Source organism: Enterococcus avium, assembly GCF_002891025.1.
Classification (GTDB): Bacteria; Bacillota; Bacilli; order Lactobacillales; family Enterococcaceae; genus Enterococcus_A; species Enterococcus_A avium.
The window spans coordinates 346,029-403,699 of sequence record NZ_NBSL01000002.1 but is presented as its reverse complement, the minus strand read 5'-3'; the positions used below and the strand labels follow the sequence as shown (position 1 = coordinate 403,699).

General features: G+C 38.6%; 55 protein-coding genes, 1 tRNA gene, 1 pseudogene and 1 other annotated feature (2 of these 58 cut by a window edge). Of the genes and pseudogenes, 14 read left to right on the top strand and 43 right to left on the bottom strand.

Annotation, left to right across the window (positions count from 1 at the left end; genetic code table 11):
- The 16 genes from AUF14_RS02060 to AUF14_RS01985 form a co-directional block, all read right to left on the bottom strand.
- Positions 1–961: the 5' portion of a DUF6119 family protein gene (locus tag AUF14_RS02060; protein WP_016180492.1), read on the bottom strand. It extends 749 nt beyond the left edge of the window; 961 of the gene's 1,710 nt are visible here — the first part of the coding sequence; its start codon is at positions 959–961; the stop codon falls past the left edge of the window.
- A 141-nt stretch (positions 962–1,102) separates the two neighbouring features.
- Positions 1,103–3,604 (bottom strand): AAA domain-containing protein, encoded by a 2,502-nt coding sequence (locus AUF14_RS02055; protein WP_016180491.1) that lies wholly within the window; start codon positions 3,602–3,604, stop codon positions 1,103–1,105.
- Positions 3,605–3,803: 199 nt separating this feature from the next.
- Positions 3,804–5,198, bottom strand: a complete 1,395-nt coding sequence (sufB, locus tag AUF14_RS02050) for a Fe-S cluster assembly protein SufB (protein WP_016180487.1) — start codon at positions 5,196–5,198, stop codon at positions 3,804–3,806.
- Positions 5,199–5,343: 145 nt separating this feature from the next.
- Positions 5,344–5,817, bottom strand: a complete 474-nt coding sequence (gene sufU / locus AUF14_RS02045; RefSeq protein ID WP_016180486.1) for a Fe-S cluster assembly sulfur transfer protein SufU — start codon at positions 5,815–5,817, stop codon at positions 5,344–5,346.
- A complete protein-coding gene (locus AUF14_RS02040; RefSeq protein WP_016180485.1) occupies positions 5,804–7,039 on the bottom strand; it encodes a cysteine desulfurase in 1,236 nt (411 codons plus the stop codon). Before AUF14_RS02040 ends, sufU begins: the two co-directional genes overlap by 14 nt.
- Positions 7,039–8,316 carry a Fe-S cluster assembly protein SufD gene (sufD, locus tag AUF14_RS02035; protein WP_016180484.1) on the bottom strand — a complete coding sequence of 426 codons (1,278 nt, stop codon included), beginning with the start codon at positions 8,314–8,316 and terminating at the stop codon, positions 7,039–7,041. Before sufD ends, AUF14_RS02040 begins: the two co-directional genes overlap by 1 nt.
- 13 nt (positions 8,317–8,329) lie before the next feature.
- Positions 8,330–9,100, bottom strand: coding sequence for a Fe-S cluster assembly ATPase SufC (gene sufC / locus AUF14_RS02030; protein WP_016180483.1), 771 nt, complete (start codon positions 9,098–9,100; stop codon positions 8,330–8,332).
- Between the two features lie 140 nt (positions 9,101–9,240).
- The gene (locus tag AUF14_RS02025) at positions 9,241–9,663 is read right to left on the bottom strand and encodes a GFA family protein (protein WP_016180482.1); all 423 of its coding nucleotides are present in this window, start codon (positions 9,661–9,663) and stop codon (positions 9,241–9,243) included.
- Between the two features lie 150 nt (positions 9,664–9,813).
- A complete protein-coding gene (locus AUF14_RS02020) occupies positions 9,814–10,656 on the bottom strand; it encodes a MetQ/NlpA family ABC transporter substrate-binding protein (protein ID WP_016180481.1) in 843 nt (280 codons plus the stop codon).
- Between the two features lie 55 nt (positions 10,657–10,711).
- Positions 10,712–11,398, bottom strand: a complete 687-nt coding sequence (locus tag AUF14_RS02015) for a methionine ABC transporter permease (RefSeq protein ID WP_016180480.1) — start codon at positions 11,396–11,398, stop codon at positions 10,712–10,714.
- Entirely contained in the window at positions 11,391–12,425 is a 1,035-nt protein-coding gene (locus tag AUF14_RS02010) for a methionine ABC transporter ATP-binding protein (protein ID WP_016180479.1), read from the bottom strand. The genes AUF14_RS02015 and AUF14_RS02010 overlap by 8 nt, the downstream gene beginning before the upstream one ends.
- Before the next feature lie 308 nt (positions 12,426–12,733).
- Positions 12,734–12,986 (bottom strand) — a binding site (T-box leader).
- 62 nt (positions 12,987–13,048) lie between these two features.
- A complete protein-coding gene (locus AUF14_RS02005) occupies positions 13,049–13,381 on the bottom strand; it encodes a glycine cleavage system protein H (RefSeq protein WP_016180478.1) in 333 nt (110 codons plus the stop codon).
- 4 nt (positions 13,382–13,385) lie between these two features.
- Positions 13,386–13,739, bottom strand: a complete 354-nt coding sequence (locus AUF14_RS02000; protein ID WP_016180477.1) for an arsenate reductase family protein — start codon at positions 13,737–13,739, stop codon at positions 13,386–13,388.
- Positions 13,732–14,928 (bottom strand): FtsW/RodA/SpoVE family cell cycle protein, encoded by a 1,197-nt coding sequence (locus tag AUF14_RS01995; protein WP_016180476.1) that lies wholly within the window; start codon positions 14,926–14,928, stop codon positions 13,732–13,734. Before AUF14_RS01995 ends, AUF14_RS02000 begins: the two co-directional genes overlap by 8 nt.
- An 89-nt stretch (positions 14,929–15,017) precedes the next feature.
- Positions 15,018–15,638 carry a DUF1361 domain-containing protein gene (locus AUF14_RS01990; protein ID WP_016180475.1) on the bottom strand — a complete coding sequence of 207 codons (621 nt, stop codon included), beginning with the start codon at positions 15,636–15,638 and terminating at the stop codon, positions 15,018–15,020.
- A 162-nt stretch (positions 15,639–15,800) separates the two neighbouring features.
- A tRNA-Thr gene (locus AUF14_RS01985) sits at positions 15,801–15,873 on the bottom strand.
- Between the two features lie 134 nt (positions 15,874–16,007).
- Here AUF14_RS01985 and AUF14_RS01980 point away from each other — a divergent pair.
- A complete protein-coding gene (locus AUF14_RS01980) occupies positions 16,008–16,244 on the top strand; it encodes a hypothetical protein (protein WP_016180474.1) in 237 nt (78 codons plus the stop codon).
- A 111-nt stretch (positions 16,245–16,355) separates the two neighbouring features.
- Here the strand turns inward: AUF14_RS01980 and upp are convergent, their stop codons facing one another.
- The 6 genes from upp to AUF14_RS01950 form a co-directional block, all read right to left on the bottom strand.
- Positions 16,356–16,985, bottom strand: coding sequence for a uracil phosphoribosyltransferase (upp, locus tag AUF14_RS01975; protein WP_016180473.1), 630 nt, complete (start codon positions 16,983–16,985; stop codon positions 16,356–16,358).
- A 159-nt stretch (positions 16,986–17,144) separates the two neighbouring features.
- Positions 17,145–18,386: a serine hydroxymethyltransferase gene (glyA, locus tag AUF14_RS01970; protein WP_016180472.1), complete on the bottom strand. Its 1,242-nt coding sequence runs from the start codon at positions 18,384–18,386 to the stop codon at positions 17,145–17,147.
- A gap of 68 nt (positions 18,387–18,454) precedes the next feature.
- Positions 18,455–19,468, bottom strand: coding sequence for an L-threonylcarbamoyladenylate synthase (locus AUF14_RS01965; RefSeq protein WP_016180471.1), 1,014 nt, complete (start codon positions 19,466–19,468; stop codon positions 18,455–18,457).
- A gap of 179 nt (positions 19,469–19,647) precedes the next feature.
- On the bottom strand, positions 19,648–20,478 hold the full coding sequence (gene prmC / locus AUF14_RS01960) for a peptide chain release factor N(5)-glutamine methyltransferase (protein WP_016180470.1): 831 nt from the start codon (positions 20,476–20,478) through the stop codon (positions 19,648–19,650).
- Positions 20,471–21,544 carry a peptide chain release factor 1 gene (prfA, locus tag AUF14_RS01955; protein WP_016180469.1) on the bottom strand — a complete coding sequence of 358 codons (1,074 nt, stop codon included), beginning with the start codon at positions 21,542–21,544 and terminating at the stop codon, positions 20,471–20,473. The genes prmC and prfA overlap by 8 nt, the downstream gene beginning before the upstream one ends.
- Before the next feature lie 63 nt (positions 21,545–21,607).
- Positions 21,608–22,192 carry a thymidine kinase gene (locus AUF14_RS01950; RefSeq protein WP_016180468.1) on the bottom strand — a complete coding sequence of 195 codons (585 nt, stop codon included), beginning with the start codon at positions 22,190–22,192 and terminating at the stop codon, positions 21,608–21,610.
- 209 nt (positions 22,193–22,401) lie between these two features.
- Between AUF14_RS01950 and AUF14_RS01945 the strand changes: the two genes are divergently transcribed.
- Positions 22,402–23,937 carry a YfcC family protein gene (locus tag AUF14_RS01945; protein ID WP_016180467.1) on the top strand — a complete coding sequence of 512 codons (1,536 nt, stop codon included), beginning with the start codon at positions 22,402–22,404 and terminating at the stop codon, positions 23,935–23,937.
- Positions 23,938–23,953: 16 nt separating this feature from the next.
- On the opposite strand, the gene AUF14_RS01940 is transcribed toward AUF14_RS01945, so the two are convergent.
- Positions 23,954–24,412, bottom strand: coding sequence for a MerR family transcriptional regulator (locus AUF14_RS01940; protein ID WP_016180466.1), 459 nt, complete (start codon positions 24,410–24,412; stop codon positions 23,954–23,956).
- Positions 24,413–24,494: 82 nt separating this feature from the next.
- Between AUF14_RS01940 and AUF14_RS01935 the strand changes: the two genes are divergently transcribed.
- The 4 genes from AUF14_RS01935 (at position 24,495) to AUF14_RS01920 (ending at position 28,892) form a co-directional block, all read left to right on the top strand.
- Positions 24,495–25,226, top strand: coding sequence for an SDR family oxidoreductase (locus AUF14_RS01935; protein ID WP_016180465.1), 732 nt, complete (start codon positions 24,495–24,497; stop codon positions 25,224–25,226).
- Positions 25,227–25,343: 117 nt separating this feature from the next.
- The gene (locus AUF14_RS01930) at positions 25,344–26,741 is read left to right on the top strand and encodes a TrkH family potassium uptake protein (RefSeq protein WP_016180464.1); all 1,398 of its coding nucleotides are present in this window, start codon (positions 25,344–25,346) and stop codon (positions 26,739–26,741) included.
- Positions 26,742–26,860: 119 nt separating this feature from the next.
- Entirely contained in the window at positions 26,861–28,213 is a 1,353-nt protein-coding gene (locus tag AUF14_RS01925) for a Mur ligase family protein (RefSeq protein WP_016180463.1), read from the top strand.
- Positions 28,206–28,892, top strand: a complete 687-nt coding sequence (locus tag AUF14_RS01920) for a type 1 glutamine amidotransferase (protein WP_016180462.1) — start codon at positions 28,206–28,208, stop codon at positions 28,890–28,892. Before AUF14_RS01925 ends, AUF14_RS01920 begins: the two co-directional genes overlap by 8 nt.
- Before the next feature lie 65 nt (positions 28,893–28,957).
- On the opposite strand, the gene manA is transcribed toward AUF14_RS01920, so the two are convergent.
- The 3 genes from manA to AUF14_RS01905 form a co-directional block, all read right to left on the bottom strand.
- Complete coding sequence (manA, locus tag AUF14_RS01915) at positions 28,958–29,908, bottom strand: mannose-6-phosphate isomerase, class I (RefSeq protein ID WP_016180461.1); 951 nt, start codon at positions 29,906–29,908, stop codon at positions 28,958–28,960.
- 91 nt (positions 29,909–29,999) lie between these two features.
- On the bottom strand, positions 30,000–31,031 hold the full coding sequence (locus tag AUF14_RS01910) for a serine hydrolase domain-containing protein (RefSeq protein ID WP_016180460.1): 1,032 nt from the start codon (positions 31,029–31,031) through the stop codon (positions 30,000–30,002).
- A gap of 148 nt (positions 31,032–31,179) precedes the next feature.
- The gene (locus AUF14_RS01905) at positions 31,180–32,001 is read right to left on the bottom strand and encodes a VOC family protein (protein WP_016180459.1); all 822 of its coding nucleotides are present in this window, start codon (positions 31,999–32,001) and stop codon (positions 31,180–31,182) included.
- 303 nt (positions 32,002–32,304) lie between these two features.
- On the opposite strand from AUF14_RS01905, the gene AUF14_RS01900 reads away from it, so the two are divergent.
- Positions 32,305–32,613, top strand: a complete 309-nt coding sequence (locus AUF14_RS01900) for a rhodanese-like domain-containing protein (protein WP_016180458.1) — start codon at positions 32,305–32,307, stop codon at positions 32,611–32,613.
- 99 nt (positions 32,614–32,712) lie between these two features.
- Positions 32,713–33,333, top strand: a complete 621-nt coding sequence (locus AUF14_RS01895) for an FMN-dependent NADH-azoreductase (RefSeq protein WP_016180457.1) — start codon at positions 32,713–32,715, stop codon at positions 33,331–33,333.
- 15 nt (positions 33,334–33,348) lie between these two features.
- On the opposite strand, the gene AUF14_RS01890 is transcribed toward AUF14_RS01895, so the two are convergent.
- Together AUF14_RS01890 and AUF14_RS01885 are read right to left on the bottom strand one after the other, a co-directional pair.
- Entirely contained in the window at positions 33,349–34,518 is a 1,170-nt protein-coding gene (locus tag AUF14_RS01890; RefSeq protein ID WP_102865863.1) for an AI-2E family transporter, read from the bottom strand.
- A gap of 12 nt (positions 34,519–34,530) precedes the next feature.
- Positions 34,531–34,875, bottom strand: a complete 345-nt coding sequence (locus AUF14_RS01885) for a PTS glucitol/sorbitol transporter subunit IIA (protein ID WP_016180455.1) — start codon at positions 34,873–34,875, stop codon at positions 34,531–34,533.
- A gap of 106 nt (positions 34,876–34,981) precedes the next feature.
- Between AUF14_RS01885 and AUF14_RS01880 the strand changes: the two genes are divergently transcribed.
- Both AUF14_RS01880 and AUF14_RS22415 read left to right on the top strand, forming a co-directional pair.
- A complete protein-coding gene (locus AUF14_RS01880) occupies positions 34,982–36,001 on the top strand; it encodes a lactonase family protein (RefSeq protein WP_016180454.1) in 1,020 nt (339 codons plus the stop codon).
- Between the two features lie 34 nt (positions 36,002–36,035).
- Positions 36,036–36,197 carry a hypothetical protein gene (locus AUF14_RS22415; RefSeq protein WP_016180453.1) on the top strand — a complete coding sequence of 54 codons (162 nt, stop codon included), beginning with the start codon at positions 36,036–36,038 and terminating at the stop codon, positions 36,195–36,197.
- Between the two features lie 350 nt (positions 36,198–36,547).
- Here the strand turns inward: AUF14_RS22415 and AUF14_RS01875 are convergent, their stop codons facing one another.
- Positions 36,548–36,973, bottom strand: coding sequence for a hypothetical protein (locus tag AUF14_RS01875; protein WP_016180452.1), 426 nt, complete (start codon positions 36,971–36,973; stop codon positions 36,548–36,550).
- A gap of 150 nt (positions 36,974–37,123) precedes the next feature.
- Between AUF14_RS01875 and AUF14_RS01870 the strand changes: the two genes are divergently transcribed.
- Together AUF14_RS01870 and AUF14_RS01865 are read left to right on the top strand one after the other, a co-directional pair.
- Positions 37,124–37,630 carry a GNAT family N-acetyltransferase gene (locus AUF14_RS01870; RefSeq protein ID WP_016180451.1) on the top strand — a complete coding sequence of 169 codons (507 nt, stop codon included), beginning with the start codon at positions 37,124–37,126 and terminating at the stop codon, positions 37,628–37,630.
- Positions 37,631–37,815: 185 nt separating this feature from the next.
- Positions 37,816–39,090 (top strand): ISL3-like element IS1476 family transposase, encoded by a 1,275-nt coding sequence (locus AUF14_RS01865; RefSeq protein WP_016252543.1) that lies wholly within the window; start codon positions 37,816–37,818, stop codon positions 39,088–39,090.
- 53 nt (positions 39,091–39,143) lie between these two features.
- On the opposite strand, the gene AUF14_RS01860 is transcribed toward AUF14_RS01865, so the two are convergent.
- From AUF14_RS01860 to groES, 10 genes and pseudogenes are all read right to left on the bottom strand, one after another.
- On the bottom strand, positions 39,144–39,344 hold the full coding sequence (locus AUF14_RS01860; RefSeq protein ID WP_040005624.1) for a hypothetical protein: 201 nt from the start codon (positions 39,342–39,344) through the stop codon (positions 39,144–39,146).
- Positions 39,322–40,626: an IS91 family transposase gene (locus AUF14_RS01855; RefSeq protein ID WP_071879978.1), complete on the bottom strand. Its 1,305-nt coding sequence runs from the start codon at positions 40,624–40,626 to the stop codon at positions 39,322–39,324. The genes AUF14_RS01860 and AUF14_RS01855 overlap by 23 nt, the downstream gene beginning before the upstream one ends.
- Positions 40,627–40,825: 199 nt before the next feature.
- The gene (locus AUF14_RS01850) at positions 40,826–43,501 is read right to left on the bottom strand and encodes a cation-translocating P-type ATPase (protein ID WP_016180449.1); all 2,676 of its coding nucleotides are present in this window, start codon (positions 43,499–43,501) and stop codon (positions 40,826–40,828) included.
- Positions 43,502–43,889: 388 nt separating this feature from the next.
- Positions 43,890–44,669, bottom strand: a complete 780-nt coding sequence (locus AUF14_RS01845) for a tRNA 2-thiocytidine(32) synthetase TtcA (protein ID WP_016180448.1) — start codon at positions 44,667–44,669, stop codon at positions 43,890–43,892.
- A gap of 22 nt (positions 44,670–44,691) precedes the next feature.
- Positions 44,692–46,496: pseudogene (locus AUF14_RS01840) on the bottom strand (LTA synthase family protein).
- A gap of 249 nt (positions 46,497–46,745) precedes the next feature.
- Positions 46,746–47,570, bottom strand: coding sequence for an ammonia-dependent NAD(+) synthetase (nadE, locus tag AUF14_RS01835; protein WP_034876377.1), 825 nt, complete (start codon positions 47,568–47,570; stop codon positions 46,746–46,748).
- A gap of 16 nt (positions 47,571–47,586) precedes the next feature.
- A complete protein-coding gene (locus AUF14_RS01830) occupies positions 47,587–49,059 on the bottom strand; it encodes a nicotinate phosphoribosyltransferase (protein ID WP_016180445.1) in 1,473 nt (490 codons plus the stop codon).
- Positions 49,060–49,245: 186 nt separating this feature from the next.
- Positions 49,246–49,605, bottom strand: coding sequence for a DUF1827 family protein (locus AUF14_RS01825; protein WP_016180444.1), 360 nt, complete (start codon positions 49,603–49,605; stop codon positions 49,246–49,248).
- Between the two features lie 289 nt (positions 49,606–49,894).
- Positions 49,895–51,523, bottom strand: a complete 1,629-nt coding sequence (gene groL / locus AUF14_RS01820) for a chaperonin GroEL (RefSeq protein ID WP_016180443.1) — start codon at positions 51,521–51,523, stop codon at positions 49,895–49,897.
- 24 nt (positions 51,524–51,547) lie between these two features.
- On the bottom strand, positions 51,548–51,832 hold the full coding sequence (gene groES / locus AUF14_RS01815; RefSeq protein ID WP_016180442.1) for a co-chaperone GroES: 285 nt from the start codon (positions 51,830–51,832) through the stop codon (positions 51,548–51,550).
- Between the two features lie 196 nt (positions 51,833–52,028).
- On the opposite strand from groES, the gene AUF14_RS01810 reads away from it, so the two are divergent.
- On the top strand, positions 52,029–52,670 hold the full coding sequence (locus AUF14_RS01810; protein WP_016180441.1) for a CPBP family intramembrane glutamic endopeptidase: 642 nt from the start codon (positions 52,029–52,031) through the stop codon (positions 52,668–52,670).
- Positions 52,671–52,750: 80 nt separating this feature from the next.
- Positions 52,751–53,371: an NAD(P)-dependent oxidoreductase gene (locus AUF14_RS01805; RefSeq protein WP_016180440.1), complete on the top strand. Its 621-nt coding sequence runs from the start codon at positions 52,751–52,753 to the stop codon at positions 53,369–53,371.
- A gap of 34 nt (positions 53,372–53,405) precedes the next feature.
- Here AUF14_RS01805 and AUF14_RS01800 read toward each other — a convergent pair whose 3' ends face one another.
- The 4 genes in view from AUF14_RS01800 to walK are tightly spaced (at most 48 nt apart) and all read right to left on the bottom strand, a layout consistent with a single transcriptional unit that may run on beyond the window.
- Positions 53,406–54,215, bottom strand: coding sequence for an MBL fold metallo-hydrolase (locus AUF14_RS01800; RefSeq protein ID WP_016180439.1), 810 nt, complete (start codon positions 54,213–54,215; stop codon positions 53,406–53,408).
- Positions 54,216–54,263: 48 nt separating this feature from the next.
- Positions 54,264–55,109 (bottom strand): two-component system regulatory protein YycI, encoded by an 846-nt coding sequence (locus AUF14_RS01795; RefSeq protein ID WP_016180438.1) that lies wholly within the window; start codon positions 55,107–55,109, stop codon positions 54,264–54,266.
- On the bottom strand, positions 55,110–56,423 hold the full coding sequence (locus AUF14_RS01790; RefSeq protein WP_016180437.1) for a YycH family regulatory protein: 1,314 nt from the start codon (positions 56,421–56,423) through the stop codon (positions 55,110–55,112).
- On the bottom strand, positions 56,420–57,671 hold the 3' portion of the coding sequence (walK, locus tag AUF14_RS01785; protein ID WP_016180436.1) for a cell wall metabolism sensor histidine kinase WalK. It continues 578 nt past the right edge of the window; 1,252 of the gene's 1,830 nt are visible here — the last part of the coding sequence; its start codon lies off the right edge, out of view; it ends in the stop codon at positions 56,420–56,422. The genes AUF14_RS01790 and walK overlap by 4 nt, the downstream gene beginning before the upstream one ends.

The window sequence follows — 57,671 nt, the reverse complement described above, 5'->3', positions numbered from 1 at the left end:
TATCATCACATATGGAGAAGCCTATATCATCTAATGAGTTAATTTTCCCGGCATATTTTTTAATGTAACTGCAAATTTTCATTTCATCAAAATCTATTGTTTGAAAAGTTTCTTCCTTCTTCTTCTTTCCACCCATAAGATAAATACCTATATTCTGATTTGATTCAAGAAAATTAATTGCATTATCAAAAACTTGAATTCTATTCATATTGAAAGACAGCTGAGAATTACCATCGTTCTCCTTGATACTCCTAAGTAATTTATTTGATAAATCTTGACTTAGCTCATTCTTTTTTTGTATCTTAATCCATCTTGGAATACTCGATTTCTTTTCCTTCAAATTTAGCGTAATATCTATTTCATTAAACAATGAAACAAATTTATCTATGCTAAAATCTTTCTTTAAATTAAAGTTTTTGCAGATTGTTAAACCTGTTCCACAGTCTACACTTTTGCCATATATCTCTTCATTCTGTGGTTTTCCACTGATAAAGAAATAACTTTCGCTTGCTTGAGGAAACTCATTTTGACCTTTTTTGTAATTTAAAACACCTCTCATTTTATTTCTCTGAACATAACTAACACTCTTTAAAGAAATGTCATCATCTCTTATCGCTTTTTCCGCAAAATTTAAACCGAAATCAGATTCGCTCAAGTCATCAGTTACCCAAAATGCGTAACCACGTGGTAGTAAGTACACCGATTTAGTTGTTTTAACAACTATGATAGCATTATATTGTATTGGCTTTTCATCATCAAAAAAGTTTTCCTTATCAAAAAAAAGTAGTAATTCATTTATCCATTCCGGATGTGATTTTTCATGCGACTCGAAATAAAGACTCATTCTTACACTCTGATCCGAATATTTCTTTTCCTCTCCAACTTGAGAATAGCTTGATCTCTCCAGCCTTTTTATAGTTTCTGCGTATGAATATTTTGATTTATAAACTTTCGGTTTCATATATATCTCTCACTTTCACTAAATCTTATAGCCTTTAAAAAAATATTTACTCATAGAAAAACAAATAGCAATTAATTTCTATTTTATTTGTGAATAGCAAAATACAAGAATAGATTTTTTTAAAGACAAACTCTTAATTCCTTATTCCTCCGCCACCAAACTATCAAGATATGCCCTAAGCTTCTTTTCTTCTTCACTTCCATTAGTAGAAAAGCGCGCAAGCTTTATCCCTAATTTAGATAAAATACTATCTTTCCGCTTATCTCTCACCACCTGTTCCGGTCTCGAATGAAACTTATGACCATCCACTTCAATTGCAGCAACCGGTTCTTTTCCTGTTTTAAAGTAGAAAACAAAATCTAATCTTGCACCATTCTTAACATATTGTTGCTCATCTGTTGTCAACACTGAAAAATCTCTAGCTAATTTCTTTATCGTATATTCTGTCGTACACGTAATTGATTTGTACTTTTCATCAGCTAGAATAGTTAAGATCATATCCATCATTAAATTTTCCGAATCAAAATTAGAATGTTTGATTTTATAATTATTTCTTCTTCTAAACAGCTCATCTTGAAAGTCCCTTGTTAACAAATCAAAAATTGAGTTCACTGGACTTTTATGCTCCAATGAATAATCACTGTTATACTTAATATGTCTAATTAAACTTGCGATACTGCCATTTCTCTTACTAAACTCTTTCACAGAACTATTAAGAACAAAAAGGCGCTTAGCTCGTGAAACTGCAACATTGATTAACTTTTCATCCTCTACAAAACTATAATTTCTTTTACTTCCTTTATTATCTAAAACAGTAGAAAAAATTATTGCTTCACATTCTCTTCCTTGAAACTTATGAACAGTATCTGCAACATACTTCTTTTGCTGTTTTTCAATAGCAGCAAGACTTTTATCCGCTTGCCTTCTAAAAGGTGTTACTAGTCCTGTAGTTTTCATATCATGAATAATCGGGCAAGCTTTACTAAATTCTTCAGATAAAACGCTATCAATCTCACGTTGATTAAATATTTTCTTGTCATAGTCAAACTTCATATGATTACCATCAGATGTTTCAACAAGAACTAAAGCTTTTTCGTCTTCATTAAAATCACTTAAAACAATTAACTCTCCATCGTAGAATTCCTGATTACAAAAATTGATAATCATCGGATGGCAACGATAGTGTTCTTTTAGCAAGACGGATGGAAGTTCTTCACCAAATACTGCTTCTATTGATGACAAGATACTATGTTCAAAATAATCGTATGTTCTATCTTGAGGAGGTCCTATATTTTTCTGCTTCTCTTCCTTATCCGTTATGATATTAGGTAATTGTTTATTATCACCAACGATAACAATATTTTTTGCAACACTAAGTGGAAAAATACTAGGAACTAACCCACCCATAGATGCTTCATCAATTACAACAATATCAAATTTATTACCTTTTTGAATATTCATTGTAATCGCATCACAAGTACTAAGTGTTACGGGAAAGTCTTTTGTAAATTCTTTATAATCTTTCCTCATTTGATCTTTGGTCGCCCTACTATTTCCAACAGTGTATTTACTACTCAAAAAAGATTTAAATATTCTTATTGATAGACCTTTAACGCTCTCATCGAGTTTCTTATAGTTGCTTCCTTTCAAAAATGACGAAGTTTCTGCTATTTCCTTTTTTATTGATGCTATTTTATTTTGATAATACTCTCGTTCTACATAATCAATAAGTTCTTGAATAGATTCACTAGAGCGAAAAGGATCAAAATTATATATTCCATATTGAAAAAAATATTTAATTTTCTTTCCAAAATTAAGTTGCTGATCATCATTTAAATTCAAATCTACCAAAAGTCTCATTTTCTTTTGGGCATCGAATCTGATTAAAGATGTTCGTTTCAGTTTTGTTTTTAAAGTACTATTAGAGTCAGTTCTACTCTTTATATAAGATTCAAAATATTTTTTTTCTTGCTGCCAATCTCTCAATTCTTGTTCCAATGTAGCTAGTCGATTTCGCTCATCTAAAATTTGACTTAAACTTATAAGGTCTTTCGTTAGTTTCTCCTTGTTACTGTCTAATTCATCTTCAGGTATTCTCCATTCATTTATTATTTTTGGAATAGACAACATATTTTTAAAAAAAGCCTCCGCTTTTTTAGTTTTCCCTAAATTGGCAGCGATAAGTGAAAGCCCCTCTTTTTCAAGTTTTTCAAATACATTATCTGTAGCTGCATTGTTAGGAGATACTACCGCTACAGTCTTATTATTCATTATGGCGTTAGCTATAATCGTTAAAATAGTTTGTGTTTTGCCTGTACCAGGAGGTCCTTGAATTACTGAAATTTGGTTTTGAAATGTTTGCTCAACAGCCTTTAACTGACTACTATTTATCCCAAATGGAAATATCAGATCCCCTACATATTCTCTATATTCATTTTGCTTCATCAAATATCCGTATAAAGCGCTTGAAGGATCGAAAAAATCAATCTGCTCACAAACGCATTGATGAAATCCTTTTTCATATTTTTTAGAGTTCTTATCTCCTAGCTGTTTGGCTATACTTATAAAATACCTTTGAAACTCCTCTATTTTTTTCTTTGATTTAGTATCGATATTATTCAGCTCCAATTTTTGTACTATCATTTCATGACATATTTATACATAGTTTTCTTCCCCATAGTTCACACAAAAATACTGACTAATAACATATTTAATATGCTTGTATTCTTAAATAATAACACATTTAATTAATTATAAACATGTCTTTTGCTACTACTATTTCTTAATATAAAAAAAGCCCCGAAACGTTATCTTATCAACGTTTCGGGAACTTATAAAATTTCTATCCGACGCTGCCTTCCATCTCATACTGAATCAGACGGTTCAACTCCACAGCGTATTCCATTGGTAATTCCTTCGTAAATGGTTCCACAAATCCCATAACGATCATCTCCGTCGCTTCTTGTTCAGAGATCCCGCGACTCATCAGATAATACAATTGTTCTTCAGAGATTTTTGAAACCTTCGCTTCATGCTCCAGAGACACATTTCCATTCAAGATCTCGTTGTACGGGATCGTATCGGAACTTGATTGATCATCCATGATGATCGTATCGCACTCGATATGGCTGAATGAACCTGCACTGTTTCGTCCGAAGCGGACCGTTCCACGGTAGTCTACGGCGCCGCCATCTTTAGCGATGGATTTTGAAACAATCGAGCTGGAGGTGTTTGGTGCATTATGGATCATGCGGGCACCGTTGTCTAGCACGATATTCTTGCCGGCTACAGCGATCGATAGCATCGTACCGCGGGCGCCTTTGCCTTCCATATAGACACTTGGGTATTTCATGGTTACTTTTGAGCCTAAGTTTCCATCGACCCATTCCATTGTCGCGTTTTCTTGGGCTTGTCCACGTTTTGTTTCCAAACTGTAGACGTTGTTTGACCAGTTTTGGATCGTGGTGTAACGGCAGTAGCCGTCTTTTTTAACGAAAACTTCTACGACTGCGGCATGCAGGCTGTCAGAAGAGTACGTTGGTGCGGTACAGCCTTCAACATAATTGATACTTGCGCCTTCGTCCACGATAATCAATGTCCGTTCGAATTGTCCAGTGTTTGCCGAATTGATTCGGAAGTAAGACTGAATCGGAATATCGGTCTTCACACCTTTTGGTACATAGATGAAGGTTCCACCTGACCAAGCTGCTGAGTTTAGTGCAGCTAATTTGTTATCGGATGGTGGTACTAATGTTCCGAAATATTCTTTGAATAATTCAGGGTATTCCTTCAAAGCTGAATCTGTATCCGTGAAGACGATCCCTAATTTGGTGAACTCGTCCTTCATGTTGTGATACACCACTTCTGATTCGTATTGGGCAGAGGCACCAGCTAAATAAGCGCGTTCTGCTTCTGGAATCCCTAGACGTTCAAAGGTCGTTTTGATTTCTTCTGGTACATCATCCCAATCACGTGCAGGTTTGTCGCTGGAACGGATGAAGTAGTTGATTTTATCGTAATCCAGTTCGGATAAATCTGGTCCGTAACCGGGAATCTCTAATTTTCTGAATGTTTCTAAGGATTTCAAGCGGAAATCCAACATCCATTCTGGTTCTCCTTTTGCGCGGGAGATCTCGCGAATGACTTCTTCCGATAGACCTTCACCAGTCGTGAAGACGGGTTCGATATCATCGTGGAAGCCAAATTGATATTCCTCTTGCATTTCAGGTACACTCATGTAGTCCCGCTCCTTATTCGTATTAATGTATTTATTTTCCCTTCAGAAAAATAAGTTTGATTCTCATGCCGTATACCATTCTACTAAATCTGCTAAAGCAGAAAGTAGAACTGGCATCCTCATTCATATTAAAGTATTTATCTTGCTAATCTTTATGATATTGCCCTTCCCGAGCTTTACCTTGTTCATCGGTTAATGCTTTGCCTAAGGCTTTCCATGCTAACGTTGAGCATTTGATGCGGGCTGGGAATTTTGCGACCCCGCTAAGCATCGCTGCGTCTCCCAATGCTTCTTCATCCTTTTCAGGAATCGGATTGCCTTGAACCATTTGGGCAAAAATAACTGCTAAATGTTCTGCTTCTGAGACTGGTTTGCCGATTACTGCGTCCGTCATCATAGAAGCACTAGCGGTTGAAATCGAACAGCCGCTGCCGGAAAATGCGATATCTGTGATCACGTCGTCTTTGACAATTAGTTCTAGCTCGATCACGTCGCCGCAAGTAGGATTGTTCATCTCGATCGTTTTCGTAGAGTCACTTAGCTTTCCACGATGATGAGGATGAGCGGAATGATCCAAGATCACTTGTCGATATAAATTGTCTAATTTATTTAGCGCCATCTTTGAAAAACTCCTTCGTCGCCTGAATTGCTTCGATCAAACGGTCCGCATCTTCTTTCGTATTGTAGAAATAGAAGCTGGCCCGCGCCGTCGCTGGCAGATTCAAATAATTCATTAACGGTTGCGCACAGTGATGACCGGCACGCACCGCGATCCCTTCCATATCTAAAGCAGTCGCTACGTCATGAGGATGGATGCCATCCAGATTAAAAGCGATCACACCGGTATGATGTTTTGGATCTTGAGGTCCATAAGTCGTGATTCCGTCGATCTCATGCAGCTTAGGTAAGACGTAGTCAACCAATTCTTGTTCGTAGCGATGGATATTCTCCATCCCGATCTCGTTCAAGTAATCAACCGCTGCGCCTAAAGCGATGGCACCTGCGATGTTCGGTGTGCCTGCTTCGAATTTCCATGGCAGTTCTTTCCAGGTACTATCAAACAGATTGACGAAATCAATCATCTCGCCGCCAAATTCTACCGGTTCCATCTGTTCTAACCATTGACGTTTGCCATATAATACACCGATTCCCGTTGGTCCGCACATCTTATGCCCGCTAAAAGCAAAGAAATCGGCATCAAGTGCTTGAACATCAACAGCCATATGTGGAGTAGCTTGCGCACCGTCCACGATCATTACCGCGTTATTGGCATGAGCCATTTCCGCTAATTCTTTGATCGGATTAATCACACCCAGCACGTTTGAAACGTAGGCCAATGAAACGATCGCTGTTTTTTCGTTGATGATGTCTTTTGCGGCTGTCATATCAATAAAGCCTTGATCCGTTAATGGCAAATAACGCAGAACTGCACCTGTGCGTTCGACTAATTGCTGCCACGGAATAATATTAGAATGATGCTCCATATAAGAAATGACGATTTCATCGCCTTCTTTAATAAAGGCATCGCCATAACTGCGAGCCAACCAATTCAAGCCGGTGGTCGTTCCACGCGTGAACAAGACTTCTGCTGTTTCCTTCGCATTGATAAAAGCTCGGACTTTTTCGCGACTATTTTCATAATCGGCTGTCGCCCGTTCAGCTAACGTATGCACCCCACGATGAACGTTGGCATTGTCATGTTCATAATAATGGCGCAAAACATCCAAGACTTGCGTCGGCTTTTGTGTAGTTGCCGCATTGTCTAAATAAACAAGTGGTTCGTCATTTACTTCTTGGAAAAGAATCGGAAAATCTTTTCTAATAGTAGAAAAATCCCTCATTATTTACTCAACTTCCCTTCGATCGTATCGATCAGTTGCTCTTGAGTGGCTTTAACTGGAATAGCAGTAATAACAGGTCCTAAGAATCCGCGAATAACCAAACGCTCCGCTGCCGCGCGCTCTAGTCCGCGACTCATTAAATAGAAGAGTTCATCTGGGTCAACCCGACCAACACTGGCCGCGTGTCCGGCCGTGACTTCATTTTCATCAATCAAAAGAATCGGATTGGCGTCGCCGCGAGATTTCTCAGACAGCATCAATACACGACTTTCTTGTTGTGCATCGGCGCCCTTCGCTCCCTTTAAGATATGCCCGATCCCGTTGAAGGTCAAGGTAGATTTATCAAGAATAACGCCGTGTTGTAAAATATGTCCGATCGTATGCGGGGCCTTATTGGTTACACGAGTATCGATCCCTTGAATTTGTTTGCCATCACTGATCGCTACGATCTTCACTTCTGAATGTGAGCCTTCACCCACTAAATCAGAATCAAAGTCCGCGATCACATTGCCGTCATTCATGATACCGATTGCCCAATCGATCATAGAATCGCGCATTAAGTAGCCGCGACGGTTCATATAAGTCGCGATATTCGCTCCCATTGAATCTACCGCTGAGAATTTCACGCGAGCACCTGGTTTCGTGATCACTTCGACCACTACGTTCCCAGAAAGTTTCTTCGCTGTCTCGCCTTGTGATTCAAAACGTTCTAAGTAAGAGAACTCACTATTGTCTTCGGCCACGATCAAGACGTGCTTGAAGAAATGCGCATCGTCATCGCCGTTATGCAGGAAGAGACTTTCGATTGGTTCTTCGATCACCACGTTTTTCGGTACATATAGGAAGATCCCATTGTTCATGAAAGCGGCATGTAACGCCGTCAATGAATTTTCTTCAACGGGTACTGCTTTTTGCATGTAGTATTCTTTGACTAATTCAGGATGCTCTTGCATCGCTGTCACTAAATCCGTGAAGATCACGCCTTGATCCGCAAGCTTTGGTGAGATTTGTTCGAAAACAGTCGTCTCCCCACTTTGCACGATCATTGGATTGTCTTTCATTTGATCAAAGCTTGGAATGGTCCCCGCTGCTTCTTGATGCTCAGGTTTTACATTATAAAGGTTCCAACGAGCGAATTTTACCTTTTCAATCACTGGTAAAGGCAGCTCATCGATTTTTGTTAACGCATTGACCCGTAAATCGGTCATCCATTGAGGTTCGGCCCATTCGGCTGAGAAAGCTTTGACGGCCTCAAGATATTCTATCCATTTTTTCATCTATCTTGCCCTCCTAAACTTCTTCTTTGTAATCGATACCTAATTCAGCAGAGATGCCTGCGTAGCCTTCAGCTTCTAAACGTTTTGCTAATTCTGCATCGCCAGTCAAGACTACTCGGCCATCCATCATAATATGCACCACATCAGGTACGATGTAGTTCAATAGACGTTGGTAGTGGGTAATGATCAACGCGCCAAACTCTTCACCGCGCATTTCATTGATCCCTTTCGCTACGACCTTCAAGGCATCGATATCAAGTCCTGAGTCAATTTCATCTAAAATTGCAAAAGTAGGTTCGATCATCAATAACTGTAAAATCTCGTTACGTTTCTTTTCCCCACCAGAGAAGCCTTCGTTCAAATAGCGTTCCGCCATTTCTTCTGGCATATTCAACAATTCCATTTTTTTATCTAATTTTTTCAAAAATTGCATCACGGAGATTTTTTCATCTTCTTCACGACGAGCGTTGATCGCTGCTCGCATGAACTCAGCATTACTGATTCCCGGGATTTCGCTTGGATATTGCATCGCTAAGAATAACCCTAGACGTGCGCGTTCGTCGACTTCCAAGTCTAAGATATTTTTTCCATCGAAAAGGATTTCGCCTTTCGTCACTTCATAGTTTGGGTTGCCCATGATTGCTGCGGATAAAGTTGACTTACCAGTCCCATTTGGTCCCATGATGGCGTGGATTTCTCCTGTCTTCATCTCAAGGTTTACACCTTTTAAAATTTCTTTATCGTCAATGGCAACGTGCAAGTCTTTGATTTCTAAAACTGACATGAAAGTACCTCCAAAATTTTTTTCTCGTTCTCACATATTTTAGACTAAATGAGAATGGAATACAAACTGATTCACCAATTTTCTTCTAAAAAACTATCCTTTATTTAGAATAATTATAAAAATACTTTTTCTCGACTGAACTAATCAGAATCTGTAAAGAGTTTTTGTAAGAACGCTTCCTCGGTTAATTTTTCTGTGGACTCCTTAAAATGAAAGAACGCCGACTTCTGATCATAAAAAATTTCCGTCGTCAGCTTCGCTTGATCGATTTCAGCAAACAAGCCCGCTGGAAAATAATATTCGTCATCTGCCAAGCTATGATAGAACAGACCGCTGCCGCATTTCTTACAAAATCCCCGTTCTGCCCATTCCGAAGACAGATAGCGCTGAATCTGTTCTTCTCCACTGATCTCAACATCCTTTGGCAACACACTCGCTAATGACAAAAATGGTCCACCGAAGAATTTTTGACACATATGACAATGACAGACGGTGATCGCTGGTTCAACTTCTTCTATAGTAACCGTCACCGAGTTGCACAAACAACTTCCATTTAATTTCATATAGTCCATCCTTTCGAGCTGATTTAAAATTTATATTTCCAGTGTAACAGCTAGTAGTTAAGTAAAGTATGATTTTTTTATACCTTTGTCAGTATAAAATAGGCTGAAAAAAAGCGCTGAAAGATTTTACTCCTTCAGCGCTTAATTAAATTATTTATCAACTGGTTTTACAGACCCGTCCCATTTTTCTAAGATCCAATCTTGAACATCTTTTTCATGTAGGACTTTGTTCAGTTTTTCAATCCGAGGATCGTCTTTATCTTCTGTACGAACAGCTAAAATGTTGGCATATGGAGAAGTATCTTTTTCAAGCAAGACAGCATCCTTCACTGGATTTAAACCAGCACCATAAGCGAAGTTGGCATTGATCGCTACTAGATCGCCTTCATCATTGCTGTAAGTTGTAGCCAACAAAGCAGGGTCAATTGAGTGATCGAATTTTAAATTCTTAGGATTTTCAGCAATATCCTCAAATGTTGCTGTTTCTAAATCTACACCGTCTTTAACCTTGACTAAATCCGCATCTTGCAAGATTGTGATGATGCGTCCCCAGTCTGATTCAGAACTTGAAGTGATAACTGTTGCGCCTTCTTTTAAATCTTTGATGTCTTTGATTTTTTTAGAGTACAAGCCCATTGGTTCGATATGAACAGCACCTGCATCCGTGAATTTGTAGTCATTCTCTTTCACTGCCTTTTCAAAGAAAGGTTTGTGCTGGAAATAGTTTGCATCGATATCTTTGTCTGCCAGCGCTTTGTTTGGTAACACATAGTCATCAAATTTTTTGATTTCCAAAGTCACGCCTTCTTTTTCAAGCAATGGCTTTACGTGCTCCAAGATTTCCGCATGCGGAGTTGGTGATGCACCGACGACTAATGTGTCGCTCTTTTCTTTACTGCTGCTGTCTGATGAGCCTGAACTGCTATTTCCGCATGCTGCCAAGCCAACTGTTAATAATGCTGCTGCTGCAAAACCTAAAATTTTCTTTTTCATTGATGGTTCCCCCTATTTTTTTGGATTTATTTTTAAGAATAATTGCTATTCTGTGTTAACGTTTGTCTGTTCGTTTTGTCAAGAAATCGCCAAGTCCTTGAACGATAAATACGATAATCAAAATGATTACTGTCGCTACCAGTGTGACTGTGTAATTCCCACGTTGATAGCCTTCTTGCCAGGCCAATGCTCCAAGTCCACCTGCACCAATTGCACCCGCCATCGCGGTAAAACCGATCATCGAAACCGAAGTAACTGTTAATCCTGAAATCAATGCTGGCAAGCTTTCTGGAATCAAAACCTTATAGATTGTTTGGAAGTAACTAGCCCCCATCGAATCTGCCGCCTCTAGCACACCGGAGTCAACTTCACGAAAAGCAATTTCAACCAGTCGTGCATAAAATGGAGCCGCTGATAAAACCAATGCCGGAATCGCTGCTTTCGCGCCTAGCATTGTTCCTACCAATGCTTTAGTAAATGGAATAATCAAGACCATTAAAATCATAAAGGGCGTTGATCGGAATATATTGCTGAGAATTGAAACTAGTCCATATAAGATACTGCGAGCAGCGGAATGTTTCCGCCCCAATGAATAAAGCAGCAGTCCTAGCAATAGTCCTAAGACAAACACGATCAACATAGAAACGATCGTCATAAACAAGGTATCATTGATGGCTTCCTTTAGCGTATCCCACGATACCTGTTGAAAGTTTAAATATGTCTCTGAAAAACTCTTATCCACGGTGCAGCACCTCCACTTCCACTTGTTGATTTTCAATAAAGGCGATCGCTTCTTCAACCTTATCCGCATCGCCAGTTAATTGAACCGTCAATGTGCCGAAGGAATTCCCCGTTGCCCGTTCGATATTGCCATAAACGATGCTGATATTCACTGGAAAATTACGAATTACTTGTGATACGACTGGTTCATTGGCATTGTCCTCTAAAAAGTGCAATGTCGCTAATGTTCCGTTGGGATTTTCTTTGATAAATTCCTTCAGTAATTCAGATGGATCAGCTTTAGGTTCAAGATCCTGCTGTACAAAAATCTTAGTCACTTCCTGTTGTGGATGGCGGAACACTTCGCGAACAGAACCTTCTTCTACGATTTTTCCTAACTCCATCACAGCGACCTTGTTACAAATTTTGCGAATTACGTTCATCTCATGAGTGATCAACACAATCGTCAACCCTAATTTCTTATTAATATTGGCTAGTAATTCTAAAACTTCTTCCGTTGTCTGCGGGTCTAGCGCACTGGTCGCTTCATCACAAAGCAGGATATCTGGATCATTGGCTAACGCTCTTGCGATCCCGACCCGTTGTTTTTGTCCGCCTGATAGTTGAGAAGGATAAGCGTCTCCTCTGCCATCAAGTCCGACTAGACTTAGCAGTTCTTCTGCTTTTTTGTGACGTTGATCTTTTGCCACGCCTGCCAATTCTAAGGGTAATTGAATATTCTCAATGACTGTTCGTGACCATAATAGATTGAAATGCTGGAAGATCATCCCAACTTTTTTTCGAAATGTTCTTAATGCTGCTCCTTGCAGCTTGGCAACATCTTCACCATTGACTAATACTTGTCCATCAGTAGGTGTTTCTAATCCATTTAATAAACGAACCAATGTGCTCTTGCCAGCTCCTGAATAACCAACGATGCCATAAACATCCTTTTCATCAATTGCTAAATTAATTCCATTGACTGCGTGGATTGGTCCAGTCTTGCCGGCAAAACTTTTCCCCACTTGATTTAACTCAATCAATGCCATATTTCTTACACCCTTTCCAATAACTGATTAGCTTTTAGCTAGTTCAGATATATAACTATTTTTCATTTCGCTTGTCATTGCACTAATCTGCAAAAATTTGATGAGGAAGTTTGACTGCTACCTCGTTGAAATGAATTTATTTTTCCAAAAACGGGAGAAATAATTCTATTCTCATTACGCATATCATCCAACTAAAGTACGAGTATCCTTATAAAGCTTCAAAATTTCATTTTGTCAGTCCAACTATGAGCTGCTGCGAGAAGTTGGACTGATAAAAAAAGCTTCCGCCCTCAAATGTACGAATGTACACTTAGGACGAAAGCTTTGACTTCCGTGTTACCACCTAAAATTCGTTCTGACCTTACGATCACAACCTCTGCCAGTACTTGCTTCACGCGTATACTGAGGCGCTGTAACGGGCACTCCCGTGATAGACTTAGCACCCGCTTCGTCCATCCTGCTCAAAGACCATTTTCCATCTCATTGCCATAACTCCTTTTCAGCATATCAGAGCTCTCTTTGTACTTTAATCAGATGTACTTTTCTTTTCATCGCTTTCTCATGTGTATGAAAGGATTATATCAGGCTGATTTTCTCCTGTCAAACATCAAATGAAAATTTCTTTATAGGTTTTCAAACTCATCAACATCGACTTCCCGTAAAGACAAGATCCATGCATCCAATTCTTCTTTCACATTCAACGCAGCAGGATCAGCAACCACCTTTTCGCTAACAGATGAAACCACACCCGTCAACGGGCTTTTGAATTCTTGGACCGCTTTTTCTGCTTCGATTTCCAGTAATGGTTCACCAGCCTTAACTGATTGACCAACTTTTGGCAATGAGATGAAGGTCACTTCACCAAGTGTATCCGCCATTTCAGCAGTTAAACCCATGCAATAGTCTTTATCATTGTGTAAGATCCACAGACCTTCATTTTTTTTCAAGTAACTCATTTAATTAGAACTTCCTTTCGTATGTTGTTTCCTTAAATCCATTCGTTAAAAATTGATCATCTTTGATCAGTAATGGGCGCTTCACTAACATCCCGTCACTTGCTAATAATTCGCTGGCTTCTTCTACCGATAAATCTGCCATTTTGTCCTTCAAACCTAATTCACGATATTTCATGCCGCTAGTATTAAAAAATCTGCGAACTGGCAACCCACTAGCTGTTATCCACTTTTCAAAAGTATCAGCTGAAGGCGTGTCTTGAACCAAATCGATTGTTTCAAACTGTACATCCGCCTGTTCTAACCATGCTTTGGCTTTACGACAAGTTGAACATTTGGGATACCAATAAAATTTAAGCACTGCGTGTCCTCCTAATAGGTTGTTTGTCTGCGCTTTGATAACGCATTGATAGAATCAAACCGATTCCGATCATATTTCCCAGAATCGATGATCCACCTTGACTAATAAACGGCAACGGAATTCCCGTTAATGGTAACAAACCGATATTTGCGCCGATATTTTCAAAAACATGGAACAGCATCATCATAACGATTCCTGATGCAATATAAGCATAGAACTCATTATTCATGTCAAAGCATAACCGAATCATACGATAAATCAAAATAAAATAAATCAAAATTACAAAAGCACCGCCGATGAAGCCAAAGTTCTCACCAATGACTGTAAAAATCATATCCGATTCCCGAACTGGCACGTAGACATTACTAACATTGTAGCCAGTCCCAAACATCCCACCAGAACCGATTGCCATCAATGCATGAGCAAGCTGAAAGCTAATTCCTTTTGGATCATGGAAAGGCTCAAGCCAAGAATCAATCCGAGCAAACTGATAATTCTTGAACCCGATGTGTGATAAAATTTCTCGACCCGTATCTGTCGTGACAAAAAATATCAAAGTGCCACCCACAATAATTGCTAAGATAATCGTGGGAACTAAGATTAACCATGAAATTCCCGACATCAAAAACATTCCTGCAAATATGGCCAAAAAGACAAGCATTGTACCAAAGTCCTTTTGCGCCAAAACTAAAACTAAAACCGGAATAGTTACTAAAAACATTTTACCAATCAACGTAGTATCAGTCTTAAGACTTCGAAGCTTATTCGCCACATTATGTTTAGTGATAATCATCGCCATCATTAAAATATAAGCAATCTTCATTAGTTCCGAAGGCTGGAAAGTCAGCGTCCCAAACTTGAACCAGTTTTTCGAACCTGTAGAGGCAAATAAAGCCGTATCGTAATATTTCAACAATGCCAACATGACTGCTAAACCAATCACATACAGAAAAGGAGTTAAACGCCATAGAAGTTTTGCATCAAAATGAATGATAATTACTACAGCTAATGCACCAACCACGTACCAAACAGCTTGCATGGCTAAACCACGAAAAACATTCGGATTTCTCGGATCCTGAGTCAGTGCCACATATAAAGCAAGGAGCCCAATCAAACACAATATAAAAACAGGTAAAATAACGCCATAATCAATTCGGCTGTCATTATTATTCTTTCTTAATCTATCCATTGTTCATCTCTTTTCCCACAGTATACTTGCCTTATTATAGACGCTTATTTGTCTAATGAAAAGTCAGCATCGCTGACTTTGCAAAATCTTTATTCTTCTTGAAAAACATGTGGTAAAAAATAGATCAATCCCCAAATCCCTAATTGCAAAATACTAAACATCAGGACAAACTGAAATTTTCCAACACTCCAATTACCAATAAGTAATTTCAATACAGTCATAGGATGAATGAACAGCTCGACCGAATGAACGCGGTCAAAGCGACCAATATAAACCGCTATACTAGAAAGAACTGACAATAATACAATGCCACTGATTTTCTGTATCATCTGTAATTTAACAGCCGAGATTATTTTAAATACTTGCACCATACCCACAAACACCATCAAAAGAATTGGCAGCAACAATAAAAGATAGGACCACCAAGCATTGCTGTCATCTAGAAAATGTCCCCCAGGCTGATAAATCCTCAAACTAGCCAAATGAAACAAATCAGTCATTAGATACGGAATATTTGGAAAAAATAATAACCATAACGAAATGAAAAACCAGCGCCATTTACTTTCTAATTTCAAAAATAATTCCGCAAAAACGATTGGCAACCATGCCAGAAAGACATTCAAAGCCATAAAGGAAAAGGTTCCTTGCGTAAAGTACATAAATAAAATATACACCCATACACTCAAATGGAATCCGTAAACTTTTTTCATAATTCTCCCTCAAAAGATTTCTCCAAAACAATTATTTTTTTGAACACATCAAAATAGCTAGTACATAAAATCAGCTATGACCATCACCAATAAAAACTGTCGATAAAGAAAACACCACCGAATTCTTAGCCGAAGCTTTGAGACGATGGTGTTTTTTAATGATGCCAGCTGCAGGATTCGAACCTGTGACCTACGCGTTACGAGTGCGTTGCTCTACCAACTGAGCTAAGCTGGCGATTCGTACAAAAGAAATTATAAGAAACTTCAGCGAAAAAGTAAAGTAAGATTCTTCTCAAAAAGCGATTACATGAAAAAAACTTGAAAATGTGCTAAAATAAGGTATGTGAAAAAAGGGGGCGTTCAAAAAGTATGGCTACATTTGGCAAAATAGAGACGCACGTTGATCCTTCTGAAGTCGGGAAAAAATTTCCCGTCAAGACACACGTCATGTTCACCATTCGCGGCAAATCCCAGACTGGGGTCATCGCTAAACAATTGAAAAACGCAGCCGTCGTTGAAATCGATGAGAAGCAAGACAACGAAGAATTAATCAGTCATTCCAATGGCGTTGTCGTTATCAATTATAAACAAATGGAAAAGATTTAAAGGATTCATAAAGCTACACATCTAAAGCAAAGAAGGTACGCCGAGTATTGTGGCGTACTTTCTTTTTTTTAAAAAAACGTGATCGAAATGAAATCGACCACGTTTGTTCTTTTATTTTGTTCCGAATAAACGGTCGCCAGCATCTCCTAAACCAGGAACGATATAACCTTGTTCGTTCAATTGGTCATCTAAAGCAGCTGTATAGATATCAACGTCTGGATGAGCATCTTGTAATGCCTTTACACCTTCTGGCGCTGCAACTAGACAAACAAATTTCATGTTTGATGCGCCACGTTTTTTTAATGAATCAATGGCCATAATCGCTGAACCACCAGTTGCTAACATCGGATCAACGATGAACAATTGACGGCTGTCGATATCTTCAGGCATTTTGAAGAAATATTCATGCGGCTCCAATGTTTCTTCATCACGGAACATACCGATATGTCCAACTTTGGCTGCCGGAATCAATTCTAAAATACCATCCACCATACCAATACCCGCACGTAAGATTGGTACGATCGCAACTTTCTTACCTGATAACGTTTTTTGTGTAGATAATGTGATCGGTGTTTCGATCTCGATATCTTCCAATGGCATATCTCGTGAAACTTCATACGCCATCAACATTGCGATTTCATTAACTACTTCACGAAAAACTTTCGTTCCACAGTTTTTATCACGAATAATCGTTAATTTGTGTTGGATCAGTGGATGATCAATTACTTGAAACTTACCCATAATAAATTGCTCCTTACTCATTTTGAAGTGTTCATTTTTCATAGAGAAAAACGAGAGAAATTTTCATCGGGGTCCCTTCTCTAAAGATAATATAGAAAAAAGACATCCTTTATTCTGCATTTCTCCTAATTATAAGACAACTAGTGTCAGAAAACTAGTCTAATGTGATTGAATTGGATGAGATTCTGTTAATTCTAATACTGCCTGGCGAATCTCTAATAATTTCTCTTCATCTCCATTAGAACGTAAGGTTTCAATTATTAATTCTGCTACTTGTTTTGCGTCCTCTTCTAGAAAACCGCGGCTAGTAATGGCTGGAGTTCCGATTCGGACACCACTAGTCTCTTTAAAGCTTTTTGATTCAAAAGGAATGGAGTTTTTATTAACGGTAATATGCACACTATCCAACAATTCTTCTGCTTCACGTCCAGTTAGCTCAAAACCTGTCACTTCAATCAGAAGCAAATGATTATCCGTAGCGCCAGATACCACACGAGTTTCAGGTGCTTGATTAAATACCTTAACCATTGCCTGTGCATTTTTTAGAACTTGTTCACTATACTCTTTAAAATCAGGAGCCAATGCTTCCTTAAAGGCCACAGCCTTAGCTGCGATTACGTGTTCTAAAGGCCCACCCTGCAATCCAGGGAAAACAGCACTGTTAATCTTCTTAGCTATATCCGCATCATTTGTCAGAATTAAACCGCCACGTGGTCCACGCAAGGTTTTGTGTGTTGTTGAAGTTACAACATCTGCATATGGGACAGGGTTAGGATGTAAACCAGTTGCTACTAATCCTGCGATATGAGCCATATCCACCATCAATTTTGCGTCTACCTCATCTGCAATTTCACGGAAACGGGCAAAATCAATCGTCCGGCTATAAGCGCTCGCTCCTGCGACAATCAGTTTAGGCTGATGTTTCCGTGCCAAAATACGAACGACTTCATAGTCGATCGTCTCTGTATGAGGGTCCACGCCATAGCTAACAAAGTTATACAGCTTTCCGCTGACATTCACCGGTGAGCCATGAGTTAAGTGACCTCCTGCTGACAAATCCATTCCTAAAACAGTATCGCCAGGCTGGATCAAAGAAAAATACGCCGCTTGATTGGCTTGTGAACCAGAATGTGCTTGCACATTCGCATATTTTGCATCAAATAATTCTTTCGCACGTTCAATTGCTAAATTTTCTACGACATCAACAAACTCACAACCACCATAATAACGTCGGCCAGGATACCCTTCTGCATACTTGTTTGTCAAGACGCTACCTTGTGCCATTCTTACAGCTTCTGAAACGATGTTTTCTGAAGCGATCAGTTCGATATTCTGCTCTTGACGCTCCGCCTCATTTTCAATTGCTCCCCATAGTTCGGGATCTAGTGTTTTATAATCCATCCCAACGCCACCTTTCAATTTTCTGATTTAAGTATACGAAAGATTCAGCAGATAATCGAATCTTTTGTTTACTTTTCTCCAAAATATTTTTGTGCTGCTGCTTTCTTCAACCGATTCATATAGGCTAGGCCTAAATGATCCTCTGGAAAGACTTCGGCAAAGATTATATCCGCTTGATTGGCTTCATCCAATGCCCTCAATCCGCTGAATAATCCGCGAGTGGCCGCCTCAATTGAGTCGTCTTCAAAAACAAAGCGATCTGCTGAAGGATAGCTATCAGCAATTTTAGGCGTCGCTAGTAAACCGACTTTTTTCCCGTTTGTATCAGCCCAAGCGATGGCTTTTCCCCAATCGCCCGGTTTAATCATTAAAACCGACACATCAGGCGAATAATGCTTATATTTCATTCCGGGCGCTTTCGGTGTTTCACTCTCTTTGACTAGATGTTTGTCTAAAGGAACTTCAATACCCAAAACTTCTTCCAGTTTTTCTTTTGTCACTGCACCTGGACGCAAAATTGTCGGCACTTCTCCACTTAAATCCAACACCGTCGATTCTACCCCGATTTGTGTTGCCCCATCATCTAAAATCCCAGCAATTTTCCCTTTTAAATCATGAAAAACATGCATTGCTGTTGTTGGACTTGGCTTACCTGACGTATTCGCACTTGGACCTACTAAAGGTGCACCAGTTTTTTCAATTAAAGATAATGTTTTTTTATTATCGGGCATTCGAAAAGCCGCTGTGGATAAACCACCGGTCACGACCGTACTCAAACTCCCAGCTTTAATCGAAAAAATCAATGTTAGAGGACCGGGCCAAAAATTTTTAACAATTTTTTCAGTCAATGGATGATAACTTTCCACAAATTCTTTAGTCATCGAAAAATCTGAAACATGAACGATCAGCGGGTTGTCGCTGGGACGTCCTTTGACCGTAAATACTCGCTTCACTGATTCCGGCAAAAGTGCATTAGCACCTAGTCCGTAGACTGTTTCAGTAGGAAAAGCCACCAACTCTCCTTGACGCAATAGTGCTGCCGCTTGATTTATTTGATCTGTTCGATAAATTTTTGTTTCCACAGCTTCTCCACAGCTCCTTTATTCTAACTTTCCTCATTTATAAACTTTCTTTTCTGACTTATCCCCGTATTGTGGATAACGCGGTTGTCAAGTGTGTATAACCATGTTGATAACTTTTTTTCTTTTTTAGCATTGTCGCATCAATGTTCTTTTATTATTTTCTACACTAAAAATAATTTTTAGCTAATGACAACCATCCGATCATTTCCTGATAAATCTTGATGGACCCGTACATTTTTTTCAGGAAAGGCTTTTTGAAAAATTTCTTGAACCGCTCGCCCCTGTTGGAAGCCAATCTCTAAGAAAATCATACCAGCTGGCTGCAAAAGATCTCGGCTTTCTGCAGCGATTTTTTGGTAGATAGCTAACCCGTCGTTTTCCGCAAAAAGTGCTAACTTAGGTTCATAGGTTCGAACACTCTCGTCCATCAGAGCCCATTCACTTTGGCTGATATACGGAGGATTACTGATGATAATATCTTGTTTTTCATTCATTGAAGATAGTACATCACTTCGTTTGAAATTAATTTTTGCATGTAGGTTTTCTGCGTTTTCCTCTGCGACATGTAACGCCTCTTGTGAAATATCAAGAGCAGTTACCTGCCAATCTGGTCGCGCTAATTTCAAACTGATCGCAATGGCGCCCGTTCCTGTACCAATATCTACAACTTTTTTCCTCTTACTTTCAGTCATAGATAAGCATAAAGCAACTAATTCTTCTGTTTCTGGTCGCGGAATCAAGGTATCTTCGGTCACCTTCAAACGGTGTTCAAAAAAATATTCATAGCCTAACAAATATTGCGGAGGAATATTTTTCATTAAGCTCTCAATATCTTTCTCAATCATTGCTTCATCATCTGGTAAAATATCGTTTCTCATATTCATGAGCCATTGCGTCTTATCCCAATTTTTGCGAGCCAGAAAAAGATACTCGATTGCATAACCTTCTTTTCCGTTAGCTTCTAAAAAAGAAGAAGCCCCAGATAGGACTTCTACGTAAGTTTTAGCCATTTTGCATCTCTTCCAGCTTCTGCGTTTGATCATACATAATTAGAGCATCAATAATTTCATCAAGCTTGCCTGCTAGAATCTGATCTAATTTTTGTATCGTTAACCCAATTCGATGATCCGTTACACGATTTTGTGGGAAGTTATACGTACGGATACGTTCTGAACGATCGCCTGTTCCGACAGCCGATTTACGGCTTGCGTCATATTCACTTTGCGCTTCTTGCTGAATTTTATCATACACACGTGCGCGCAAGATTTTCATTGCTTTTTCGCGGTTTTTGATTTGAGAACGTTCGTCTTGCATCGCAACGACGATACCAGTAGGGATATGCGTCAAACGAACCGCAGATGCCGTTTTGTTGACGTGCTGTCCACCGGCACCAGATGCATGATAAATATCTGTCCGAATATCTTTGTCTGCAATATCAATCTCAACCTCTTCAGCCTCTGGCATAACCACGACAGTCGCAGTCGATGTATGAATACGACCTTGAGACTCCGTTGACGGTACACGTTGAACACGGTGCGCGCCACTTTCATATTTCAGCTTCGAATAGACGTTGTCCCCTGTAATCATCATGATCACTTCTTTGTATCCGCCGATACCAGTAACATTGGCCTCCATGACTTCCGTCTTCCAGCCTTGGTTTTCTGCGTATTTTTGGTACATATTGAAAAGGTCACCAGCAAATAGTGCCGCTTCATCTCCACCAGCAGCTCCGCGAATTTCCATAATAATGTTTTTATCGTCATTTGGGTCTTTTGGTAACAGAAGAATCTTGATCTCTTCTTCTAAAACTTCTTTTTCCTTCTTCAAATCTGACAGTTCTTCTTTTGCCATTTCAGCCATCTCAGCATCTAGGTTTTCACCTAATAATTCTTCAGCATCGCTGATGCCTTCGATCACTTTTTTATAACGACGATAGGTTTCTACTGTGTCACGAGTATTGGCTTCTTCTTTTGACAGTTGCATGAAGCGCTGCGTATCGCTGATGACTTCTGGGTCACTCAGTAATTCTCCAAGCTCTTCATAACGATCTTCGATTGCTTGCAATTGATCGTACATGGATAAAACTCCTCCTAATTCATATTAATGTAATTTTTTTGTCGGCTATGTCTACTAACTATTTTATTTAGCAGGATTGGTAATCTCTGGATGTAGATAATGCTTACGGCAAACGGGGTAATAGGCCTCATTGCCGCCGATTTGGACTTGATCGCCTTCATAGACTGGACGACCATCAATGTAATGTAGATTCATCGTTGCCTTTTTATGACAAAACCAGCAAATCGTTTTTAGCTCTTCCAATTTGTCTGCATACAATAGTAAGTATTTTGACCCCTCAAACATTTCATTGCGGAAATCATTTTTTAAACCAAAGGCCATAACTGGAATGTCTAAATCATCTACGACTTTCGCTAATTGAATCACGTGTTCTTTTGTTAAAAACTGCGACTCGTCGATCAATACACAGTAAGGCTTGTAGTCAAGACTTTTAATAAATTCAAAAATATTGGTCTCAGAAAAAATCGGTACAGCAGGACGGCTCAGTCCGATTCGGCTAGAGATATTTCCCACACCTTCACGTGTATCTAATCCGCTAGTCATCAATACTACTGGTTTATTTTGTTCCTCATAATTATGAGCGACTTTTAGTATTTCAATTGTTTTACCGCTGTTCATTGCACCGTATTTAAAAAAAAGCTGGGCCATTTCTTGTCACCTTTCCCTTTTGTTCCTATCGTATTATAGCGGAAAAGCCAGATTATTTACAGTAATAATTTTCATTAATACCTCATCTTAGAAGAATCAATCATTAATTTCAACAAACTCACAGGCTATCTTTTTAAGAATATAAGGGCCCAGTGCTATACTTTTCGTTGGTAATTATTTTTATTAATATAAAACTAGGAGGCATTTTCATGCAACAATCTGGTAAAAAGAAGCAGCGGAGTTTCCCTTCTGCGTACACAGTTATCATTATTGTACTGATTTTGGTTCAAGCACTAACATTCTTTATTCCTTCAGGCAAGTACAGTACGTTGAGTTATGACAGCGGGAAAGATCAATTCGCGATTACAGATGCTCAGGATAAAACGATCATGGAGCCGGCAACACAGAAAACATTGGATAAATATGATATCCACATTAAAGTCGACAAATTTCGAGATGGCACAATTTATCGTCCAGCCGCAATTCCTAATTCCTATGAAAGAATCAAAAAGCCTGAGCGTGGTGTGGTTGGAACTATCACTCAATTTTTAAAATCTCAGGTTCAAGGAATTACTGAAAGTGTCGATATTATGATCTTCATTTTGATTTTAGGCGGTGTTATTGGAATCGTTAATGCTACCGGAGCGATGGATGCTGGCATGATGCGTCTTTCCGAAAAATTAAAGGGAAAACAAAAATGGCTGATTGTCATTGTGACTACCTTGATTGCCATTGGCGGGACTACTTTTGGTTTAGCAGAGGAAACCATTGCCTTTTACCCGATCCTAATCCCGATTTTCTTATTGGCTGGCTACGACACATTAACAGCAGTCGCCACGATTTATTTGGGAACTGCGATAGGAACCATGAGCTCTACGATCAATCCTTTCTCTACGGTCATCGCCTCAAATGCGGCAGGAATCAGTTTTACTGATGGCATGCCTTTACGTATTTTGATGTGGGTGACTGCAATTAGCATCTCGATCCTTTATACGATTCGTTACGCGGAAAAGGTTCGTTTGAATCCAGCCGCATCATTAGTTGCTGATCAAGCAGAAAGTGATCGTGAACGTTTTTTAGGTGATCAAACTCGTGAGAAAAATACAGACTTTACCAATCGCCAAAAATTTTCATTGATCGTTTTTGCTTTAGGCTTTGTTGTGATGATTTATGGCGTGCAGCAACTAGGCTGGTACTTTACCGAGATTGCAGTAGTCTTCTTAGCAGTTACTTATATACTAGTCTTCGTCTCAGGGTTAGGAGAAAAGAAATTCATCAACAGCTTCGTTACTGGTGCTGCGGATCTATTAGGGGTTGCCTTGATTGTCGGGTTAGCTCGTTCGGTCGGTATCGTGATGGAAAACAGTTTTATCAGTGATACGATCATGAACTTCTTCAGCAATGCCATCAGCGGGATGAACAATGTCGTCTTCATTTGGTTTATGTTCCTAGTCTATGTCATTTTAGGTTTCTTCATTCAATCTTCCTCTGGTTTGGCGGTATTATCAATGCCAATTATGGCGCCTTTGGCTGATGTTGTTGGGATTGATCGTGCATTGATTATTGATGCCTATAACTGGGGACAAGGCTTGATCGGATTGATCGCCCCAACTGGATTGATTTTAGTTTCCTTATCAGTCGTTAATATTGGTTTTGATAAGTGGATAAAATTTGTTACAAAATTATTAATCACTATTATTATCTTGATCCTTGCTTTCTTAGCAATCGGTGTTTTAATTTCATAGCAACAAAGCCCGAATCCTATTCAGATTCGGGCTTTGTTATTTCTATATACTTTTGATGCCACTTCTTATCGACTTGCCGTGAACCTTCTTTAAAAAATATTTTTTCCGTTCCTGCTTCATTCGCAATTTGGTAATACCATTTTTTCCAACGTAAAAAATCAAGTTGAGCCTGTAATTCATGGATTTTTTTCTCTAAGACTGCCTCTTGCTCCACCATAAAAGCGTAGCGCTGCGGCAAAGTTTTATCACCTTCTACACACCAATCCATAAATTTCGCAATTTCCTTAACAGGAATTCCAGAGCGCTTCAAACAATCAATTACTTCGATATAACCAAGATCATCCTCAGTAAATACCCTGCGACCTGCTTGATTCTTTTTAACAAATGGTAATAGGCCCGCTTTGTCATAATATCTCAGAGTGTCTTGGGAGATACCATACATCTTTGAAATATCACCAATCAAAAAAGATTTCATTTTTTTCAACTTCCTTCTTGATCTGGAGTTAACTCCAAGTAGTAAAGTCAGTGTATCATAGTTTTGAAAGAAGGCAATTTATATGAAAAAATCTTTAGTTGTAATTACAGGCGCGAGTTCCGGGTTTGGTGCCGAGATCGCCAAACTTTTTAATCAAGCTGGCAATCCGTTACTGTTATTAGGACGTAGCGTAGAAAAAATCGAAGCACTACCATTGAATTTCGAAAATGTCATGATTGAAAAGGTTGACGTAACAGATTACCAAGCCTTTGACTCCAGCATCAAAAAAGCAGAAGCTGTCTTTGGCCCAGTAGATCTATTAGTAAACAATGCTGGTGTAATGCTACTTGGTAATGTCTTGAACCAAAATCCAGCAGAATGGCAAACAATGATGAACACGAATGTAATGGGGGTACTAAACGGTATGCAAATCGTATTACCTAGTATGACCGAGCGTAGGCAGGGAACAATCATCAATATGTCATCTCTTGCGGGTAAGAAAACCTTTACCAACCATGCTGCCTATGTCGCATCAAAATTTGGTGCCCACGGTCTAAGCGAAACAATTCGTGAAGAAGTTTCCGGTTCAAATGTCCGCGTTTCTTTGGTCGCACCCGGCGCTGCTGAAACAGAATTACTTACACATGTGACTGATCAAGGTGCCCTAACAGATTATCAAGCATGGAAAGAAAGCATGGGCGGCATTACACTTGATCCAGTTCATGTTGCTGAGACAGTTAAATTTATCTATGACATGCCACAGGAAGTTACGATTCGTGAAATCGACATTGCAGCGACTGCGCAAGACAACTAATCAAACACAACCTTTATCTCCTCTACTCCTACCAAAACGGTGGGAGTTTTTTTCACGGAAGCATGCTATACTATCTCTATTGTAAAAAATTCCCACTGTTGATTGAAGGAGTCTTCTATGAATTTTGATCGCCGAGTAAGTTTTCTCAAAAAAAGCTGGCAAAAGCTTAATAATCGATTTTCTTCGATTCAAATCATCGTCTTCTACTATTTAGCGATGACCATTCTTTCTTTGATCTTGTTTCATTTACCAATTTTTCGTGAACCAGGTTCACACGTACCCTTTCTTGATATGATATTTATGGCCATTTCGACCATTTCAGTGACTGGTTTAACCACCTTTGATATCAATTCAGTCTTTAATGATGCTGGTGTTTTGATGCTCGAGGTGTTATTCCATATTGGTGGTTTAGGAATCATGATGATTACTACCTTCTTTTTTATCGTGTCCAAACGTCGGATCACGTTAAAACAGCGACAACTAATCATGACCGATATGAATCAGCCGCGCCTTAGCGGAATCGTTAATTTGATCCGAATTACCTTCACTATGCTACTGGCGATCGAAGTTCTTTTCGGAACTATCTTTTCAATTTATTTCTATTTAGCAGGCTATTACCATAAAATCTCTGAAGCCGTTTTTTTCGGATTTTATCAAGCGATCTCTGCAGTGACGAACTCTGGTTTTGACGTAACTGGTGAATCGATCATCCCTTTTTCTCATGATGTTTTCTTCATCGTGACAATCATGGTCCTGATCTTTATTGGTGGAATCGGATTCCCCGTTTTAATGGATTTTCATGGCTGGATTTACCATAAAAAATCTAAATCACGGCTGCCCTTTCGCTTTAGTCTCTTTTCGAAAATTGCCCTATTGGCTTTCTTCGTACTTTTTATTGGCGGTACAGTAGCTATTTGGCTTTTAGAAAAAGACCACAACTTCGCTCACATGAATCTGTTTGATCAGTGGTTAAATTCGTCCTTCTATTCTATGACAACTCGCAATGCCGGATTGCAAATTCATGATTTGAATCTATTTCAAAATACAACCTTGATTATTTTCTCATTATTGATGTTCATTGGTTGCTCTCCAAGTTCTGTCGGCGGCGGGATACGTACAACAACGATCGCAATCATCGGTCTATATTTGTACTCATTCTTGAAAAATGAAAATGACATCAATATTTTTGGTCGGAAAATCGCCCAAGAGGATGTGCGAAAATCGGTGGTCGTCTTCATGCTTTCTGCTGGAATGTGTTTGTTTAGTATTCTCTTTTTAACTGCAACTGAAGATCATTCGCTAATCTCCATTATTGTCGAGGTTACCTCTGCTTTTGGAACGACTGGACTTTCTTTAGGAATCACTGATGACCTTTCAAATACCGGAAAAATCATGATCGCTGTTTTGATGTTTATCGGACGTGTCGGTATGCTGTATACCCTGATGCTCTTTGTTCCAAAAGAAACACAGGACTTAGGCTATGAATTTCCGGAAGAAAAGATTATTATTGGCTAGGAGCAAAACTTTGCCCTAGCTTTTTCTATGGAAAAATTAAGAATAGGAAAACCTATTTAAACTTTTTTTTTAAATATGATAAGATGAATTAAATTTGTTACAGACATGGAGGATGTGTAATGGGGTTACGAAGTCAAGTGGCTATTTCTGCCGGAAAGACTGCCCAATGGGTATTAAAAACGTTCTTTAAAGGTGGATCCAGTTATCCTGGTCAGCTTGCATTAAAGATGGATCCGAAAATTTTAGATACATTAGTAAAAGATTATAAAGTGGTTGTAGTGACGGGAACCAACGGAAAAACCTTGACTACCGCCTTGACCGTTAATATTTTGAAACAAGAATTTGATTATGTATTAACGAATCCAACAGGTGCCAACATGGTCCAGGGAATCGTATCAACTTTTTTAAACGCCAAAGGAAAAAAAGGCGGCAAAAAAATTGCAGTTCTTGAAATCGATGAGGCCAGCTTAAGCAAAGTCACAGAATACATCAAACCAGAGCTATTTCTATTTACGAATATCTTCCGCGACCAGATGGACCGTTACGGTGAAATCTATACGACCTACAAATTGATCGTGGACGGCGCAGCTAAATCACCAAGCGCCCCGATATTGTGTAACGGTGATTCACCAATCTTTAATTCGTTGGAAACAGTCAATCCAAGAAAATACTACGGTTTCGATCATTTACCTGACAAAGACCAAGATGCCCATTACAATACGGACGGCTTGCTTTGTCCGAAATGCCAGCACATCTTAAAGTACAAAATGATTACCTATGCCAATCTGGGAAAATACTATTGTCCAAACTGCGGCTTCCACCGCCCAGAATTAGATTACAAATTAACGGAGATGAAAGAAATGGATAATAAATCTTCAGAATTTGTAATTGATGGGCAAGATTACAAGATCGAAGTCGGCGGTATGTACAATGTATACAATGCCCTTGCCGCAACTGCTGTAGCAGAATACTATGGCGTTTCTAAAGACAAGATCAAACGCGGACTTGGCTATGATGAAAAAGTCTTTGGACGCCAAGAAGAATTTGTAATCGATGGTAAAAAATGCACGCTGGTTTTAGTAAAAAATCCGGTCGGCTTAAATCAAGTCATCGACATGATTGGTTTAGCTCCCTATCCATTTTCATTGGTTTCTCTATTAAATGCCAATTATGCAGATGGTATCGACATCAGCTGGATCTGGGATGGCAATCATGAAGCTTTTGCTGAGATGGACATCCCGGCAGTGATCGCAGGTGGAGATCGCCACGAAGACATGGCCCTTCGTCTGAAAGTCGCAGGGATCCCTGAAGACAAGCTGATTGAGACGGCAGATTTGACGGACGTGATTGAAAAGATCAAACTATTGCCGACGGAGCATGTGTATATCCTAGCGACCTACACAGCCGTTTTACAGCTACGCAAAGAATTAGCACAAAAAGGCTACATTGACGGAGGTATGGATCGTGGCTAAATACGAGTTGAACTTAGCGCATTTATACGGAAATTTATTGAATACCTATGGCGACAACGGCAATCTCTTAACCTTGAATTATTATGCCAAACAAATGGACATCGAGATTCATTCAGAGATCGTCAGCATCTATCAAGAATTCGATCCAGATAAATACGATTTTGTCTTTATCGGTGGCGGGCAAGATTATGAACAAGTAATCGTATCAAAAGATATTCAAGATAAAAAAGAAGACTTGATTAAGTACATCGAAAACAACGGGGTCATTCTTTCAATCTGTGGCGGCTATCAGTTACTGGGCCACTACTATATTGGTGCAAATGGAGAAAAAATCGATGGTATCGGTGCATTGGATCATTATACCCTAAGCCAAGACAACCATCGTTTCATCGGGGATATCGAGATCCATAACGAAGAATTTGGTGAAACCTACTATGGCTTTGAAAATCACAATGGCCGTACTTTCTTAGGTGAAGGTGAACGACCTCTTGGTACGATCGTTAAGGGTAATGGGAATAATGGCGAAGACCAAGGTGAAGGCGTCATTTACAAAAATGTTTATGGCTCATACTTCCACGGTCCGATCTTAGCTCGTAACAAATCATTGGCTGTGCGCTTACTTCATACCGCTTTAAAAAATAAGTACGGGGAAGATGTTGATCTGCCAGAATTACCATAAAATAAAAATGCTCATCCGCGTTAGTCGGATGAGCATTTTTTGTATATGAAAAAATGAGACATTTACTATTTTGTTCCTGGAGTGGAAGCGATGATTTTCATTTCGCCTTCGACTTTCCACTCGGTTATTTGTGCTGGTAAAATGCAACTTGTACCAGGCTTCATTTCATAGCTTTGGCCATCAACGATCAAATTACCATATCCTTCTACGACTGTCACCAACGTATAATCGCCTTCTTTTTTAAGTGAAAGCTCACCAATAACATCCCATTCGTAAACATTGAAAAAATCTGTCTTCAAGTACGTGATCACAGAAGATGTTCCCTTTTTCTTTTCAGTAACTTCTAACTCGGGACTGATCGCCGGTACAGTGGTTACATCAATTGATTGTTGGATGTGCAGTTCACGTGTGTTGCCTTGATCATCTTTACGATCATAGTCATAAACGCGGTACGTTGTATCTGAACTTTGTTGTGTCTCTAAAATCATGATGCCTTTACCGATGGCATGGATCGTACCACTTGGTACATAGAAGAAATCGCCTTTTTTTACAGGTACACGACGCAATAAATCATCCCAACGTTCGTTTTCAATCATTTCTGCCAGTTCTTCACGAGATTTCGCATTATGTCCATAAACAATCTCTGAACCGGGTTTGGCATTAATGATGTACCAGCATTCTGTTTTTCCTAACTCTCCTTCATGTTTCAAACCATAGCTGTCGTCTGGATGAACTTGAACTGATAAATCGTCTTCGGCATCTAAAATTTTAGTTAACAATGGAAATACATCACCTTCTGCTTTACCAAATAATTCACGATGCTCATTCCATAGATCGCTGACCTTCCAACCCTTGTAAGGGCCATTTTCTACGATGCTAACGCCATGTGGATGTCCGCTGATTGCCCAATCTTCTCCAATTTTGTCGTTAGGGATATCAAATCCGAAAACCGTATGCAGCTGATCTCCGCCCCAAATTTTTTCTTGAAAAACTGGTTGTAAAAATAATGGTTCCATACTTCTTGCTCCTTTTTTCAATTTTTTTATTTCGCTCTAAGCAAGCTGCGAAAAGATAATCATTTCAAGTTAATAAAAGCAATCGCCTGTACTATTTTTTTAATCGTTCCATACGTTCGCTCAGATAGCAGGCCAAAATCTCATCACGGTGAACCACATAACTAGCACGATGATCTTCCGTGTGAACGCGATTCGACAAAAAGATGAATGCTGATTTTTTGACGACATCCAATAGCATGAATGTTCCAGTGTACCCAGTGTGGAAAAGTAATGGAGTGTGATCTAACGGGCTGAATTTTAAATCCCAGCCAATCGAACGTTCTCCTTTTCCTGTTGGTGTTTGATCATGAAGCAATTCTTGAATTGTCTTATCCTGCAAATAAATCATATCGCTAACAACCCCAAGATTCAAATACATTTTTGCAAATTTACTTAAATCTTTCATATTCGAAAACAGACCTGCATTGCCAGCATGCTCTGCTAATACTCGGGCTTTTGGATCATGAGTAAGGCCTTTTAAAATCGTTCCATCTACCAATTTTTCAGTGGGAACAACCTTATCATATGGCGGCTGCAGTAAAAAATGACTATTGGACATACTAAGAGGCTGTAGGACTTCCTGCCTAAAGACATCAATTACATCTTTTTGATATAGTTTTTCAAGCAGAAATCCCAACAAAATTGTTCCTGCATCAGTATATTTAACGACTTTCCCCAGATCTTCTCCCGGTTGTAGGCTTAAATACGCAGTCCGTAATTCTTCAGCATTTAACTGATCTCGATTTGGAATATAGGTTTGAATATCTGATGTATGAGTCAATAAATGACGCAACGTAATCGTTTCATTTTGAAATTCCGGCAATAAGCTGTGAAGAGATTGATCCCACGTAACCTTGCCTGCTTCCTTTAATTTCAACATAACAGTTGTCGTGCAGACCACTTTCGTTAAGGACGCCACATCAAAAAGGTAATCTTCCTGCATAGAAATAATTGTTGGTTCCACTTGTGCATTTCCCATAACTTGAACTTCAGTTTCCTCATTTTCGACAAAGCTAAGAACTGCTCCTGGAAAAACAGCTTTTTGCATTTTTTCTTCAATTAATTGAAACGTTTCAGGGTACATAACAACCTCCGTAAGTAATAATTCTAAAAGAGTATAGCACAAAATGATTAATCAAGACTTCTGAACATTTTTTAAAATACGATTTACTCAAAGGAAAAATTTAGAGGTAAAATCAAAAAAGCCGCGATTTCTCGCGACTTCATTATCTTTACTTCAATACGAACCACCATTCAATTCCGGCTGCATCATAAATCGTAATCAAGGATTTCTTTTTATCAATGAAGTAATTGAACTGCTTATTGCTGAGATGTTGAGACAACTCCAACAGTTTCGTTTTCGAAACTTTAAATTGCAAAAAGTCCAAGCCGAGTACTTTATCGGTAGGTAAATCAATTGCACCACCGTTTGCAGTCGTTAACCCTACGTTAAAATCTCCACGATTCAACAACAATTCTTCTTCACTTTCATCGTGAACTTGCAACCCTAGAATATCTGCTAAAAAGCTTTGCTGTTTATTCAGATCACTGACATTTAGATGAAGCTTATCAAAATAAGCTCCGTGGATTTTTTCACGCTTAGTTGCTTTTTTTGCTAATTCATTAAAATCTAATTCAACTGGTTCTGAGGTGGAACGTTCTTTACTAGGAGCAAAGAAAATTTCGATTTCATTTCCTTCTGGGTCTTCAAAAAGCAGCCCTTTTTCATCATCAGCTTGTAAAGCAGATTTAACAGGATAATTTTCTTCTTTGGCACGGTAATAAACGTTTGCTAACTCCTCTAAATTGGGTACTACTAATGAGACCCGTTGCATTTTTTTGATCTCTCCGCGATGCTCATCTGCTCGCGGACTTTCCTCCAGCCAAAGTAATTCGCTAGCCGGATCTTTGTATCCAAGAATCGCCAATTCGTTTTCTTCACGCAGCAAGTGCAGTCCGATGATATCGCGATAAAAATGAATCATGCCATCACGATCACGTACACGAATAGCAATTGTTTTCAAACTAAGTTTCCCTAAATGAAAATTTTCCATTATTCTCTTCCCTCCGTCACTACTATTCTAACGATGCCTTCTGATTCACGCAAGTAATATCTTCCCTAAAAAATTCTGCAATTATTTTCCAACTCAAAAAAAACTTATCCAATAACAAAAAAATGATATTTTCACTAAATCCATGAAAAAAACTTGTCAACTTTTTCTAGTTTTGAAATTTTTTTGAATGTTAGCTTTACTTTTTGTCAATTTCAAGTAAAATGTCTATGATAACACTTGTAATTAGACGATAAATACATTAACGTTGTAATCACTATTAAGAAAGAAAAGGCTGTTGAAAAAATGAATTATTCGGTAACAACAAAAGAATTTATGCTACTTGCTGCTAAAGAACCCGTGGAAGTTTTAGACTTGAGAGACCCTGACTTTATTGACTCCTTTGATTTACCCGAAGGATCAAACGTAACTCATATCCCGTTGACACAATTGCCAAATCGTTTGGACCAACTTGACAGAAGTAAAACGTATTACCTATTTACTCAATTCGGCGGTCGTTCAAAAACGATGGCGCAATTTTTAAGAAACGAAGGCTTCCAAGTCGCAAATGTGATTGGCGGTACCACTGCATATAAACAATATCTTGCGAGTTAACAAAATCTAATTTTAACCAAAGCTTCCAAGCAGATAAATTGTCTGCTTTGGATATTTTGTGTACGATTCGTTTGTAATTAAATTTAAGGAGTGTTAGTTTTGGCAAATGTTCTAGTAGTGAATGCTCACCCGTTATCCGCAGAAGACTCACAAACTGTCACTATTCTGGATACTTTTATTGAAGCACATCAAGCCAGTCATCCAGAAGATGTATTCACCATGTTAGATTTGTATTATACAGATCTCCCTGAGATTGATGGCGACTTACTATTAGCTTGGAAATCGTTACAAAAGGGAACTGATTTTACAGAATTGAGTAGTGTTCAGCAAGAAAAGGTGCGCGTTTTCAATGAATTTACTGATCAATTTTTAGCTAGTGAAAAAATCGTCATCGCCAATGCTTTATGGAATTTGAATATTCCAACGAAGTTAAAAGCTTGGTTCGACACAATCAACGTCGCAGGTAAAACCTTCAGATATACAGCAGAAGGTCCAACTGGATTGATTACAGATAAAAAAGCTCTTCACATACAATCAAGTGGCGGTACATATAACGGTCAAGATTTCTCAGCACAATATGTTAAGGGAATTTTGAATTTTATTGGTATCACTGATTTTGATTCTATTTACATTGAAGGTGCGGATTATGATCCAGCAAGAGCACCTGAGATTATGGCTGCGGCAAAAGAAAAAGCCAAATCATTGGCTGCACAATTTTAAAAAAATGCCTGTCGATTATTCGTCGACAGGCATTTTTTCTTTCGCTTCGTCTTCGTACAAGTTCGATACCCCTTTGTACCACTCAAATACATGGATTGCAATAACTTTCGCCACCGCATAAAATGGAATTCCTAATATAACTCCAACGATTCCAAAGATTTTCCCAGCCGTCAACAATACAAACATGATTGTGACAGGATGGATTTCCAATTGATTCCCCAATACTAAAGGTGAGACAATACGCCCTTCAATTGTTTGTTCGATCGCAAAAACGATAATGACTTTTACGAGCATGATTGGCCCAGTGACAATAGCAATGAAGACCACTGGCACCATTGCTAAGAAGGAGCCTAAATAAGGAATCAAATTTAAAAATCCAGCTAAAATACCTAAAGTAATCGCATAATTCATTCCTACTAAAGAAAAGCCAATAATAAACATGACGGCTACCGCAAAAGCTACCGTTAACTGCCCACGAATATATGAAGCTAACTGCGAGTTCATTTCAGTCATGACCTTAAGTGTCGGCTTTCGTGCTTTTGTCGGCAAAAGCTTAAGAATGTAAGGCGCTAATTGATCGCTATCCTTTAACAAAAAGAATAAAATGATCGGCGCTGTAATCAACGCGATCAACACTGTAGCTAGCGTAGAAACAACACTTCCTAATCCTTGCAGTGTAACTCGTGAAATCTTTTGCGCAGTATCCGTTAATGACTCTAAGATTTTCTGCAGACTATTATCAATGTGTTGTTGAAACGGCTTGAAGGCAGGGTCCTTAAAAATATCATTTAATTTATCACTTATTGTGTCAAAGTAGCTAGGTAGACTTTTCATCATTGAACCGATCTGCTCTCTAATCTGCGGAATAATCACTACAATTCCCCAAATAAGTAAGGCAACTACCGCGATGAAAAGCAGTACAATCGCAAAAGTCCGCTTCAGTCCTTTACGCTCCAGAAAATTGACCACAGGATTCATCAAATAATAGAGAATACCTGCGATTACCATTGGAAGGCCGACGATCGCAAAGAATTGACCCACCGGCTCAAACAAATAGGATACTTTTGTAAAGACTAACGCGATCAACAACAGCAGCAATACAATGATCAATGCTACAACTACCTGGCTGTTTAAAAACCATTTCCAAAACCAAGAGGTTTTTTGCGTTAATTTCTTTTTATCCACTCACTCACACCCCTACTGAAAGGTAATTTTCATCCCTACTTCCAAGTCTGGAAGCTTTTCTGGAACAACATAGATCGCATTTGGAATCACTCCAGCTTCTTTCTGAAAGAAAACTGTCGCATGTCCAATTTCATTTAAATTTTGATTGGCTAAAGGTCCTACCCCAATTACCTGATAAGCCTGATCCCCAAAGATCAATTGTCCACCTTTTTCTAATACAATTGGTTCATCATTAATAGTTTTTTGAACAATCGAAACATCTAATAAGTCTGGTGTAACACTTTCACCAAAAAGCACCAAGATATTTTCATCGTTAATCGCATTTTTTCCAATTTGAGTAATTTCTGTTTCAGTCATAGGTCACGCTCTTTTCACATTTATTTTTCAATTATATCACAAAGTTAGCGCTATCCAAGTGAGAATAAACTTGTTAAAATGTAGATACATTGAAGGAGGTTTTTTAATGATCCACAAAATAATTTTAGGTACGTACACACGACGCATCAGTCAAGGTATTTATCAGATCGAATTAGATACAGCGACTGAAACGTTAAACAATTTACAATTAGTAACAGAAGAAACCAGCCCTACCTACTTCGCAAAAAGCAAAGAGGGCTTTCTTTACTCAGTCACAAGTAGAGATGGTCACGGCGGGATGTCCAGTTACGATCCACAAAACAAATTTTTGAATGCGGTGACAGAAGAAGGCGCTTCACCATGTTACGTAGCTGTCGATGAAGCACGTCAACTTGTTTACGGCGCCAACTATCATAAAGGGGAGCTGAATACCTATAAAATTCTGCCGGATGGTTCTCTTGAATCCGCAGCTGCCCTTTTTCATAAAGAACCAACAGGTCCACATAAAAATCAGGATCACGCTCATACTCACTATACTGATCTTGCACCTGATCAACGCCTCGTTGTATGTGATCTTGGCACCGATCGCGTCTACACCTATGATGTTTCAGAAGCTGGTGAGGTCGAAGAAGTAGCAGTCTATGTAGCAGAACCGGGGACCGGTCCTCGTCATTTGGTTTTTCATCCTAATAAAATGATTGCGTATCTATTTGGCGAGCTGGACAGCAGCGTTACCGTTCTAACGTATGACGAAGCAGATGGCAGCTTCACTCAAACACAGAAAGTCTCTACTTTACCAAAGGATTTTGATGGTGAAAATGGCGGTGCAGCGATTCGTGTATCAAATGATGGGCGTTATCTGTATGCGTCAAATCGCGGACACAACTCAATTGCTGTTTTCGCAATCGCTGAAGATGGCTTAAGCATTGATTCGATCCAAACCATTTCAACCGAGGGAGATTTCCCAAGAGACTTTGCATTGAGTCCTGATAATTCATATGTAGTCGCAGCAAACCAAAACAGTGACAACTTAACCCTTTATCGCCGTGATAGCGAGACTGGTCTTCTAAGTATGATTCAAAAGGACGTCTTTGCACCGGAAGCTGTTTGTGTCTACTTTGATTAGTAGACAGCAAGACTCTACTATGGAGGTAGTACTTATGAATAAAGAGGAAGTTATTGAACGATTGAAAAAAGATTTGGATTTGCCAAATTTTAAAGGACGCTTAGAAGAAAAAGAATATACCGAAGAAGAATATCAAAAAATTAAAAATGATTTGAATGATTACTTCGAAAATTATGTACGAAATATCGAAAATTAAACAAAATGAGAGCTGACTACTGAGTATTTCACTCGATAGCCAGCTCTTTTGATATTTTGCTAATCAGCGATAGAAACGTAATTCATAATTATAGAAAGATTTCTTCTATCATAAAATTTTAAAATAGTTTCGAAATCATTTTAATTTGCTACGCTACTAAAGTAAAAATTCAAAAAAAGAAGCACCGATCGGCAAATCGGTGCTAAAGGAGTATTACCTAAATGCAATGAAAAAGAAAAGGTTGTTATTGGTTATGAACTAATAATACTCGATCCTTCTTCATCTGTATTTAAAATAACGTTATAAAAAAATTAGAAAACCTTTGTTCTTTTTGATATTTCACTTGTTTACTATTTCAATAACAGATTGGTTATTTTTTGAATCGTTTTGTAGATTGTATCCGTTGCAGCGTCCTGTTTTTTTTCAGCTGCATTGAAGGCTTCCTCATTTACTTCCGGTAACAAACTATCCGTCATTTCTTGACAGCCAGCTACATATTGAATATACGCCTTTTCAAAGCTTTTATGGTTTCCCATTACTTTTGCTGGTGCCTTTAACATACCGATTTTTTCTAAATTCAATTGATAAAACTGTGTTCCCTCTTTAAAAAGTTCATGGATTTCTGATAAACGTTCTTGGTCAAAATCAGCCATTTTCTTTTCATCTAAAGCAGTACGAATCTCTTCATAGCTTGGGTGCAAACGCTCACCCATTTTTTCCGTATTTTGAACGATTTCGTTGATTTCTCTAGCATAAAACCCTGTATTAGGTCGCATTCATTTATTCCTACTTTCTTTTTTAATACTTTCATTTTACCGATTTTTGCACAATATGCAAAGTAGCTCAGAAAATATTAAAAATTGCTTCATTTATTATTTATTTGATGATACCTTAAAAGAAATACGTTTTATAGGGGGAAAACAACTATGGACTGGATCATAAGGAAATGGCGCAATCAGGATGCTAAAAATTTAGCGAATGCGCTAAACAATAAAAAAATTCAAGCAAATCTGCGAGACGGTCTGCCTTACCCTTATACTGAGCAAGACGCCGCAGATTTTATTCAAAGCATGCTGGAAGCTGATCCGAACAAAACCTTTGCCTTTGCAATCGTGAATGACAAAGATGAAGTAATTGGAAGTATAGGTGCTTTTCGTTGTGAGAACATCCATCGTCTAACTGCTGAGATGGGCTATTACATTGCTGAAGAGTATTGGGGCCAAGGAATCGGTACAAAAGCAATCAAACAACTCACAGACCACCTTTTTAGCGATACTGATATCATTCGAATTTTTGCGGAACCTTTTTCAACTAATCATGCATCTTGTCATTTGTTGGAGAAAAATGGGTTTCAATTGGAAGGTACCTTGAGAAAAAATGCAATAAAAAATGGTGTATTACTAGATATGCAGATGTATTCTTTGATCAAATAGAAAACTCGCATGAAGCAACATTAATGCCTTCATGCGAGTTTTTATGGTTCTATAATATTTTGTGTTGGTGGAAAATCGAAGGCGATTTTCTACTAACACTTTTTTCTTCGTTTCAACTCAAAAAGAGACTCACTTTTGGTAAAATTTAGTCGACCAAAACGTCACCCTACCAAAGGAGTCTCTCAATGGATAATCATACTAGAAAATTACTCGGATTAACAGATAAACATTTATTTTTTGATGAAGAATGGCTGATTGAAAAAGAATATAAAGGCGTTCAAGCGCAGTTTATTAAAGGAAAATTGGATGACTCTCCTTCCTGTTGTGAACACTGTCGATCGGTTCGTATTATCCGCAACGGTTCCTATACGACACGCACTCAGATGTTGAAAGTCAAAGAAAAGTTAACTATTTTAGAATTAAAACGTACCCGTTTTCTCTGCCATGATTGTGGACGGACCTTTTCTGCGAAAACGGACTTAGTTGATGAACATCATCAACTAACAAAGGAACTGAAGCAGGCGATTCTCATGGAACTGTACGAAAATCAATCACGTAAACTAATCGCTAAGAAGTACTTCGTCTCGGATGGGACGGTGACACGGATCTTGCGTGAAGCAACGAAGCATTACCAGCCACGTATGAACTTCCTTCCGACGGTGTTGTGTATGGATGAGTTCAAATCAATGAAGTCTGTTTCTGGTTCCATGAGTTTTATTTGTGTTGATGGGACAACCAATCAGCTATTTACGATCCTTGAAGATCGCAGACTTTACAAACTAACTCAATACTTCCTGCGCTTTCCTAGAAAGGCCCGTTTAAAGGTCAAGTACCTAGTGATGGACATGAATGCCAGCTATTGTCAGTTGCTTAAAACGGTCTTTCCAAATGCGGAGATCGTAACTGACCGCTTTCATATTGTCCAACACATCAATCGCAGTTTCAATCAATTACGTGTCCAGATCATGAATCGTTTTCGAACCTCACACTCTGAAAATCAGAAGAAGTACCGTCGGCTCAAGCGATATTGGAAACTCTTACTCAAAGATTCCACGACATTGGAGCCACTCAAACGGCATTATCATCGACTGTTTAAACGACCAATTAGTCAAACAGAAATCGTCGATGAACTGTTAAGCTACAACGAAGAATTGCGAACAGCGTATCATTTTTGTCAATTATTACGCTATTATTTCGTTAAACGAGATACGGAAGGCTTTCAAGAAACCCTTAAAACAATTTCATCTACGTTACCTCAGTCGTTTAAAAAGAAATTCACGATCTTCCATCGCTACCAATCGGGCATTTCAAATGCCTTTAAAGTGTCCCACTCAAACGGTGTCACGGAGGGGCTGAATAACAAGATCAAGCTGATTAAACGAATTGCGTTTGGTTATCGCAACTTTTATAACTTTCGGGCACGGATCTATTTACAACAAGGTCTGATCTTTGAAAACTAAGAAAACCTCAGGAGAAAACCGCTCCTGAGGACTTTTTGTTTAGATAAATCATTTTATTGTCGATCACTGATTCTAAATTCGTATCCAAGTACGTTCTTATAGTATTCTGGATACATCTCTCCACCACATTTTTCGCAATCAAATTGCGGAGCGTTCTCAGGATCAAATGCAACATCTCCTGCATCCAAAAATTGAACTACTTCCTTTGGAATTTTTTCCTTTATCCCACATTCAAGACAAATGTAATGAACCACTCCATTGGAATCGAAGTTTTTTAAAAGCTGCTTCTTTTTCTTTTTCATACTTACGTTTCGATGCTTCTTCCCCAATTTTTTTATTCTCCTCTCGCATGAATCGTTCCGATTCTTTATTCTTCGCATATTTCACTACAAGTCGTCCATTTTTAGACACACTAACTCCACTAAATTCATAATATTCGCCACATCTAGTACATTCCAATGGATTTACTCCGAATTCTTCGGCTATTCGTTCACACCATGATTTTGGTTTAAGTGCTTTCTTCACATTCACAAGCATTCGTTGAATCTCTTTCTGGTAATTACTTAATACTTTTTTCATGATTGTCTTGATCCGCCGACTATAAATGCCGTATCTACGAATTGTTTTGAACTGGTTCTCTGGAATATGACGAATCAGTGCACCAATAAATTCCTCTGCCGACATCGTCTTTATCTTATCCGTGTTAGTTCGTTTATCATGATACTGAAACATCACTATTTTCCCATCGTACAAAAGGATACGATTTAAAGCAATGGGACCACGTTTCATATAACGACTGATATATTCTAATATCTTTTTGAGAGAAGTTCGGCTCCTTTTGGGTGCATGCACGTAAAAACCCTCTGCATTTTTCGTGTACGCCGCTTGTAAAAGCGGCTGGACTCGTGCCTTATCCCATTGGGATAAGGTTCTTCGAATGAGCTTTAGGACCGCATTCTGCCAATATTTCCTCAACATTGCGAACGGAAAATAGTCATAGTCCTTCCATTTTCCATCCTTCGTCAGTCCACCCATGGTGACGACTAAATGAACATGCGGATTGTATTCTAGCTGAGAACCGAAGGTGTGGAGTGTTGCCACAACCCCAGCTTGTATATGGTGCTTTCTAAAAAAATCTAATAGTATCCGTGCAGCTTCATCCATTAATCCTTTTAAAAGCTCCTTACGATACTTCTCCTTCAGAAAAATCTCACGTAAACCTTCATCGATCGTGAAGATGACGTGTCGATGCGTCACTGTAAACAGATCATTCGCCGCAACCTCTGCCCACCGTTGACTTTCCCCAGTTGCACAAGTTGGACAAAATTTCCCTTTACAACGAAAAGCCACTTTCTTTACATCATGGCATCCTTCACAGACAAATAGACGATAACCTTTTTTAAGGTCACCACAATCGCGAAACTTCTTCACTTCTCTTTTCACAACGGATCGAATCCTTCTTGTGTACCTTTGATTGAATTTCTCCCAGTTTTGATATTCATCAAAGAAAATGGCGTGTAAAATATTGGGTTTCATATCTCCAGTTTAATAGGAAAAAGACCAGATGAAAAGCGGTCAAAAGATTGATGTATCAATCCTTTGACCGCTTAAAATGTTATACTTCCTTTAATGTTAAAAAAATATGCGGCGCACAGAACGCGCCGCATATCGGACTAAGTTTTATTCAAATTTGTCTTCACCAACACGATTTGACGAAGAGCCGTTTTTATTTAAACTATTTTTTTTGTGCACTTCGTTGGAAGGCTTTAACAATTTCAACAATTGGAATAATCGCAAAGGATGCCCCAATTACAATCCCCCATTGATAAAGATCAAGATGTGCTACCCGGAAAATATCATTCAAACCTGGTACAACAATAATGATCATCATTAAAACAAAGGATAACAAGATTGCCCAGTTAAAGCTCTTGTTGCGGAATGGTCCGACCTGGAACAATGACTGATGAACAGATTTTACGTTGAAGGCATGGAATAGCTGCATCAAGCCTAATGTTGCAAATGCCATTGTCAAAGCATCAGAATGGATTTCTGCATACGTTGTATGAACTGGCCACTGAATTGCGGACCAGTAAACAAATAGTACCGTACCTGCTTCTAATATCCCTTGATAGATAATACTTGATAAAACGCCCCCAGAAAACAGGTTTGAACTACGCCCACGAGGATTATGCTTCATCAAATCTTTTTCAGCAGGTTCCATCCCTAATGCAATCGCTGGGAAGGTATCCGTAACTAAGTTAATCCACAATAAATGAATAGGTAATAAGGTATCCCAACCAAGTAAAGTTGCAATAAATAAGGTCAATACTTCACCCAAGTTGGCTGCTAACAAATATTGAACTGCTTTTTGAATGTTTGAGAAGACTTTACGACCTTCTTCAACTGCAACAACGATCGTCGCGAAGTTATCATCAGCAAGAACCATATCAGAAGCGCCTTTAGAAACCTCTGTACCCGTGATTCCCATACCAATACCAATATCCGCTTGCTTCAAGGCTGGCGCATCATTTACACCATCCCCAGTCATAGCGACTACTTTACCTTCTTTTTGCCAAGCCTTCACGATCCGAACTTTATGTTCTGGAGAAACTCGAGCATAGACAGAATAATGTTCAACTTTCTGAGCAAATTCTTCATCAGACATTTCGTTTAATTGCGCACCAGTTAGAACAGATGCATCATCACCTTTTTCGATGATTCCTAAACGAGCAGCGATTGCTTCGGCGGTATCTTTGTGATCGCCTGTAATCATGATTGGACGAACGCCAGCTTCTTTCGCAACTCGTACAGCTTCAGCTGCTTCAGCACGTTCTGGGTCAATCATACCGACTAAACCAGCAAAAATTAAATCATTTTCCACTACTTCAGATTCTAATTCAACCGGAACAACATCGACATATTTATAAGCCATGCCTAGAACACGTAACGCTTGTTGTGCCATGTCTTTATTATTAGCTAAAATATCTTGTTTCTCTTTGTCAGTCATTGGTACAACTTGACCATTCAATAGGATTTGCGACGTACGACCAAGTAGCACATCGGGAGCACCTTTGACAGCAACCAGAATTTTACCGGTTCCTTCTTCGTGTAACGTACTCATTAATTTACGATCAGAATCGAAAGGCAATTCGCCGACACGTGGTTCTTCAGCTACTTTTTCACGAACATCAAAAGCATTATTTAGCCCAAATTGTACCAAAGCTGTCTCGGTTGGATCTCCAATTAAGCCACCTTCTTGGGTAAACTTCGTGTCATTCGCATAGTTCATGACTTTCATCGCCATACTATCTACTGGTACTTCACCATTTGCATCATATTGTTGATTGTCTACGTATAATTTTTCAACCGTCATCTGATTCAAGGTTAATGTCCCAGTTTTGTCTGAAGCAATAATATCAGTTGAACCCAATGTTTCAACGGCTGGCAGTTTACGAATTACAGAATTTCGTTTTGCCATTACTTGCGTTCCAAGAGCCAAGATAATTGTTACAATCGCTGGTAGCCCTTCTGGAATTGCTGCAACCGCCAACGAGATCGAAGTCAACAGCATATCAACCCAAGATGTATCGTTGAAGAAAATCCCAACAAAGAACATCACGATAGCGATAATAATAATTGCAAAGGTCAAGAATTTACTCAATTGGTTCAAATTCGTTTTAAGTGGCGTTTCTGTCTCATCTGCTTGTGCTAACATACCAGCAATTTTACCAACTTCTGTATTCATTCCTGTGTTAACAACGACACCTTTACCTCGACCATAGGTCACATTACTATTTGAATAGGCCATATTGACACGATCGCCAATACCAACTTCTCCGTCTTCAATCACAATCAGTTCTTTTTCTACCGGTACGGATTCACCCGTCAGTGCTGCTTCTTCAATTTTCAATGAAGCAACTTCAATCAAACGCAAGTCTGCAGGAACGACATCTCCGGCTTCCAGCATCACGATATCACCAGGCACAAGATCCGTTGATTTTACTGAACTGATATGACCATCACGTAAAACATTCGCATTTGGTGTAGACATTTCCCGCAAAGCTTCGATTGCTTCTTCGGCCTTTGATTCTTGTACCACACCCATCACAGCATTAATGATAACAACAGCTAAGATAATGATCGAATCCACTACTTCATGAGAGACGACCGCAGATATAATTGCCGCGAACAATAAGACAATGATCATTAAATCTTTGAATTGTTCGATAAAACGAGCGAACATACTTTTCTTTTCGCCCTCTTCTAATTCGTTCAAACCGAACTCACTTAAGCGTTTTTCTGCTTCAGCGGTTGTTAATCCTTCTTCCGTCGTTTGAACTTCTGCTAAGACCTGTTCTGTTTCCTCAGTATAAAAAGGCTTTAGCAGTTGTTGTTTTTTCTCCTCTGACATTATTATCCTCCTTATTCGTTTCGAATGTCGTATACCATTCTTCCAATTACGCTAGTCTGCTCTTAAATTATGGTGATAAATTCTTAAAAGAACTTATCTGGACCTTCGAAGACATATCATTCTACTATTCTGCTAAAACAGGAAGTTGAACTGACAAAGCGTATAGAAAAACTGGCAAAGTTGAACTGACATCCTTAAAATGATGTTCCTTTTAGGAATAAAAAAATAGACTTGTGTATGCGAAAGACACATACATAAGTCTCACTATTTAAGACAACACCAGAAAATTGCTTTTCTTGCTGGTGGCGTTGCCACAGCTTGCGCTGCTAGTTACTCCCTCATGAATACAAAATGAATTATAGCATGAGAAAAGGCTGGAATACAATTACTACTTTTCAATTAATGAATTGTAAGAGTTTCCAGCAGAGACTTTTGTCCAAAAATCTTCAGCTGTTCCTTGTTCCATGCCCATTATAAACTTTTCTCGGATATCTGGATAGTTTTTAGCAAGCTGCGTCACCAAGTTCTTGATTTCTTCCCTTTTTGTTTTTTTATCCACAGGGCAAGGATTAAAAATTACAGGGAGTTCTTCACGTTTCACAAGTCGGATAATTTGTTTCTCCTCTAAATAGATCATTGGGCGTACTAATGTCACCTTCGTTTTTGATAAATAGCTTTTTGGTTCAAAACTGTTTAAACGTCCGTGAAACAAAAAATTCATAAAGTAGGTTTCAATCGCATCATCTACGTGGTGACCTAGAGCGACTTTTTGGCACCCCAACTCACTTGCGCGATTATATAAGATTCCACGGCGAAGCTTTGCGCATAAAGAACAGGGCGACTTTTCTTCACGTACATCAAAAACGACTTTCGCGATATTTGTCGGAACTACCTCTAATTGATAGCCTAAGTTTTCAACAAATTTTTTCATCGGAGTAATGTCACAGCCTTCAAATCCCATATCAAGAGTAATCGGTACAATTTCAAAGTCAAAACCTAAACGCCGTTGACGTCGAATCCGATCTAATAAATAGAGCAATGTCGTGCTGTCCTTTCCGCCACTCATTCCAATCGCCACTTTATCACCAGGCTCAATCATTTGATGAGTTAAAATTGCCCGACGCAGTGGATTGTAATAATTCTGATTGTCTTTCTTTTTAAACCCCATATTTACTCCTTTAATCTCGTGTTTATTCAAAAAAATTTTCTTTCAAGCTATACTGATGACCAGCTGTAATGTCGTATTGAATCATTTGGTATTCCTGATAAATTTTCTCTTGCTTTTGATTGAAACGAGCTTCTTTAAACCATTGTCCACTTTGGTAGTACATTCCTTTTTCAAAGGCAGGAAACTCTTTTTGCAAAGTCACTAATAAATTTTGAAATCCAGTCATTTGAAGTCTGCCCTGTTGGAAAAGATCTGCTGCAAAATAAAAGGGACTTGTTGTAACTTGCTGTCTATTGAGTTTATGGCGATTGTCATACATCAAAAATTCTGTTTCATGTAGTAAGTGCCCTTGGTTTTTCTTTTGAATATCGTCTGAATAAATTCCTGGCAAATGATCCCCCCAAAAAACAACCAAGGTTCGTTCCGGTAGATCGTCTAATTTTTTCAGAAAATCCTTCAACGCTTGACTACTGTATGCAATATCCTGCAAATATGCCCGAACAGATAAGCTATCATCCCCTTTGACTAAGTAAGGAATGTTCGAGTATTTATTTTCGTACGGCATATGCGTTTGCATTGTCACTAAATGCAAAAATTGCGGCTTTTTATTTTTATCTAATTGATCAAAGATTTCTTGATAGGCTGCTGCATCTGAAATATACGGATTATTTTCAAGTTTATCCGTATGCTTCATTTTTTTTCGTCCAAGAATTGATCAAACCCAAATGTTTCATAGACATCTTTTCTCTTGTACATTGAAGTATTGTAAGGATGGATTGCCGTCGTTTCGTACCCGCGTTCCTTCAATGTTCCGACCAACGAAGGAAATGAATCAAAATCCGACATCAGCATTGTATAAGGCGTAGTCATCTGTGCATTGAATAGCTCCATGGAAAAACCCGTCAAGGCTTCAAATTCGATATTCGCCGTCCCACCGCCATAATTTTGCGATAGCATCTGACCACTATAGGTTTGATCGGCGATTGTACGATAATCTTGCAGTGGATCCCCACCTAAAATTTCTAAGCCATTCAAACGACTTGGATCAGAAAAACTCTCACTCATAACATAAATAATATTCGGTTTTTCCTCTGAAGTTGTTTTTGCTTTTTTTTGATATTTCTTAGTAATTCTTTCTACGTTCACTTGAGAATAATCCGCTGGCTTTTCCATCGCCTCCACCGGTAAATTATACAAAAAGCCACCCATAAACCCAGTGTTGTAATAATTCATTTTTTGACTGTAGGGAATCCATAAAGCCGTTTTATTATAAGCCTTGCGCAATAGATTCCCTTGCTGGTTGAATCCACCGATATACAGCAACAAACTGCTAGTTAAAACGAAAAATATAAAACGCAGCCGTTGTTGTTTTTTCTCTAACTTCCAGCTTTTCTTCAAACTAAAGAGAACTAAAATAATTCCTAACGCCAACATCAGTAAAAACAGAAGAAATAATGGAAGACCAATCATGTCGTAGATCATTCCGAATTCAGTAATCATTTTCAAATCATTTGGATAGATCGGCTCCATCCGATAGTTCATCTTCAAATAATTCGCAATTCCTACACCAATCACCGTTAAAAGATAAAATACACTACCCGATTTCAGTGAGCCTAAAAGACTGCTGACCCACCCATAAAAAATAAGCAGTACAAAGCACCCTAAAAGGAATTTTTCAGTGTGCCAAGAAAAAGCAAATTTGAACATTAATTCAAAGGAAAACTCATTTTGTGTTAGTTGAAAAAAAAGATTTGAACTAACAATTAATCCTATCACACCAATAATTTTTAACAGCTGTTGCCAAGGAATCTTTCGAAGTTTGAGCATGTGTCTCTCCTATCTATGGATTTCTAAATCGTATTAATCCTTTTATCTTTAAAATACGAAATATCCTTCCAATGCCCTTCGCACATATCTTTCAGCCAGTCTATATAAGCTTTTGAATTGGCAAGGCATCTTAAATAGTTTAGCGAGAAATTAGAAGAAAGTAAAGAACGATAAGTTTACACTAAAATCGTTGGATAAAACAAAAAAGTCTAGCAGAGTTGAAGCTCCGCTAGACTACGATTAAATTTACTATTTCCAAAAATCATCGAAGATCGTGATTGGTAAATGGCGTTTGTGCTGCGTTTTATTCCACCAATTTTCAATCGTTGCTTGCGCCTTTTCGTCAATTGACTTACCTTCTAAGTAGTCATCAATATCATCATAGGTTACTCCTAATGCTACCTCATCAGAGATTAATGGCTTCCCATCTTCTAAATCAGCCGTCGGAACCTTCAAATACAAAGCTTCTTCCGCTCCTAATTCTTTCAACAGCATTTTACCTTGACGTTTATTTAAGCGGAACAGTGGTAAAATATCCGCGCCGCCATCGCCAAATTTAGTAAAGAAACCTGTGATATTTTCAGCCGCATGATCTGTTCCGATAACAGCTCCTTGATTGCCGCCAGCAATTCCATATTGAGTGATCATTCGTTGACGTGCTTTAATATTTCCTTTGTTAAAATCACTGATTGCAACACCAGCTTCTTCTAATGCGGCAACCTCCGCGTCGACAGCTTCCTTGATGTTCACGCTTAAGCTAACATCTGGATTGATAAAATCTAATGCTCGCTTAGCATCCGCTTCATCAGCCTGAGAACCATAAGGCAATCGTACAGCGATAAATTTATACGTATCATCACCTGTCTCTTGCCGCATCTCTTCCATCGTAAGCTGAGCAAGCCGACCAGCCAAGGATGAATCTTGCCCTCCACTGATTCCTAAAACAAATGTCTTTAGAAACGGATATTTCCTTAGATAATCCTTTAAAAACTCAATACTTTTACGAATTTCTTCTTTGGGATCAATGGTAGGTTTCGTCCCTAATTCCTTAATGATTTCTTCTTGCAGCTTCATCATAAGCTTCACTCCTTTAATCTTCTTGCTCTGTTTTTACCACAGATCTACGCACTTGGTCCATAATTTTGTTTTTATGGTTCCAACACTTCGTAGAAAGATCAACTGGATATTTTTGTGGATTTAGATCACGTTTGTATTCTTCCCACAGTGAATCTAAGCTGGCTTTAGCAGTCTGCTTAACTTCTTCTAAATCCGGCAAATCATAAATAAGCTTGCCATCTATATAGATGTCTCTTAAGACTGGACGAGCCTCAAAATTTTTCACCGTTTTATTGATATATGGATAAACTGGATGGAACATATAAATTTCTTTCTCTTCTCGTGGATCCTCATCCCATAGTGTGACATAATCGCCTTCTGATTTGCCGTCAGTTTTACGTGTAATCCGCCAAACTTGTTTTTTACCGGGAGTCGTAACTTTCTCTGCATTACTAGAGAGTTTAATGGTATCCACCATCTCCCCTTGCTCATTTTCGATTGAAACCAACTTGAAAACGGCCCCAAGCGCTGGCTGATCATAAGCCGTAATTAGTTTTGTACCAACTCCCCAAACATCGATCTTCGCATGTTGCATCTTTAAGTTCAAAATTGTACTTTCATCTAGATCGTTAGATGCATAGATCTTCGCGTCAGGGAAACCCGCTTCATCTAATTGTTGGCGGACTCGTTTGGAAATATAAGCCATATCACCGCTATCAATCCGTACACCCAAGAAATTGATTTTATCACCCATTTCTCGAGCAACTTTGATTGCACTTGGTACACCTGATTTGATCGTATCATAGGTATCTACTAAAAAAACACAGTCTCGATGAGTCTCAGCATAAGCTCTAAAACCATCGTAATCATTGCCATAGGATTGGATCAATGAATGGGCATGGGTACCGCTATCAGGAATTCCAAAAATCTTTCCTGCTCGTACATTACTTGTAGCATCGGCTCCACCAATATAGGCAGCCCGGGTGCCCCAAAGTGCAGCGTCTAATTCCTGAGCTCGGCGTGTACCAAACTCTAATAAGGGATCGTCACCAATTACTGATTTGATTCGAGCAGCTTTCGTAGCAATCAGCGTTTGGAAATTCACAATGTTCAAAAGCGCCGTTTCAACCAATTGACATTGGAGTAATGGCCCTTCCACCTGAATAATCGGTTCATTGCTGAAGACCAATTCACCTTCCACTGCAGAACGAACAGTGCAAGTAAACTTAAAGTCACGCAAATAATCAATAAAATCGGCCGGATAATGTTCTACCTCTGATAAATAGGCCAAATCGCTTTCACTGAAAGTTAATTCTTCCAAATACTTTACAAGTCGTTCAAGACCGGCAAAGATGACATAACCATTATCAAATGGCATACTGCGAAAATAGCACTCGAATACGGAATGAAGATCTGCTCGTCCTGTCTCCCAGTAAGTTTTCATCATATTGATCTGATAAAGGTCCGTATGAAGTGTCAAACTGTCATCTTCGTACAACTTTTTCATAGTCATGCTCCTCATTTGTTTTTAGTAAAATAAACTATTTCACTTATTATAGCACAAGAATTCCGAGGCAACAGTGTTAGCTCTTCAACATAAAAAAATCTATTTAAAATGACTACTCTATATCTATTTATTGCTGGTTGGAAAAGGAAAAAAAGAAAAAGGCCTTAAGCCTTTCTCGATTCAAGATTATTCTTTTGGAATTTTATACTCCACCGCAATGATATCTTTATAGGATTCTTTAGGTCTAAGACCCGCTTCGATAATTTGTTTTTTGTAGCCAACATCTACGGTAACATCTTCACGATCCACTTTTAACAATCGATGAATAATTGTATCTACTTCTTGATGACTGATTTTGCGCTTACGATTCAGCAACAATAAATCAATTGTATCAAAGCGGTCAGCGTAAATGATCTTCGTCCGATCATATGCAAATAATTTAAGCAGCTTTACAGCTGGGCGTTTATCAAAAAAATATTTGGTTAGATTAGGATACAGTGTTTCTAAGTTAACATTACTATTCAACGGTGTTTCGATTAATTTCATTCAACATTCTCCTATCCCTACATATTTTTATTCTATAAGACTGATATGTTTTCTTTATAATGATATTTTACCATATGAAGCAAACGTTTTTTAATGAATAAAAAAAATCTTATAAAAAAGAAATAGATTGATAAAATCGCCTTATAATCACTTGCAATCAAAAAATATATTCTGCTTAATTTGTTTTTTTAAAGATATAGAATTCTAAAAAATTATAGAATTCATCAGTCCATTTAGAAAAAAAGCCACCGGAAATTTTCCGATGACTTTACGTCTTATGATGAACTAATTACATCATACCGCCCATCATTGATGGGTCCATTGCTGGTGCAGCAGCAGCTCCACCTTCAACAGGTTTGTCAGCAACAACTGCTTCAGTTGTTAATAGCAACGCAGATACTGATGCAGCATTTTGCAAGGCTGAACGAGTAACTTTTGTTGGGTCAACAATCCCAGCATCGATCATATTGACATATTCACCTGATGCTGCATTGAAACCAGTTCCTTGATCAGCATTTTTCAATTTATCGATTACAACTGAACCTTCAAAGCCAGCATTTTCAGCAATTTGACGAACTGGTTCTTCTAGTGCGCGTACTACAATTTTTATACCAGTTGCAGCATCGCCTTCAGCCTCTAATTCAGATACTTTTTTAATAACATTAACTAAGGCAGTTCCACCACCAGATACGATTCCTTCTTCAACAGCAGCACGTGTTGAGTTTAAGGCATCTTCAATACGAAGTTTTAGTTCTTTTAATTCTGTTTCTGTAGCCGCACCAACTTTAACGACTGCAACACCGCCAGCAAGTTTTGCCAAGCGTTCTTGAAGTTTTTCACGATCAAAATCAGAAGTTGTTTCACCAATTTGGCGTTTGATCATTTCAACACGATCATTCAATGCAGCTTTATCGCCAGAACCTTCAACGATTGTAGTATTATCTTTGTCTACAACAACTTTACCAGCAGTACCTAAGTTTTCAATTGTTGCTTCCTTAAGGTCTAATCCAAGATCTTCTGTAATTACAGTAGCGCCAGTTAAGATTGCGATATCTTCAAGCATAGCTTTACGACGATCACCAAAACCAGGAGCTTTCACTGCTACCACATTAAATGTTCCACGAATTTTATTCAATACCAATGTTGGTAATGCTTCGCCATCCACGTCATCAGCGATAATCAATAGTGAACGAGATTGTTGCAATACTTGTTCTAACAATGGCAAAATATCTTGAATATTCGAGATTTTCTTATCTGTGATCAAGATATATGGGTTTTCTAAAGCAGCTTCCATTTTATCGTTATCAGTAACCATGTATTGTGATAGGTAACCACGATCAAATTGCATTCCTTCAACTACGTCTAGTTCAGTATCGATCCCTTTAGATTCTTCTATTGTGATAACTCCATCGTTACCAACTTTTTCCATTGCTTCAGCAATTAACTTACCGACTTCTTCACTGCCAGAAGAAACAGCCGCAACTTGTGCAATAGCATCTTTCGAATCAACAACTTTAGAAATGCTATGCAATTCCTCAACTGCTGCTTTTGTAGCTAATTCGATTCCGCGGCGGATACCCATTGGGTTTGCTCCAGCAGTTACGTTCTTCAAGCCTTCACGAACGATTGCTTGTGTAAGAACGGTAGCTGTCGTTGTACCATCACCAGCGATATCATTTGTTTTTGAAGCAACTTCTGAAACTAATTTTGCACCCATATTTTCGAAATGATCATCTAACTCGATGTCTTTTGCGATTGTTACACCGTCATTTGTGATCAACGGAGAACCATAAGATTTTTCTAAAACAACATTGCGTCCTTTTGGTCCTAATGTAACTTTGACTGTATCTGCTAATTTGTCTACACCACGTAGCATTGCTGCGCGAGCATCTTCAGAAAATTTAATATCTTTTGCCATGATTCTTTCACCTCATTATTTTTTTTATTCTACAATTGCCATAATATCTTTTGCAGCGATGATTAAGTATTCGTTGCCTTCATATTTCACTTCTGTACCTGCGTATTTTTCAAACATTACCATATCACCAACAGCTACTGGCATTGGACTTTTTTGACCGTTTTCCAGCACATTGCCTTCACCGACAGCTACAACTTTAGCTGTTTGCGGTTTTTCTTTGGCCGCTGAAGCTAAGACTAGGCCTCCAACTGTTTTTTCTTCTTCTTGAGTAACTTCAAGAATGACACGATCACCTAATGGTTTTAACACAATAAATCCCTCCAACTAGTAATGATTTTCTAAGTTGTTAGCACTCTTGGTTATCGAGTGCTAACTCACAATTCTTATAATACCATTTTTGTTTCTTTTTGCAAGTCCTTCGTCTGCTTTTTTGATTTTTTCTACACTAAGTTTTTAATGATATATGGTATACTTGGGAACGATAAATGTTTAGAAAGGAATACTAATGACTGAAAAAAAATATAGTTTTATTACAATCTTCACTTATGGATTAGTGCTTTTTTCACCAGTTCTTTTTCAGAGTCTTCTAAAAGCCGGACCATCATTGATTATTCAGTTAACGACTCTAACCTATTTTCTAGGTGCTATCCTAATGATTTTTTATCGTATCAAATCAAAAACGTTTGGCTTAGAAACGCGACAAAAAAATCTTTTGATCACTATTGTAATTGGAATCGTTGGAATCCCAGCATCCCTAATTCTACAAATGCTTATTTTGCAAATCGAGCAGCGTTTTCTTGGGCAATCAGTGGCTTCACAAAATACTCAAAACATTGTCCAACTGATTATGAACAATATGATTTTCATCTTAGCAACCACTATTGCTGGACCAATCATGGAAGAATTTGTATTTCGCCGTGCGATTTTCGGCTCATTAGAAAAAAGATTTGGTTTTTTCTTACCTGCACTACTAAGCTCTGCCCTATTCGCTTTTGCTCATAATGATGGCCACTATCTTTTATATGCAGGTCTAGGTTGCTTGTTTTGCGGTATGTATCGTTATAGCGGTCGTATCTGGACTTCTATGATCACTCATGTAGGTATGAATCTGTTAGTTATATTGACACAATTGGCATTGCAGTCGTAAGTGATACCAATCGAATCTTTTGCTATTTTATAAAAACCTCCTTAGACTAAAGATACAATGTAGCCTAAGGAGGTTTTTGTATGAAAGTAGCAATTATCGGTGCTACCGGTCATGCCGGTTCACTGATTTTAGCAGAAGCGTTGAATCGTAATTTAGCTGTAACCGCAATCGTACGCCATCCAGAAAAATTAGAGGTAGAGGTACCAATTTTAGTGAAGGATTTATTTGAACTTACTAAAAATGAGATGGAATTTTTTGATGTTGTAATCAACGCGTTTCGTCCACCAGTCGGAAAAGAACAACTGCACCAAACATCCCTAAAACATCTCATCACTATTTTACGAGGAACTGATACACGTTTGATTGTAGTTGGCGGAGCTTCTTCGCTGTTTATTGACGATAAGCATAGAATGATTGAACTTTCTGATCCAAACGCCAATTATTATCCAACTGCCTACAATATGTACCAAGCGTTTTTAGACTTGAAAGCCGCGCAACAATTAAATTGGACCTACCTAAGTCCAGCGGCAAACTTTATCCCAGACGGGTTACGTACGGGCCATTATCAAGTTAGTGATGATCACTTACGCAAAAATGCCGCTGGTAAAAGTGAGATCAGTATGGCAGACTATGCCATTGCAATGATCGATGAAGTCATTGAACCGAGACACTTAAATCAGCATTTTAGTGTTTACAGTTAGAAAAAGGCAAGCCTGCAAAAGCAAGCTTGCCTTTTTAGATCGCATATAATTCGGTTGCACTATCTGGATCGGTATCAAAAATTTGGAACTGGTGATTCACACCAAGATCATAACGCGTAAGTGTTTCTTCCATCGTCATATGCGCCAATTCCTTCATATTATTCTCTTTACTTAAATGTCCTAAATAGATTCTCTTTGTCCGGTCGCCTAAAATGTCGGTCATAACTAATGCTCCATCATCATTAGACAAATGTCCGCGATCACCCAAAATACGTTGCTTTAAGCTCCATGGGTAGGCTCCCATCCGCAACATTTCCAAATCATGATTGCTCTCAACTAAATATGCGTCAGCATCTCGAATCGTTCCTCTCACATGCTCACTAGCATAACCAGTATCCGTCAGCATCACGAAAGAATGGCCATCCTTATAGAAACGATAAAACTGCGGAGCAGCAGCATCATGTGAAACGCCAAAACTTTCGATGTCTAAATCACCCAAAGTCAATACTTTTCCCATCTCAAAGATATGTTTCTGTTCCACATCAACTTTTCCGATCAAAGGAGCCATCGCTTCCCAAGTTTTTTCGTTGGCATAAACAGGTAATTTATATTTTCTCGCTAAAACTCCAACGCCATGAATATGGTCGCGGTGTTCATGAGTAACTAAAATCGCATCTAAATCCTCAGGTTTTCGATCGACCTCTGCCAATAGCGAAGTGATTTTTTTTCCACTTAAGCCAGCATCGACCAAGATTCTTTTTCGCGGACTTTCTAAGTATAAAGAATTTCCAGTACTGCCGCTGGCTAAGATGCTGATATTGAAGGCATTATTCATTTCTAACATGAGCAATTGGTCCCCTTTTTTAAAACTGTCCTCAGTATACAACCCTTTTTATGGATTTTCCACCTTTGGAACTAAATTATTCGTAATCACCTGATTATTTAACGCATTTACTTTTTCAATCTGCGTTGTCTTGTCTGGAGTGCTTATTTTAACAAACCACACTGGAACATAGACATTTTTTTCCCGCACCTCAAGTGTTCTAAAATACCCCAAATAAATATTGGTAATCGTCGAATCGCTTGGAATACTGTTATTGATATACAGCGTATTTAAAATCTCTTTTTCAGAATAAAGTGTCATTTTTTCACGTAAGGGTTCAATTTCTTTTAGACGAGTCTGAGTATACTTGATGATTTGTTCTTGATCATTGTTTTTTTCGATGTCCAGTGTCACACGGGAGGTCTCATCCACAAATGGAATTCCTTCATAGGATTGAGCTCCGACAATTTTACTTAACTCATCGTCTTTCTTAGAAATATCTGGCAAGTAAGTATACTCTTGTCCATCCATAATGAAATCCGCATCCTTCATGAGACGATTAAAACTGCTAGTAGCTTTTTTTAAATCAAATTTTTTCTCTCCACCTGGATAACTCGTTAATACTCTGTCTGTGATATTTGAATTTCTCGCAATCGTTTGATTCCCTGAAGCACCTAATAATGTTTCAAAATTATCTTGCTCTGCACTTAGATAATATCCTTCACGGTGCTCATCAGATACGTCTTCCTTGATCTTGATTTCATCGTTATCCAAACGTTGTAAAATGTCCTCCCGCTGATTTGAACTTGTAACAAGACTTTGCTCATGCTGATTGTTCCAATAAATACTGAAAAGAAAGATGTTCAATCCAACAAAGACGAGAAAAAAGATCCATTCGATTTTTCTAAAATCCAATTAACTCGCCTCCGTTTCAAAGTTTCCTTGCATCAGCTGATTAGCAGAATACCAATTATTGTCATATTTAACAAACCATTCCGGAGTCAAAGCAACCAACTTATTCACACCATCAATATCTTGCCATGTGTAGCCGATAATAAAACTTTGAACTTTATCAAGATCAAAGCCAACTGCGGCCAGACTATTTTCAACTTCTAAGGTACTGGGTAGTTCTACTTCTTCATCTGAAGGAATTGGTACCTGTACAGTATCCATACTCGTTTCAATTTTAATTTGCGGTGTCGATGCAGTAGTCGAATCTTCGATTTTCACACTCATTTTTCCTTTTGATGATGGGCTAAATATCGGATAGCCTTCAACAAAGATCCGAAAATTAATCTGTCCTTCATGATGATCAAAGTAGCGCAGATTACCCACAGCAGTTCCTAGACGGCTAACATAATTGAAGCTCTGACTATATATGCTTTCTTTAGATAAATCACTTGGTAGTTCACCATTGAATGTAACCAAACGTTTTTGTTCGTCCATCACTAGTTCTTCATGTCCACTAACAAAAGAACGCATACCACTTTCTTCTTCCTCGCCTCTAGCTTGATCAGGGTTTTGAAAGAACGCGTTACGAAATAGAGAATAAGATTGGGTAGTTAAAATATAACTATATTTCTTTAAACGAACTCGATCTTTTGTGCGCAAAAGACGGGGAACTAAAGGATTTTCAGCCAACATTGGCAAATATTTCTCTTGATTTTTTTGATAAATCGTTTCTAAACCAGTGAAATCTGCTGAAATCGTCGCTTCATATACTGTGTCTTTGCTGTAATTTAAAAAGCGAATTTTTTTCTTAGAAAAATCTACTTGTATTTTTGAAAACGTCAGCTTTTCTGACTCCTTCACTGAATTCAAATTAATCGGCATATCAAAAACCTTTACGTATTCAGTCAAAGAGAAGCCGCCTTCGTAATTCAACTCAATTCCATCATTTAAGCTGTAGTAATTCTTTATCTCTTCTTCACCCTGTGCGACCTCTTGAAGTTGTCCATAGGTACTTTCTGTTAAACGTGCTTGGGTCGTAGCTAATAAATTCTCGCTACTTGTTTGAAATTTACCTTCGCTCACATCCCAAATACCACGGATCGGTAAAAAAGCATCTGTTGCCTTTGCGTAATTCTGATCATTTTTCACTGCTTGCTTACTTGTATTGATATCGGCAGTTTTTGAGGTGGGACTAAGCCAAATGGCATAAGTCAAGACGAGACTGAGCAAGATCAGAATAAAAAGCGCGATGCGGATGATTTTTTCTGATAATTTCATTCCCAAATATCCTCCTCATAAGGTTCATAAGGTAAAGAAATGTAGAAGGTGGAGCCTTTCCCTTCAACACTTTCGACCCAAATTTGACCTTGGTGGGCTTTCATAACTTCTTTAGAGATAGCTAAACCTAGCCCTGTGCCCCCTTGTTGACGGGCTCTTGCCTTATCTACACGATAGAAACGCTCAAATACTTTTTCTAAATCTTTCTTAGGAATTCCCAAGCCTTCATCAGAAATGCTCAAAACAACATTGTTGTGCGTCTCCATTAAATGAACTTCGATTTTTCCGCCGTCTGGTGAATACTTGATCGCATTATTCATGATATTGTCGATTACCTGCATGATCTTATCTGTGTCGATTTCAACCCACAAATCCCGCTCTGTAAATTCACGGACAATTCGATAGTTTTTCTCTTGGTTGTTGACCATCATGTCGAAGCGATCCAAAATATAATCCACCAGTTCATTGAAGTTAACCAACTCAAGATCCATCTGCTGTGCTCCAGAATCCATCCGAGAAAGATTTAATAGATCATTGATCATACGAATCATACGGTCAGTTTCACCCAAAGTCACATGGATAAATTCTGGTGCTACGCTCTTATCCTCCCATGCGCCTTCTTCTAATGCTTCTAAATAGCTGCGAACACTAGTTAGAGGCGTACGTAATTCATGAGAAACATTCGAAACAAACTGACGTCGCTCTTCCGCCGTTTTTTCTTGTTCAGTGACATCATGGATGACAACAACTAAACCGCTGATAAAGCCAGATTCACGACGAATCATAGCAAAATCTGATCGTAACGTCATGCGATCTTCCTCAGAGTCAGATTTTGAACGGTCAATTAATATCTCTTCTGGTGTCTCTAATAATTTCCGTAATGTGTACTCTTCCTCTAAATCCAACAAAGTCAAAATTGATTGACCGATGGCTTGTTCACTCGTCGTGTTCAACAAGGACAGAGCCATCTCATTGATAGTGATAACTTTTCCACGGCGATCCGTAGCAATAACCCCATCTGTCATATGAGTCAAAACACTGTCTAAACGATTTCGCTCTGCTTCCATCGTATCTTGAGCATCTTCAATTCGATCAGATAGTTTATTGAAGGTTTCCGCTAATTGACTTAGTTCATCATGTCCTTGAACATCAACCTTTTCTGAATAATCACCTTGTGCGATCCGTACTGCTTGTTTTTGCATTTCCTTGATCGGCTTTGTAATGGAACGCGCCACCAATAATGCCACA

What these genes read in the sequence shown, in the direction of transcription:
- AUF14_RS02055 (WP_016180491.1), bottom strand. Translation starts at nt 3,604, where the DNA reads ATGATAGTACAAAAATTGGAGCTGAATAATATCGATACTAAATCAAAG.
- sufB (WP_016180487.1), bottom strand. Translation starts at nt 5,198, where the DNA reads ATGAGTGTACCTGAAATGCAAGAGGAATATCAATTTGGCTTCCACGAT.
- sufU (WP_016180486.1), bottom strand. Translation starts at nt 5,817, where the DNA reads ATGGCGCTAAATAAATTAGACAATTTATATCGACAAGTGATCTTGGAT.
- AUF14_RS02040 (WP_016180485.1), bottom strand. Translation starts at nt 7,039, where the DNA reads ATGAGGGATTTTTCTACTATTAGAAAAGATTTTCCGATTCTTTTCCAA.
- sufD (WP_016180484.1), bottom strand. Translation starts at nt 8,316, where the DNA reads ATGAAAAAATGGATAGAATATCTTGAGGCCGTCAAAGCTTTCTCAGCC.
- sufC (WP_016180483.1), bottom strand. Translation starts at nt 9,100, where the DNA reads ATGTCAGTTTTAGAAATCAAAGACTTGCACGTTGCCATTGACGATAAA.
- AUF14_RS02025 (WP_016180482.1), bottom strand. Translation starts at nt 9,663, where the DNA reads ATGAAATTAAATGGAAGTTGTTTGTGCAACTCGGTGACGGTTACTATA.
- AUF14_RS02020 (WP_016180481.1), bottom strand. Translation starts at nt 10,656, where the DNA reads ATGAAAAAGAAAATTTTAGGTTTTGCAGCAGCAGCATTATTAACAGTT.
- AUF14_RS02010 (WP_016180479.1), bottom strand. Translation starts at nt 12,425, where the DNA reads ATGGCATTGATTGAGTTAAATCAAGTGGGGAAAAGTTTTGCCGGCAAG.
- AUF14_RS02005 (WP_016180478.1), bottom strand. Translation starts at nt 13,381, where the DNA reads ATGAGTTACTTGAAAAAAAATGAAGGTCTGTGGATCTTACACAATGAT.
- AUF14_RS01995 (WP_016180476.1), bottom strand. Translation starts at nt 14,928, where the DNA reads ATGGATAGATTAAGAAAGAATAATAATGACAGCCGAATTGATTATGGC.
- AUF14_RS01990 (WP_016180475.1), bottom strand. Translation starts at nt 15,638, where the DNA reads ATGAAAAAAGTTTACGGATTCCATTTGAGTGTATGGGTGTATATTTTA.
- AUF14_RS01980 (WP_016180474.1), top strand. Translation starts at nt 16,008, where the DNA reads ATGGCTACATTTGGCAAAATAGAGACGCACGTTGATCCTTCTGAAGTC.
- upp (WP_016180473.1), bottom strand. Translation starts at nt 16,985, where the DNA reads ATGGGTAAGTTTCAAGTAATTGATCATCCACTGATCCAACACAAATTA.
- glyA (WP_016180472.1), bottom strand. Translation starts at nt 18,386, where the DNA reads ATGGATTATAAAACACTAGATCCCGAACTATGGGGAGCAATTGAAAAT.
- prmC (WP_016180470.1), bottom strand. Translation starts at nt 20,478, where the DNA reads ATGGCTAAAACTTACGTAGAAGTCCTATCTGGGGCTTCTTCTTTTTTA.
- prfA (WP_016180469.1), bottom strand. Translation starts at nt 21,544, where the DNA reads ATGTACGATCAATTGCAAGCAATCGAAGATCGTTATGAAGAGCTTGGA.
- AUF14_RS01950 (WP_016180468.1), bottom strand. Translation starts at nt 22,192, where the DNA reads ATGGCCCAGCTTTTTTTTAAATACGGTGCAATGAACAGCGGTAAAACA.
- AUF14_RS01945 (WP_016180467.1), top strand. Translation starts at nt 22,402, where the DNA reads ATGCAACAATCTGGTAAAAAGAAGCAGCGGAGTTTCCCTTCTGCGTAC.
- AUF14_RS01940 (WP_016180466.1), bottom strand. Translation starts at nt 24,412, where the DNA reads ATGAAATCTTTTTTGATTGGTGATATTTCAAAGATGTATGGTATCTCC.
- AUF14_RS01935 (WP_016180465.1), top strand. Translation starts at nt 24,495, where the DNA reads ATGAAAAAATCTTTAGTTGTAATTACAGGCGCGAGTTCCGGGTTTGGT.
- AUF14_RS01930 (WP_016180464.1), top strand. Translation starts at nt 25,344, where the DNA reads ATGAATTTTGATCGCCGAGTAAGTTTTCTCAAAAAAAGCTGGCAAAAG.
- AUF14_RS01925 (WP_016180463.1), top strand. Translation starts at nt 26,861, where the DNA reads ATGGGGTTACGAAGTCAAGTGGCTATTTCTGCCGGAAAGACTGCCCAA.
- manA (WP_016180461.1), bottom strand. Translation starts at nt 29,908, where the DNA reads ATGGAACCATTATTTTTACAACCAGTTTTTCAAGAAAAAATTTGGGGC.
- AUF14_RS01910 (WP_016180460.1), bottom strand. Translation starts at nt 31,031, where the DNA reads ATGTACCCTGAAACGTTTCAATTAATTGAAGAAAAAATGCAAAAAGCT.
- AUF14_RS01905 (WP_016180459.1), bottom strand. Translation starts at nt 32,001, where the DNA reads ATGGAAAATTTTCATTTAGGGAAACTTAGTTTGAAAACAATTGCTATT.
- AUF14_RS01900 (WP_016180458.1), top strand. Translation starts at nt 32,305, where the DNA reads ATGAATTATTCGGTAACAACAAAAGAATTTATGCTACTTGCTGCTAAA.
- AUF14_RS01885 (WP_016180455.1), bottom strand. Translation starts at nt 34,875, where the DNA reads ATGACTGAAACAGAAATTACTCAAATTGGAAAAAATGCGATTAACGAT.
- AUF14_RS01880 (WP_016180454.1), top strand. Translation starts at nt 34,982, where the DNA reads ATGATCCACAAAATAATTTTAGGTACGTACACACGACGCATCAGTCAA.
- AUF14_RS22415 (WP_016180453.1), top strand. Translation starts at nt 36,036, where the DNA reads ATGAATAAAGAGGAAGTTATTGAACGATTGAAAAAAGATTTGGATTTG.
- AUF14_RS01875 (WP_016180452.1), bottom strand. Translation starts at nt 36,973, where the DNA reads ATGCGACCTAATACAGGGTTTTATGCTAGAGAAATCAACGAAATCGTT.
- AUF14_RS01870 (WP_016180451.1), top strand. Translation starts at nt 37,124, where the DNA reads ATGGACTGGATCATAAGGAAATGGCGCAATCAGGATGCTAAAAATTTA.
- AUF14_RS01865 (WP_016252543.1), top strand. Translation starts at nt 37,816, where the DNA reads ATGGATAATCATACTAGAAAATTACTCGGATTAACAGATAAACATTTA.
- AUF14_RS01855 (WP_071879978.1), bottom strand. Translation starts at nt 40,626, where the DNA reads ATGAAACCCAATATTTTACACGCCATTTTCTTTGATGAATATCAAAAC.
- AUF14_RS01850 (WP_016180449.1), bottom strand. Translation starts at nt 43,501, where the DNA reads ATGTCAGAGGAGAAAAAACAACAACTGCTAAAGCCTTTTTATACTGAG.
- AUF14_RS01845 (WP_016180448.1), bottom strand. Translation starts at nt 44,669, where the DNA reads ATGGGGTTTAAAAAGAAAGACAATCAGAATTATTACAATCCACTGCGT.
- nadE (WP_034876377.1), bottom strand. Translation starts at nt 47,570, where the DNA reads ATGAAGCTGCAAGAAGAAATCATTAAGGAATTAGGGACGAAACCTACC.
- AUF14_RS01830 (WP_016180445.1), bottom strand. Translation starts at nt 49,059, where the DNA reads ATGAAAAAGTTGTACGAAGATGACAGTTTGACACTTCATACGGACCTT.
- AUF14_RS01825 (WP_016180444.1), bottom strand. Translation starts at nt 49,605, where the DNA reads ATGAAATTAATCGAAACACCGTTGAATAGTAATGTTAACTTAGAAACA.
- groL (WP_016180443.1), bottom strand. Translation starts at nt 51,523, where the DNA reads ATGGCAAAAGATATTAAATTTTCTGAAGATGCTCGCGCAGCAATGCTA.
- AUF14_RS01810 (WP_016180441.1), top strand. Translation starts at nt 52,029, where the DNA reads ATGACTGAAAAAAAATATAGTTTTATTACAATCTTCACTTATGGATTA.
- AUF14_RS01805 (WP_016180440.1), top strand. Translation starts at nt 52,751, where the DNA reads ATGAAAGTAGCAATTATCGGTGCTACCGGTCATGCCGGTTCACTGATT.
- AUF14_RS01800 (WP_016180439.1), bottom strand. Translation starts at nt 54,215, where the DNA reads ATGTTAGAAATGAATAATGCCTTCAATATCAGCATCTTAGCCAGCGGC.
- AUF14_RS01790 (WP_016180437.1), bottom strand. Translation starts at nt 56,423, where the DNA reads ATGAAATTATCAGAAAAAATCATCCGCATCGCGCTTTTTATTCTGATC.